Source organism: Paenibacillus sp. FW101-FHT12H11 (genome assembly GCF_058790355.1).
Genome location: NZ_JBYTCO010000006.1, coordinates 346,030 through 403,700, shown reverse-complemented (window position 1 = coordinate 403,700; position 57,671 = coordinate 346,030). Strand labels below are relative to the sequence as shown.

General features: G+C 47.2%; 56 protein-coding genes, 1 tRNA gene and 1 riboswitch (2 of these 58 only partly in view). Of the genes, 32 read left to right on the top strand and 25 right to left on the bottom strand.

Annotated features, from left to right (window positions below):
* Window positions 1-1,959 carry the 5' portion of a glycoside hydrolase family 15 protein gene (locus AC3WTJ_RS21580; RefSeq protein ID WP_492523577.1) on the bottom strand. 78 nt of this gene lie to the left of the window's left edge, so only the first 1,959 of its 2,037 coding nucleotides appear in the window; its start codon is at window positions 1,957-1,959; its stop codon lies off the left edge, out of view.
* A gap of 170 nt (window positions 1,960-2,129) precedes the next feature.
* On the opposite strand from AC3WTJ_RS21580, the gene AC3WTJ_RS21575 reads away from it, so the two are divergent.
* Window positions 2,130-2,798 carry a helix-turn-helix domain-containing protein gene (locus AC3WTJ_RS21575; RefSeq protein ID WP_407871417.1) on the top strand — a complete coding sequence of 223 codons (669 nt, stop codon included), beginning with the start codon at window positions 2,130-2,132 and terminating at the stop codon, window positions 2,796-2,798.
* A gap of 187 nt (window positions 2,799-2,985) precedes the next feature.
* Entirely contained in the window at window positions 2,986-4,032 is a 1,047-nt protein-coding gene (locus AC3WTJ_RS21570) for a phosphodiester glycosidase family protein (protein WP_492523678.1), read from the top strand.
* Window positions 4,033-4,083: 51 nt separating this feature from the next.
* Here the strand turns inward: AC3WTJ_RS21570 and AC3WTJ_RS21565 are convergent, their stop codons facing one another.
* Together AC3WTJ_RS21565 and AC3WTJ_RS21560 are read right to left on the bottom strand one after the other, a co-directional pair.
* Window positions 4,084-4,455 (bottom strand): YtxH domain-containing protein, encoded by a 372-nt coding sequence (locus tag AC3WTJ_RS21565; protein ID WP_492523576.1) that lies wholly within the window; start codon window positions 4,453-4,455, stop codon window positions 4,084-4,086.
* 14 nt (window positions 4,456-4,469) lie between these two features.
* The gene (locus AC3WTJ_RS21560; RefSeq protein WP_492523575.1) at window positions 4,470-4,916 is read right to left on the bottom strand and encodes a DUF948 domain-containing protein; all 447 of its coding nucleotides are present in this window, start codon (window positions 4,914-4,916) and stop codon (window positions 4,470-4,472) included.
* Between the two features lie 178 nt (window positions 4,917-5,094).
* Here AC3WTJ_RS21560 and AC3WTJ_RS21555 point away from each other — a divergent pair, with 178 nt between their 5' ends.
* Complete coding sequence (locus AC3WTJ_RS21555; protein WP_492523574.1) at window positions 5,095-5,727, top strand: bifunctional 4-hydroxy-2-oxoglutarate aldolase/2-dehydro-3-deoxy-phosphogluconate aldolase; 633 nt, start codon at window positions 5,095-5,097, stop codon at window positions 5,725-5,727.
* A 450-nt stretch (window positions 5,728-6,177) separates the two neighbouring features.
* Here AC3WTJ_RS21555 and AC3WTJ_RS21550 read toward each other — a convergent pair whose 3' ends face one another.
* Window positions 6,178-6,807, bottom strand: coding sequence for a helix-turn-helix transcriptional regulator (locus AC3WTJ_RS21550; protein WP_492523573.1), 630 nt, complete (start codon window positions 6,805-6,807; stop codon window positions 6,178-6,180).
* An 84-nt stretch (window positions 6,808-6,891) separates the two neighbouring features.
* A complete protein-coding gene (locus tag AC3WTJ_RS21545; RefSeq protein ID WP_157322765.1) occupies window positions 6,892-7,323 on the bottom strand; it encodes a DUF86 domain-containing protein in 432 nt (143 codons plus the stop codon).
* A gap of 350 nt (window positions 7,324-7,673) precedes the next feature.
* Between AC3WTJ_RS21545 and AC3WTJ_RS21540 the strand changes: the two genes are divergently transcribed.
* Complete coding sequence (locus tag AC3WTJ_RS21540) at window positions 7,674-8,906, top strand: Gfo/Idh/MocA family protein (RefSeq protein ID WP_492523677.1); 1,233 nt, start codon at window positions 7,674-7,676, stop codon at window positions 8,904-8,906.
* Window positions 8,907-8,977: 71 nt separating this feature from the next.
* On the top strand, window positions 8,978-10,024 hold the full coding sequence (locus AC3WTJ_RS21535; RefSeq protein WP_492523572.1) for an acyltransferase: 1,047 nt from the start codon (window positions 8,978-8,980) through the stop codon (window positions 10,022-10,024).
* Window positions 10,025-10,037: 13 nt separating this feature from the next.
* Here the strand turns inward: AC3WTJ_RS21535 and AC3WTJ_RS21530 are convergent, their stop codons facing one another.
* On the bottom strand, window positions 10,038-10,703 hold the full coding sequence (locus AC3WTJ_RS21530) for a tetratricopeptide repeat protein (protein WP_492523571.1): 666 nt from the start codon (window positions 10,701-10,703) through the stop codon (window positions 10,038-10,040).
* A 175-nt stretch (window positions 10,704-10,878) separates the two neighbouring features.
* On the opposite strand from AC3WTJ_RS21530, the gene AC3WTJ_RS21525 reads away from it, so the two are divergent.
* Entirely contained in the window at window positions 10,879-11,142 is a 264-nt protein-coding gene (locus AC3WTJ_RS21525; protein ID WP_157322772.1) for a hypothetical protein, read from the top strand.
* A 33-nt stretch (window positions 11,143-11,175) separates the two neighbouring features.
* On the opposite strand, the gene AC3WTJ_RS21520 is transcribed toward AC3WTJ_RS21525, so the two are convergent.
* Window positions 11,176-11,580 (bottom strand): hypothetical protein, encoded by a 405-nt coding sequence (locus AC3WTJ_RS21520; RefSeq protein ID WP_492523570.1) that lies wholly within the window; start codon window positions 11,578-11,580, stop codon window positions 11,176-11,178.
* A 63-nt stretch (window positions 11,581-11,643) separates the two neighbouring features.
* Window positions 11,644-13,470 carry an ABC transporter substrate-binding protein gene (locus AC3WTJ_RS21515; protein ID WP_492523569.1) on the bottom strand — a complete coding sequence of 609 codons (1,827 nt, stop codon included), beginning with the start codon at window positions 13,468-13,470 and terminating at the stop codon, window positions 11,644-11,646.
* 116 nt (window positions 13,471-13,586) lie between these two features.
* On the opposite strand from AC3WTJ_RS21515, the gene AC3WTJ_RS21510 reads away from it, so the two are divergent.
* Window positions 13,587-13,736, top strand: coding sequence for a hypothetical protein (locus tag AC3WTJ_RS21510; RefSeq protein WP_157322777.1), 150 nt, complete (start codon window positions 13,587-13,589; stop codon window positions 13,734-13,736).
* On the opposite strand, the gene AC3WTJ_RS21505 is transcribed toward AC3WTJ_RS21510, so the two are convergent.
* Window positions 13,711-14,229, bottom strand: a complete 519-nt coding sequence (locus AC3WTJ_RS21505) for a VanZ family protein (RefSeq protein WP_492523568.1) — start codon at window positions 14,227-14,229, stop codon at window positions 13,711-13,713. The two genes, AC3WTJ_RS21510 and AC3WTJ_RS21505, sit on opposite strands and share 26 nt — an antisense overlap.
* A gap of 15 nt (window positions 14,230-14,244) precedes the next feature.
* Complete coding sequence (locus AC3WTJ_RS21500) at window positions 14,245-14,532, bottom strand: hypothetical protein (RefSeq protein WP_492523567.1); 288 nt, start codon at window positions 14,530-14,532, stop codon at window positions 14,245-14,247.
* A gap of 199 nt (window positions 14,533-14,731) precedes the next feature.
* Between AC3WTJ_RS21500 and AC3WTJ_RS21495 the strand changes: the two genes are divergently transcribed.
* From AC3WTJ_RS21495 to AC3WTJ_RS21485, 3 genes are all read left to right on the top strand, one after another.
* Window positions 14,732-14,804: transfer RNA gene (locus tag AC3WTJ_RS21495), tRNA-Ala, on the top strand.
* Between the two features lie 603 nt (window positions 14,805-15,407).
* Window positions 15,408-15,557, top strand: a complete 150-nt coding sequence (locus AC3WTJ_RS21490; RefSeq protein ID WP_492523566.1) for a hypothetical protein — start codon at window positions 15,408-15,410, stop codon at window positions 15,555-15,557.
* A 54-nt stretch (window positions 15,558-15,611) separates the two neighbouring features.
* Window positions 15,612-16,082 (top strand): CBO0543 family protein, encoded by a 471-nt coding sequence (locus AC3WTJ_RS21485; protein WP_492523565.1) that lies wholly within the window; start codon window positions 15,612-15,614, stop codon window positions 16,080-16,082.
* An 85-nt stretch (window positions 16,083-16,167) separates the two neighbouring features.
* Here AC3WTJ_RS21485 and AC3WTJ_RS21480 read toward each other — a convergent pair whose 3' ends face one another.
* Window positions 16,168-17,190, bottom strand: a complete 1,023-nt coding sequence (locus AC3WTJ_RS21480) for an SDR family oxidoreductase (protein ID WP_492523564.1) — start codon at window positions 17,188-17,190, stop codon at window positions 16,168-16,170.
* A gap of 146 nt (window positions 17,191-17,336) precedes the next feature.
* Between AC3WTJ_RS21480 and AC3WTJ_RS21475 the strand changes: the two genes are divergently transcribed.
* From AC3WTJ_RS21475 to AC3WTJ_RS21420, 12 genes are all read left to right on the top strand, one after another.
* Window positions 17,337-18,005 carry a TetR/AcrR family transcriptional regulator gene (locus AC3WTJ_RS21475; protein ID WP_492523563.1) on the top strand — a complete coding sequence of 223 codons (669 nt, stop codon included), beginning with the start codon at window positions 17,337-17,339 and terminating at the stop codon, window positions 18,003-18,005.
* A gap of 88 nt (window positions 18,006-18,093) precedes the next feature.
* Window positions 18,094-18,747: a DUF1796 family putative cysteine peptidase gene (locus AC3WTJ_RS21470; RefSeq protein WP_492523562.1), complete on the top strand. Its 654-nt coding sequence runs from the start codon at window positions 18,094-18,096 to the stop codon at window positions 18,745-18,747.
* Window positions 18,748-19,231: 484 nt separating this feature from the next.
* On the top strand, window positions 19,232-19,753 hold the full coding sequence (locus tag AC3WTJ_RS21465) for a cupin domain-containing protein (protein WP_492523561.1): 522 nt from the start codon (window positions 19,232-19,234) through the stop codon (window positions 19,751-19,753).
* A 113-nt stretch (window positions 19,754-19,866) separates the two neighbouring features.
* Window positions 19,867-21,702 carry a UbiD family decarboxylase gene (locus AC3WTJ_RS21460; RefSeq protein ID WP_492523676.1) on the top strand — a complete coding sequence of 612 codons (1,836 nt, stop codon included), beginning with the start codon at window positions 19,867-19,869 and terminating at the stop codon, window positions 21,700-21,702.
* Between the two features lie 199 nt (window positions 21,703-21,901).
* Window positions 21,902-24,565: a winged helix-turn-helix domain-containing protein gene (locus AC3WTJ_RS21455; protein ID WP_492523560.1), complete on the top strand. Its 2,664-nt coding sequence runs from the start codon at window positions 21,902-21,904 to the stop codon at window positions 24,563-24,565.
* A 122-nt stretch (window positions 24,566-24,687) separates the two neighbouring features.
* Window positions 24,688-25,650 (top strand): NAD(P)-dependent alcohol dehydrogenase, encoded by a 963-nt coding sequence (locus AC3WTJ_RS21450; RefSeq protein WP_492523559.1) that lies wholly within the window; start codon window positions 24,688-24,690, stop codon window positions 25,648-25,650.
* Between the two features lie 118 nt (window positions 25,651-25,768).
* Window positions 25,769-25,993 (top strand): hypothetical protein, encoded by a 225-nt coding sequence (locus AC3WTJ_RS21445; protein ID WP_492523558.1) that lies wholly within the window; start codon window positions 25,769-25,771, stop codon window positions 25,991-25,993.
* 245 nt (window positions 25,994-26,238) lie between these two features.
* Window positions 26,239-28,032, top strand: a complete 1,794-nt coding sequence (locus AC3WTJ_RS21440; RefSeq protein ID WP_492523557.1) for a cache domain-containing sensor histidine kinase — start codon at window positions 26,239-26,241, stop codon at window positions 28,030-28,032.
* Window positions 28,007-29,608, top strand: a complete 1,602-nt coding sequence (locus AC3WTJ_RS21435; RefSeq protein ID WP_492523556.1) for a response regulator — start codon at window positions 28,007-28,009, stop codon at window positions 29,606-29,608. Before AC3WTJ_RS21440 ends, AC3WTJ_RS21435 begins: the two co-directional genes overlap by 26 nt.
* A gap of 89 nt (window positions 29,609-29,697) precedes the next feature.
* Complete coding sequence (locus AC3WTJ_RS21430) at window positions 29,698-31,071, top strand: ABC transporter substrate-binding protein (protein ID WP_492523555.1); 1,374 nt, start codon at window positions 29,698-29,700, stop codon at window positions 31,069-31,071.
* A gap of 102 nt (window positions 31,072-31,173) precedes the next feature.
* Complete coding sequence (locus AC3WTJ_RS21425; protein WP_492523554.1) at window positions 31,174-32,076, top strand: carbohydrate ABC transporter permease; 903 nt, start codon at window positions 31,174-31,176, stop codon at window positions 32,074-32,076.
* Between the two features lie 18 nt (window positions 32,077-32,094).
* Window positions 32,095-32,982, top strand: coding sequence for a carbohydrate ABC transporter permease (locus AC3WTJ_RS21420; RefSeq protein ID WP_492523553.1), 888 nt, complete (start codon window positions 32,095-32,097; stop codon window positions 32,980-32,982).
* 362 nt (window positions 32,983-33,344) lie between these two features.
* Here the strand turns inward: AC3WTJ_RS21420 and AC3WTJ_RS21415 are convergent, their stop codons facing one another.
* Window positions 33,345-35,597 (bottom strand): FAD-dependent oxidoreductase, encoded by a 2,253-nt coding sequence (locus AC3WTJ_RS21415; RefSeq protein ID WP_492523552.1) that lies wholly within the window; start codon window positions 35,595-35,597, stop codon window positions 33,345-33,347.
* Window positions 35,598-35,796: 199 nt separating this feature from the next.
* Between AC3WTJ_RS21415 and AC3WTJ_RS21410 the strand changes: the two genes are divergently transcribed.
* The 5 genes from AC3WTJ_RS21410 to htpG all read left to right on the top strand — a co-directional run bounded on the left by AC3WTJ_RS21410 (window position 35,797) and on the right by htpG (window position 41,367).
* A complete protein-coding gene (locus AC3WTJ_RS21410) occupies window positions 35,797-36,576 on the top strand; it encodes a helix-turn-helix domain-containing protein (protein ID WP_492523551.1) in 780 nt (259 codons plus the stop codon).
* Window positions 36,577-36,624: 48 nt separating this feature from the next.
* The gene (locus AC3WTJ_RS21405) at window positions 36,625-37,284 is read left to right on the top strand and encodes an NAD-dependent epimerase/dehydratase family protein (RefSeq protein ID WP_492523550.1); all 660 of its coding nucleotides are present in this window, start codon (window positions 36,625-36,627) and stop codon (window positions 37,282-37,284) included.
* Window positions 37,285-37,647: 363 nt separating this feature from the next.
* Window positions 37,648-38,097, top strand: a complete 450-nt coding sequence (locus AC3WTJ_RS21400; RefSeq protein WP_492523549.1) for a MarR family winged helix-turn-helix transcriptional regulator — start codon at window positions 37,648-37,650, stop codon at window positions 38,095-38,097.
* Complete coding sequence (locus tag AC3WTJ_RS21395) at window positions 38,094-39,299, top strand: MFS transporter (protein WP_492523548.1); 1,206 nt, start codon at window positions 38,094-38,096, stop codon at window positions 39,297-39,299. Before AC3WTJ_RS21400 ends, AC3WTJ_RS21395 begins: the two co-directional genes overlap by 4 nt.
* Window positions 39,300-39,489: 190 nt before the next feature.
* Window positions 39,490-41,367 carry a molecular chaperone HtpG gene (gene htpG, locus AC3WTJ_RS21390; protein WP_492523547.1) on the top strand — a complete coding sequence of 626 codons (1,878 nt, stop codon included), beginning with the start codon at window positions 39,490-39,492 and terminating at the stop codon, window positions 41,365-41,367.
* A gap of 53 nt (window positions 41,368-41,420) precedes the next feature.
* On the opposite strand, the gene AC3WTJ_RS21385 is transcribed toward htpG, so the two are convergent.
* Window positions 41,421-41,603 (bottom strand): hypothetical protein, encoded by a 183-nt coding sequence (locus tag AC3WTJ_RS21385; RefSeq protein WP_407871386.1) that lies wholly within the window; start codon window positions 41,601-41,603, stop codon window positions 41,421-41,423.
* Window positions 41,604-41,677: 74 nt separating this feature from the next.
* Window positions 41,678-41,774, top strand: a riboswitch (cyclic di-GMP riboswitch).
* Between the two features lie 49 nt (window positions 41,775-41,823).
* Between AC3WTJ_RS21385 and AC3WTJ_RS21380 the strand changes: the two genes are divergently transcribed.
* Complete coding sequence (locus tag AC3WTJ_RS21380) at window positions 41,824-42,012, top strand: hypothetical protein (RefSeq protein WP_127458072.1); 189 nt, start codon at window positions 41,824-41,826, stop codon at window positions 42,010-42,012.
* Window positions 42,013-42,319: 307 nt separating this feature from the next.
* A complete protein-coding gene (locus tag AC3WTJ_RS21375; protein ID WP_492523546.1) occupies window positions 42,320-42,742 on the top strand; it encodes a DUF4183 domain-containing protein in 423 nt (140 codons plus the stop codon).
* Window positions 42,743-42,796: 54 nt separating this feature from the next.
* Here the strand turns inward: AC3WTJ_RS21375 and nrdR are convergent, their stop codons facing one another.
* Window positions 42,797-43,276: a transcriptional regulator NrdR gene (gene nrdR, locus AC3WTJ_RS21370; RefSeq protein ID WP_127458074.1), complete on the bottom strand. Its 480-nt coding sequence runs from the start codon at window positions 43,274-43,276 to the stop codon at window positions 42,797-42,799.
* 110 nt (window positions 43,277-43,386) lie between these two features.
* On the opposite strand from nrdR, the gene AC3WTJ_RS21365 reads away from it, so the two are divergent.
* The gene (locus tag AC3WTJ_RS21365; protein WP_127458075.1) at window positions 43,387-43,602 is read left to right on the top strand and encodes an alpha/beta-type small acid-soluble spore protein; all 216 of its coding nucleotides are present in this window, start codon (window positions 43,387-43,389) and stop codon (window positions 43,600-43,602) included.
* Window positions 43,603-43,701: 99 nt separating this feature from the next.
* On the opposite strand, the gene AC3WTJ_RS21360 is transcribed toward AC3WTJ_RS21365, so the two are convergent.
* The 5 genes from AC3WTJ_RS21360 to polA all read right to left on the bottom strand — a co-directional run bounded on the left by AC3WTJ_RS21360 (window position 43,702) and on the right by polA (window position 49,288).
* On the bottom strand, window positions 43,702-44,280 hold the full coding sequence (locus tag AC3WTJ_RS21360; protein ID WP_492523545.1) for a lytic transglycosylase domain-containing protein: 579 nt from the start codon (window positions 44,278-44,280) through the stop codon (window positions 43,702-43,704).
* Window positions 44,277-44,873 (bottom strand): dephospho-CoA kinase, encoded by a 597-nt coding sequence (gene coaE, locus AC3WTJ_RS21355; protein WP_492523544.1) that lies wholly within the window; start codon window positions 44,871-44,873, stop codon window positions 44,277-44,279. The genes AC3WTJ_RS21360 and coaE overlap by 4 nt, the downstream gene beginning before the upstream one ends.
* Before the next feature lie 31 nt (window positions 44,874-44,904).
* Window positions 44,905-45,624: an MntP/YtaF family protein gene (locus AC3WTJ_RS21350; RefSeq protein ID WP_127458078.1), complete on the bottom strand. Its 720-nt coding sequence runs from the start codon at window positions 45,622-45,624 to the stop codon at window positions 44,905-44,907.
* Between the two features lie 105 nt (window positions 45,625-45,729).
* Window positions 45,730-46,590, bottom strand: a complete 861-nt coding sequence (mutM, locus tag AC3WTJ_RS21345; protein WP_492523543.1) for a DNA-formamidopyrimidine glycosylase — start codon at window positions 46,588-46,590, stop codon at window positions 45,730-45,732.
* A 34-nt stretch (window positions 46,591-46,624) separates the two neighbouring features.
* On the bottom strand, window positions 46,625-49,288 hold the full coding sequence (polA, locus tag AC3WTJ_RS21340; RefSeq protein ID WP_492523542.1) for a DNA polymerase I: 2,664 nt from the start codon (window positions 49,286-49,288) through the stop codon (window positions 46,625-46,627).
* 133 nt (window positions 49,289-49,421) lie between these two features.
* Between polA and AC3WTJ_RS21335 the strand changes: the two genes are divergently transcribed.
* A complete protein-coding gene (locus AC3WTJ_RS21335; RefSeq protein ID WP_492523541.1) occupies window positions 49,422-50,171 on the top strand; it encodes an HAD family hydrolase in 750 nt (249 codons plus the stop codon).
* A 6-nt stretch (window positions 50,172-50,177) separates the two neighbouring features.
* On the opposite strand, the gene AC3WTJ_RS21330 is transcribed toward AC3WTJ_RS21335, so the two are convergent.
* On the bottom strand, window positions 50,178-51,920 hold the full coding sequence (locus AC3WTJ_RS21330; RefSeq protein WP_492523540.1) for a GGDEF domain-containing protein: 1,743 nt from the start codon (window positions 51,918-51,920) through the stop codon (window positions 50,178-50,180).
* 192 nt (window positions 51,921-52,112) lie between these two features.
* Between AC3WTJ_RS21330 and AC3WTJ_RS21325 the strand changes: the two genes are divergently transcribed.
* The gene (locus tag AC3WTJ_RS21325; RefSeq protein WP_492523539.1) at window positions 52,113-53,681 is read left to right on the top strand and encodes a response regulator; all 1,569 of its coding nucleotides are present in this window, start codon (window positions 52,113-52,115) and stop codon (window positions 53,679-53,681) included.
* 94 nt (window positions 53,682-53,775) lie between these two features.
* Here AC3WTJ_RS21325 and phoU read toward each other — a convergent pair whose 3' ends face one another.
* The 5 genes from phoU to AC3WTJ_RS21300 form a co-directional block, all read right to left on the bottom strand.
* Window positions 53,776-54,435, bottom strand: a complete 660-nt coding sequence (gene phoU, locus AC3WTJ_RS21320; RefSeq protein WP_492523538.1) for a phosphate signaling complex protein PhoU — start codon at window positions 54,433-54,435, stop codon at window positions 53,776-53,778.
* A 24-nt stretch (window positions 54,436-54,459) separates the two neighbouring features.
* Window positions 54,460-55,233, bottom strand: a complete 774-nt coding sequence (pstB, locus tag AC3WTJ_RS21315) for a phosphate ABC transporter ATP-binding protein PstB (RefSeq protein ID WP_157322830.1) — start codon at window positions 55,231-55,233, stop codon at window positions 54,460-54,462.
* Window positions 55,234-55,236: 3 nt separating this feature from the next.
* Complete coding sequence (gene pstA, locus AC3WTJ_RS21310) at window positions 55,237-56,094, bottom strand: phosphate ABC transporter permease PstA (protein ID WP_492523537.1); 858 nt, start codon at window positions 56,092-56,094, stop codon at window positions 55,237-55,239.
* Complete coding sequence (pstC, locus tag AC3WTJ_RS21305; RefSeq protein WP_492523536.1) at window positions 56,091-57,029, bottom strand: phosphate ABC transporter permease subunit PstC; 939 nt, start codon at window positions 57,027-57,029, stop codon at window positions 56,091-56,093. The genes pstA and pstC overlap by 4 nt, the downstream gene beginning before the upstream one ends.
* A 180-nt stretch (window positions 57,030-57,209) precedes the next feature.
* Window positions 57,210-57,671, bottom strand: the 3' end of a protein-coding gene (locus tag AC3WTJ_RS21300; protein WP_492523535.1) for a phosphate ABC transporter substrate-binding protein. It continues 465 nt past the right edge of the window; the window shows 462 of its 927 coding nt (coding positions 466-927); its start codon lies beyond the right edge, outside the window — the gene reads right to left on this strand; the stop codon is at window positions 57,210-57,212.

The following is a 57,671-nucleotide window of genomic DNA, read 5'->3' as shown; positions in this document are numbered from 1 at the left end:
AAGTTTAGATAAATACTCTTGCGTAACTTTGATAAAAGAAGCGTGTGACCATGTTAAAGGCGAAACGGAAAGCGGTGCGCCTGTGAACGGATGCACCTGCTCCGCCATTGTGCCTGAGGGCAGCGCATGGCGTATTGCCCAGAACATCAGATTTTCCGATTCTTGTAAATCTTCAATCACTTTTGCCGAGGCCACCAGCCATTCCGCATACCAAAGCGTACAGATAAACCACGGATTGCCTGGCACCTTAGCGACATCATTCGTCACCTGATGGTAATAGTCATTTTCATACCTGGCGATGCCGCCGATATCCGTATGTACCCACAATTTCTCTTTTAGAATCTTCATCGTCGCCATGATCCTTGGATCCTCCAGCTCGAACAATCCAAAATCGAATAACCCGTACATACTCATATCCATCGTATAGTCAGGCACATATTTATTTTCATCATAACTCCAATATAAAGCTCGTAAAAAGCGATTCTGGTCAGCCGCAAACAACTGCTGTTCGGCTGCCTTTTTCACCTGATCCGCGATATCGGCATAATAAACGGCACGCGCTTTATCCTGGTGATAATCGGCGAAACGAGCGGCAGCAACCAGACCGGCATAGACAGAGGCAACGGTAAAAGCTAGCACGCCATAACGTTCTTCCCAGAGATCATAGGAGGGTAATGGAAGCCCGGAAGCATCTCGATAATGCACGAGAAAATCCGCTGCGGGTTTCACAAATTTCTCGTAATCTTCACGGGAACGCTCTATCGTGCCGGCCAGCTTGTGATGATGCCACAACGTATACAAAACGAGTGCCGTTTCATCCTCTTGAATAGCCAGCTGCTTTTTCCCCTGACCGTCCACCCATGGGTGCCAGCTTGAACCTACGGAGCTATCGGGATTGTATTTGTGCATGAGATACCCTTCAGGCGTCAATACTTTTATGCAAAAATCAAAAAATTTCCTGGAGAGTTCATAATATCCGGCCCGGTCTAAGGCATGAGATACCAAGGCCCCGTCCCGCGGCCACATATAGGAATAGGTATCTTTGGCAAACTTCAAAATATCCGAGTCATTTGCTGCTATAATAGCGCCACGATTGTCAACATTCGTTCTAGTGATCAACAGGCATCTTTTGTAAAAGGAAGCCAATTCCGGCTTCAGTAAGCTAAGCTGATGAGCATCCTGGTTGACCCATCTTACCCAGTGATCGTGAGTGCGCTGCAGCAAAGCTTGTGGGGACTCTGTACGCAGTAAGCTTTCTAATCGCTCGACCTCCTGCTTCGTATGGCCGAAGCAAACCCAGAACCATGCCTCTTTCGAGCTTTTGGGAGGCAGCATCATCGTCAACTCAAGCGTCCCGTCAACAGAACCCTGCGCAATCGGATTTCCCCCTAGATGACCGTCTTCCGCATCACGCCATGTGCCCTCAAGGCCATGTATGCCTTTCTGCCCCGTTGCATAACCGCTGGGATACGGCTTATCGACATCTGGAGATAAACCCGACAGCGACATATAACGATGCCCTTTATAAAACAGAAGCGAATTCAACTCAGGGTCAAAATAAATGGTATCGCCGACACCGTTGCCATAGATTTGCAAATCCAAATGAAAGTAAAGTTTGATCTCTCTTTCCTCATCAAACTGGTTTTCCATCTTTATTTTGCGTAAAAAAATATTTTGTTGAACATCTACACCATCTCGGATAACGAAGCTTAATCCCAATCTCTCATGGGCGCATTCAACGTTCGTAACCAGCGAATCTTCTAGGTATTTCAGCTTTTTCGAAACTTCCGGATGGTCGATCCAGAAGAAATCTCGCGCACACCAAATACCAAAATGTGAAAGATGATCGCTAGATTGATTCTCTTGACCTACTAAAGGGTAATACATGTCACGAATATTATAAGCAGCGTCAAAATTAATGAGTACATTCCCGTTCCCAATGGGTAAATCTCTTGCCATGCGATCAGCCTCTTTCCATGATGATGCTACTAATTTTCCAATCGCCAATCATAAATATGCACGCTGCCCACATGGCAGGGATTTCAGGGAAATAGCACCAATTCAAGCGTAAACATTTTCATTTCCACCAAACTCATTTACAATTAAACAATATGGAGGGATTCATCACTATGAAGCAATTAGAAGGATTCGGTAAATTTTTGGAAAGCTTACGGGGCAAAATGTCCCTGCGCGAAGCAGCTAACAAAAGCGGACTTTCACACGCCTACATCAGAGATTTGGAACTGGAGCGCAATCGCTCGACCAATGAGAAAATCAACCCATCGCCTGTTACGTTAAAAAAGCTGTCGGATGCCTACAACATTCCATACACCGATTTAATGGAGAAAGCTGGCTACCTCGAGAACGAGAGTGAGCAAGCAAGCAGCAAAGAAGCCTTGCAGGAACCGGTTTCCATGAACGATACATTATTTATTGAAGTCAGCTCGAAAGAAATGATTTATCACACTCGTTTTGAACGTATAAGCCAAGCTGTAAATTCGTTGCTCGATTTCAGTCTTTTCTTGGATAAGCTCGAAGAAATGGGCTTTAAAAAGATGGATACCGACCTTTTCGTCAATATGAATCATGTGCAAAAGTATATTGAAAAAGAAGGGAAACTTTATTTTGACACGCTCGGCATTTCGAAATTTGTTGTTATTGCTGCCATCCGTCAAAAGAAGTACCACGATCTCATTCTGCGCAGCGTAGCCCGGAATACGGGAATGGGCTTGGAATTTCATTACGAGCGTCCTTCCGCAGCAGATTCATTGCTGTCTTCAGTAAAGCGCCCAATCTAATACGAATTGTTAAAAAGGAGTAAAGTTCATGAAGAATGAAACTTTACTCCTTTTTTTTCGTCTATCTATAAAGGTTGATTGCATTGATTTTTTGGTAGAGAGGGTTGGTAAAGAAATCATGGCTGTTCAACAGACCGCCTCCACGCAATCTCGACTAGCGAGAAAGAACAGAAAACGTTCTGTGGGCATGCGTTTTTTTCTGTATACGATTCTAAGTTTCGTGATTATTTCTATCTTGTCCTTATGTTGGTTTTTCCTTACAGCTTCAGGTACGACTGTTCGGCTCATGATGGCCGATACTTTGATTACAACCCAGCATCGCGATTGGGCCAAATATTTAATTGGCTCCGAGGAATTGCAGAAGCGCGTAGAAGCTTATTGGAAGAAGTTTGACGAAATGGGCGATGAGAAAGATAAAGGCATCGTGCAGATTGAACCTGTGAGTTCTACAGCCCCGACGGCGGCCGTCAAGAAGGAGCTCGTCACCATTGAACCCATTTCAGGGACGAACTTCAAAGGACAGCTTGTCACTATTTCTGATCCAAAAAAGCTTCGCATTGCCGTTCCTGATAAAGTTGGCAAAGGCGAGAAAGTCTCCTCCATGGTCAAAAGAACAGGAGCGATCCTCGGCGTTAACGGCGGAGGTTTCATCGACCCGAACTGGGAGGGGAACGGATTCCAACCGGAAGGCATCGTTATGTCCGGGGGCAAAATCTTTTACAATGATAAAGGCATGAACGGCATTGTGCAAGTGGTTGGCATTGATAAAGAAGGCCGTATGATCGCCGGCAAATATAAAGTCTCCGAACTGGTGGCGATGGGTGTTCAGGAAGCTGTTTCCTTTTCCCCGCGGTTCATTGTCAACGGGGTTGGACAAATCAAAAGCCAAGCAGACGGCTGGGGAATTGCTCCGCGTACCAGCATGGCGCAAACGAAAGACGGCTCCATTCTATTCGCCGTCATCGACGGCAGGCAGACGCACAGCATAGGAGCAACCCTGTACGATATTCAGGAGATTTTCCTGGCGCATGGCGCAGTCACAGCCGCTAATTTAGACGGTGGAGCTTCTACCGTTCTTGTGCACAATAATGTCATCATCAACAAGCCATCCAGTGAATACGGGGAGAGGTATCTTCCTACGGCATGGCTGGTCTTTGAACATCCGGAAACGGCTCCCATCAAGAACATATGGGAAGGCTTGGATATTCGCAAGATTGATCCATCGAAGTGGTAAAGGCAAAAAGCAGCAAGCTCGAATTCATAAGCTTGCTGCTTTTTTGTTATTTTAGCGATTTCCTAGGATAACTAAATCTTCTGCAGCTTCAGATGTTTCCTCATCATCTTGCAATTCTGCATCGTCAATCTTGGACTCTTTCCAGGAACGAACCGTGCCCACCACATTTGTTGCCGTGTCTTTGGCTTTGCCTACGATATCAGATGTTGTGGTACTAACGGATTTTGCAACCTCTTGCGTTTTTTGCGAGACCGAAGTAGCCAGTTGAACCGTCTTGTCGCTAACGGCTTTGGCATTTTCCGCAATGTCGTTTCTAAGCTCGCGCCCGGATTTCGGTGCGAACAGCAGAGCTGTCGCTGCGCCCAGTAAACCTCCAACAATCGCACCGATGAGAAGATCTTTACCTTTTTTTTCGCTTGCCATGTGAAATCCACTCCTTAATGGTCTGATTTGGCTTTCCGATTCGCCTGCCACCTCTGCCACAGCTCATACCCCGTCGTTGCCCACTCCATGACGTCCTCTATCCGCTTCTGGTGGGTATGTACAACCCTTTCCGCACCGTGAAGCGACTCACTCATCATGCGTGCACCTTTGCGAAGGACCGAAGCGACATCCCCTATAGCTGCTCCAGTCTTCTCGATGGAATGAACGGTTGACTCTAACGCCAGCACCTGCAAGTGCACCTCTTCGGTCAGCTGCCCCGCTTTGTTCAGCAATTGCTCAGCTTCCCCTGCTGCTTTGGCTACATGCTGTTCTGTTTGAGCGACCGTATCGCTAAGTTGTTGTAGCATCCTTTTTGCTGTAATCAGCATGCGAACGGCAAAAACGACGAGCACAATAAAAGCGGCAGCCGAACTAACTGCACTAATCTCCATCCAAGTCATGACGAGCACCTCCCGAGTCTGCAAACTGCGTTGATCGATGGCGGCTTCTAGACGAATGCCTATGAATTACTACAGTATAGGTAGGAGCAGCTTGTTTTGACACAAAAAAACTGGAAAAATTTCAGGGACCTGTCATAATGAAAAGCAAATCGAACTTTGAAACAACTGGAGGAGCCACATGAACCGAGAGCAAGGATTGAAGGAAATTGAACGAACGCGCATTATCGCCATTGTTCGTGGCGTGAAAGAAGCTCACATTTTTTCCGTAGCGGAAGCACTCTTGAAGGGCGGAGTTACCGTTATGGAGGTGACGCTCAACACACCTGGCGCCTTGACGATGATTAGCGAGCTGCAGACGAAGTTCGGCGAACAAATGTATATTGGCGCTGGCACCGTACTCGATGTGGAGGATGCACAGAAAGCTGTACAAGCAGGCGCCTCTTTTCTGGTAACGCCGAATTTGGATGAGGACGTTATTCGTTATGCGGGCCGTGAGGGGGTTCCGATTTTCCCTGGAGCGATGACACCGACCGAGGTCGTCAAAGCATGGAAAGCAGGCGCTACAGCGATAAAAATTTTCCCGAGCGCGAGCCTGGGTCTCTCCTATATCAAGGAATTGATGGGACCGCTTGACCATATTCCGATGATGGCTGTTGGCGGCGTTACCGAAGAGAACATTAAACAATTTCTCGACCTGGGCTGCTACGGGCTTGGTATCGGCGGCTCGCTCATTAATTTAAAAGAAATCGAAGCCGGCCGCTTCGAGTGGGTGACCGATAAGGCAGCCCGGCTTATTGCGGCTTCGCGTTAAGTGCGGGACTGGTGGGAGAGGCGGACGGAATGTGTCCGTTAGAATTGGCCGGCACGTACACTTAAGGTGGTTCCCCTCTTGGTTCGGGCCGCCGAGAGGTCCGGATTGGTTGGACGGGGCTGAACGCAGCGAATACTGGATGAGCCGGAACCTGAGGTGCCAACGATCCCCGATCAGTCTAACGGACACAGCGGCTCTTATTCGGTGAAAAATAGCCATTTTGAAAATCTAACGGACTCCAGCGCCGCTATTTGTTTGTTTCAGCCATGATTTCGCCCTGAAATCAGCAAATAAGGGTTCCTGTGTCCGTTAGAATTGAAACAGGACGATTTTCACGATAATAACGTCTGTAGAGTCCGTTAGGACTGGGCTGGCAAGTTCGAGCGCGAGCTGACTCTCCATACAAGAAAAGGCTGTCCCAAGAGTATTCTACCTCTGGGACAGCCTTATTTATTTTTTGCTAATAATATAGACGCACTTGTTCGCGCCTTTGGCCAAGCATTCGGTGCGCTCCACGTTGGCGTCCAGCAAATTTCGGAACAAAGCAAGCTCGCACTGGCAGGCTTGACCAAACGTATTCGCAACCTGGGAGATCGGGCAATTATGCTCGCTGAATGTATAGGCGTCGGCACCTGTTTGCGTCCAATCGACCATATACCCGTTTTCGTTCTGGATATGCGCTAATTCAGCTACGCGCTCTTCCAAGTTCTTATCCACCATGCGAGGCTGGTAGCGGGACTCAAGCTTATCCTGTCTGCCTTCAAAAAGCCGCTCTATCTTCTCATGCCCTTGATCTTCAAGTAACTCATCCAGTAAATCGAGTGTCAACTGCATATATTTCTTGGGAAATAATTCATCTGCCTTGGGAGCTAATGTGTAGACATTCGTAGGTCTCCCCATCGCCTGCCTGACAAGCTTCGTTTCGAGCAGATCGTCCTTTTCCATAGAATGAATATGCCGCCTGACGGCCATCTCCGTAATTCCGAGCTGTTTGGACATCTCTTGAACACTGAGAGGTCCCCCAGTTTTGAGCATGGAAAGAATCACTTTGCGCGTGGATGTCTCAAGTGTTTGATTCATTAGCTCACCTACCCTCGGAACAATCATTATGCTTCATTTTACAGCATCATATCGAAGTTGTAAATTAAGAAACATCTATGTATGTTATTCCAATTCACTCTTAATAAATGCCCTAACACTCGCAGCAAACTCTTCGAATGCCGCAGGAAGTTTCGGCAGAACGGGGTGCAGCGCTTGACGGTTCCAGTCCACAAAATCTTGCACGAGCGGCTTTCTCAGCTTCACAAGCTCAAGCAGCGTGGCGGTCAATGATTCCGAATAGGCACCTTCGCCGTGTACGATTTCCACGATATCTTCGTAGCTGCTCGCATCTCTTAGTATGAAAGCGTCGATCAACAAGCTGCCCACATCGGTCACGGTTTCAATGGCCAAGTGGAGTACCCGCTCCTGGGCCAGCTGCCAAACGAGGCCGTTATCGCCTTGCTCCCACTGCTGCTCCAATTGTTTGACTGCATCGGTCAAATCCGAAAGAAATTGAATACGCGCATCAATCTGTTCATGATTAATAAAATACATCGTCTATCTCCGTCCTCTTTTTCGCCATTTCGTCCAAATCAACATTGCAAAAAAAGTAATGATAACCAGGAAAATTAACAATACCGCTTGCATGAGATATTCGTAACTCATGTACTATCACCCTCTTGACTTTCGCTGTTTTCACTTCTATATAGTGTATCGCGCTAGCTGTAGAGCGTCAAGCAAGCACTCTTGCTGCCAAAGACTAGCTCATCTTACTGTGATTTTGGAAACCATATTGTTACTTTGGACTAAATACATGGCGCAGAAACCTACTTACAATAAAAGAGATGTCGCACATATCGGAAGCAGAATTTGAAGCTCTCATGATAGGAGGAACTCTCGTGGGTATGAAAATAGGGATTGTTGGGGCTGGCCAATTCTCACAATGCTTCGTACAGCTGTTTCAAGCTCATCCTTATGTGGATGAAGTTGTTTTGGCGGAATTGCACGAGGATCGCCGCGAAAAATTTGCAAAAACTTTTTCCCTCAAACAGACTTACGCTTCATTAGAAGAGCTGCTGAGCAGCGATGTGGATGCCGTTGCTATTTTTACACAAAGACATCTGCATGGCCCTCAAACCATACAAGTTCTGCAGGCTGGCAAGCATGTCTATTGTGCTGTGCCGATGGCGCAAAGCTTAGAGGAAATATCCGCCATTATCCAGGAAGTGCAGCGGTCCGGATTAATCTACATGACTGGGGAGACAAGTTATTACTACCCCTCTACGGTTTACTGCCGGGACCAATTCAAAGCGGGCCACTTCGGCAACTTTGTCTACGGTGAAGCTCAGTATTTGCATGATATGACGCATGGGTTCTACGATGCTTTCAAATATTCGGGCGGGAAGGATTGGAAGCAAGTGGCCGGCATTCCGCCGATGTATTATCCGACGCATTCCGTCTCAATGGTTCTGTCTGTTACCGGAGCTAAGGCGACTAAGGTATCCTGTTTGGGCTATGTCGACCAGCATGAGGACCGGATTTTTCAGGAAGGTGCTAACCTATGGGACAATACATTCAGCAATCAGAGTGCTCTAGTGCGTACCTCAGATGGCGGAATGATGCGCCTCAATGAGTTCAGACGCGTAGGCTGGGGAGGGAACAACAGCGTATATATGAGCATGTTCGGAACTAACGGCAGCTATGAGGAGCATGCGGGTGGTTCTGCGTGGACTTCTCTGAAATGGGGGGCGGTCGAGAATCTGACACCGCAGCTTGCCTGCAAGGATAGATATGTACATGTGAGCGATGACAATCTGAATCAAACGCTGCAAAACGATTTCCATGCCAGCCTTGCCAAGGTGCATCACAGTTTCCGCCTGCCGCACACCTTTGAGGGGCTTCCAAACGGGCACTTCGGCTCGCATCAATTCCTTGTTGATGATTATTTGAAAGCCATATACACGAAAAAATTGCCGCCCAATAATGCTTGGCGGGCTGCGGATTACTTAGCGCCAGGGTTGGTCGCACATGTATCCTCCAAACGGGAAGGCGAAATGTTGGACGTCCCTGATTTCGGGTCGCCTCCATCCGAGTGGAAGCTTCTGGATCCAGACAGTTTTGTTGCTTATCGCGATTAATTGGCGTGTATTGTCCTCCTTTTTCATTCATGTTACATTGGACAAAGTGAAAAAAGGAGAAGAATACCGTCATGCCGTCAAGACCCAAACTACCCGAGATCGACCTCATCCGCGCAATCGCCATTATCGCCGTCGTACTGATTCACATCACATCGGGCGCTACGCTGCTTCCGATCGGGAGCGGCTCGCAAACCATCTTTTTTATCCTTAACAAAGCCAGTTTATTCACCGTGCCGCTATTCATTTGGATCAGTGGCGTCGTGCTTTTTTATACGTATTATGATCGATGGGGCCCAGGAATGTCGCGTGTTTTCTGGACAAAACGACTGCAAAGAATTCTGATTCCTTATGTCCTGTGGTCCCTTTTCTATTATTTGTTTAACCAATTTATGTTTCATGGAACCGTTCGATTTGACATCATTTACTTCATCAAACTGCTTATTTCGGGGAATGCCAGCTATCATCTCTATTATATGGTCATCATTGTTCAGTTCTACCTTTTGTTCCCGCTTCTGATTACGGTGGTGAGACGGTACACTTGGGTTCAACGGGCGCTAATTCCGATAGGTATCGTTATTCAAGCTGGCGCCTACGTTATACATCATGAGGTGCACTCCCTGCCGGAATATGCCTCGCTATTTGTCAGCTACTCAGCGGTATTCACTTTTGGAGCTTTCGTGGGCATTCATTATTCGGCTATTGCTGCCTGGTCTGATCGTTACAGACACTTAACGGGGAGCATCATGTGCCTTGCAGGCGCCACTTTCGTGGGGATGCTTCTTCTGCATCAGTATGGTCGGGCCACCTCAGGCAATAGTTGGTTTGAACTGGCTCTCCTCGTGTTTTGTATGGCGGTTCCGCTATGGGCCGTCCAGTGGTCGCTAAGGCGTCTTGCCGATAGCCCGAGGCTTAGCGTTGTGCTCACCGCATTAGGAGCCGCTTCGTTCGGCATCTATCTTGTGCATCCTGCGCTTCTTACGCTCTGGGGGCGCCTCACGCCGAACCAGGAGCAGCTCTGGCTCTATGATCTACATACCATCGCCGCATTCTTCATCGGCGTGCTCGGCTCTTGGCTGCTCATACGAATGTACGCAGCTATGAAAAAAGGTTCCGCTTAGCAGCGGAACCTTTTCATTTGAAGCGAGCGAGCATGGCCCAGCGACGCTGCTGTCTGCGGCTGTATCGCGGCAAGCCGCGGTAAATGTCCAGCGCTTCGCGGAACGTTGCTTTCGCATCAGCGCTGCGCCCAAGCTGCTGGTACAGTAAGCCAAGCCGGTAATACGCCTCGACCGAAGAGGAGTGCAGATCACGGAACTGCTCGATGAGCTGCGCAGCCCTTTCGGGTGCAACGGGCGCTAAAGCTTCCCCTAGGCGTAAATAGGCCTCGCCATATTTAACCCTCGGGTTCAACTCTACCGCTTGAAGCATGAAGCTCTCTCCCTTTTTCAAATCCCCCAGCTTCAGGTAACAAAGTCCGATTTCGTAATGTACATCTGCGGAATCTTCCATAATCGGCAGCGCTTGTTCCAAGTAAGGAAGCGCTTCTTGGAATTTATTGCGCTGCAGTAAGTTCCTAGCAAGCTCCAGCTTCGCAGACGTATGATGTGGGTTCGCATGCAATTCCGTTCGTAGCCTAGACGCCCTGCGCCTTAATTGAAATGGCTTAAAAATATTCGGCGTTAATCCGATAAATCTTCTATCTAACACATATAAAATGATTAATAGAATAAGAAGTGCAAGAAATGGATTGCCGACAAGTCGCCATAACAGACCAAAAGCAAGAAATTTAAGCAGCAAAGCGATACCTCCTTTCAACTTCCTTATACTACCATAATATGAGGACTTTGGTCATCTCTTCCATTAAAAAAAGCTCCCGTCCTATGACTAGCATATGAATGGAGGCTTCTTATGAATACTGATTCGAGATTTATTTCAAGCAATGCTATAATAAAAAGAAAAAGGGAGTTTCGATATGAACGAGGATCCACGCAAGGCCATATGGCTGAAAAGAAAACAGCTTGGCAGAAACAAATATTTAGTGAATTTCGGCCTTCTCCCCTGGGGTGTTGGGCTTACGGCCTTATTTAGCATCATTGAATTACTAAACACGCATGAGATTAGCTTAGTTTGGGTGCCTATTCGTTTAGTTTTGTTCTTTTTTATTGGTTTCTTCGTTGCGAATGGTCGCTGGATGGCGATGGAAAACCGTTACGAACCTAGAAGCCGACGACCTTAACGGTCGTTTTTTTATTTGGTAGAAACCGGAAAATTAATGCAAGTAGGTTTGGTCCTCCACATCTTCCGTATGAAATAAAGCTGCCGTGCGGCTAAGCTGAAAATGTTCTTTCAACTCTTCGCGAATAGAGCCGAAAGCAAGGATTTCCTCTTCAAAATCTTCGCGTTTCCCCCATTTTTTCGATTCAGGGGATTCGGTTCCGAACAACTCTTTGGAAACGTCTTCATAGGCATTGTGCAAATGATTATCATACCAATCCATTTCACGGGACATGTTTTTACGGTACACATGACTCATCTCGAATTGACTCCCTTTGGTCGACGAGAATTCAGCAACCAGCGTACCTGAGATACCTTCAGCGATGACCTCGACATCTGCGCACCACACATCGTGACGTTCAAGAAATCGAACAAGATTAGCCTCTTTTATTTTGCCCATACCCATGCCCTCCTGGTCATTCATGATTGTTACCAAGAGTATTTCCAGATAAGCCAAGATTTATCAAGTACTAGGCGTGAACCATATTTTCCGAAAATCAACCCAACCCAAATCGTTAATACATACGCCTTTGATCGAATCATGATAGGTCGTTTGCTGAGAGCGGTGAAGTACGAACAAAAATGTTTTCTCCTCCTGAAGCACCTCAACCACCTCATGAAGTCTCTTAATCCTTTCGTCCCGGGATGCAATCGTAAGAATACGGTCGATTTCCGCATCGATCCATGCCATACGTTCCGGACTTAAGTGAGCCCGAACATAGCTGTTGCACTGTTTCAGCGTCTGAATAATGTGAAGATCGTACTCACTCTCCAGACAAATGTGATAAAAAATGAGATCGGCTTCGTGAATCGTGTCCAGCTGCATCATTTCCCCCATGCTTCTGGTCGTGAGCTCGATACGAATTCCAGCTTTGGCGCACTGCGCACCAATCCACTGGGCATCTTCACTGTTATTGCTATAGATGTACATTTGAATCGGCTCGCCGTTGTACCCCATCTCCTCAAGCAGGCATTTCGCCTCCTTCACATCGGTGCGGTACTCTGCTGACGTACGTTTGAGATTCATCGTTGGCAAAAAAGAGCTTGCCGGCGCTTCCCTGAAGCCTCCCAGCTGTTCAATCATCCTTTCCCTATCGATGACCAAATCAATCGCCTTGCGAAAGTTCAGATGGCGTTGCGGCCCCATTTTAGCCTCATTAAACGTTAGCAAGCTGCAGCCCAGAATCGACTGCTCAATCTGATGCCATTCAGCATCTTTGCCGACGGCACCGGCCGGTTTCCGGGAATTCGTATGATCGCACAACACCTGCACCATATCCCAGCTGGGTCCAACCTCTGAAAGTTCATGCGGCAGCAGCCAAATTTCCAATTGATCCAAATGCGGCCTGACCCCAAAATACCCGTCAAATGCCCGAAGCTTACAGATGTAATCATCGTTTCGCTCCAGTTTGAACGGCCCGGTCCCTATTGGCATTCGCCCGAATATATTTTCGTTATCCCGGCAAATTTCCTCCGGCACGATCGCTAAAGAAGTATGCGCCAGCTGCTGCAGAAAAAGCTCATTAGGCTGCTTCAGTTCAATCGCAATAGCGCTTCGGTTCAGCACCCGCATGTTCTCGATGCTTTCCGTCATCCACCCTTGACAAGCCCTCGCGCCAAGTTCCTTGACTCTGGACAGCGAGTAATACACGTCGTTCGCCGTCATTTCTCTGCCATGATGAAACAAGACGCCTTTTCGCAAATAAAAGGTATAGTGAAGACCATCCTCGCTTTTCTCCCAGTAATGCGCCAAATGCGGCTCAGCTACCATCGTACCGGGATTGTACAAAACGAGCGTGTCGAAAATTTGATTCATCAAATGCGTATCAAAAGCAAAAAAAGAAAAAGCCGGATCCAGCGATACCAGCCATTTGTACACCGGGAAACGGAGCGTATCCCTGGAGCACTCCTCCTGAACGACCGCGCGATAGCCGAAATAGCTGAACAACCAATCGACAAAAGAGTCCTGTAACGACTCTCCCCTGCCCAATTGGTGGATGAGTTCGATCGTTCCTCGGTAATCCCCTTGTGCCGCCAGTTCCATCGCCTGTTGGGACACCATGTCCTCCGCCGAAACCAGAAACGTCAGCTCGGAAACGTTCCCTCGGCCTCTTCCGGGCTTCCAGGAAATCCAGTCCTGCTCCATCATTTTTTTCAGCAAAATCTTCACATTCCGTGTCGTGCAATACATTCTTTCGGATAATTCTTCTAACGTAATAGGCTGCGGTTCATGCTCTATGTCATGGGCAAAGCCGGCACGCAGCTCCAAAAAGTGAGATAACAGCTGCATGATCCACCTCCTTCTCCAAAAGGGGAAATTGTTAAAGTGAATTATACACTTTTTGTTCCCCTTATTCTAGATGTAAACTGGATCTAACAGGAAAAGAAAGGAAGGTGAACCGAATCATGCAACCATCCAACTTATATGTATCTGAGAAATTAATGCAGTGGCAGCAGCACGAATTGGAAGTCGAAGCTCGCGAGCTTTGGAAATTCAAATCCATCAAAAAAAGAAAAGTGTATATGATGATTACCAGTTTGTTCTTCTTCGTCTAATCGCAGAGCGGATCCCGAGAACCGCCAGCACCAAAAAAACAGCCAATAGTGCTCCAATTGAATCGACTACCACGTCAATGGCATGACCTGTGCGGCCTTCAATGAACGTTTGATGCCACTCATCGGTCACTGCATACAAAATCGAAATGATAAAGGAGGTGAGCAGTGCCATGTTTACTTGTACTCGTTTCGCAAGTAAGGCCAAGATCCAGAGCAGGGTAAGTAAAGCGAACTCGCTTACGTGCCCTGCTTTTCTTATGAAGAATTCGATAACGCCGGCGGGGTCCTGCCACGACAGTTTTTGCCCATCGTAGGTGAATGCCAAATGCGGGGAGTAATTTAGCAGATGAGATCCACTAAGCTTTGATTCTAAAAGCGGACGCAGTGTCTGCTGCTGATAGGTCTGCCCTGACTTGAAAAAAATAAAGGCCATCCATAGGACGGCAGCAATTGTAAAGACATAAAAGTAAACCTTAGAAGAAGATTGTGTCATGAAGAAACCATCCCTCTACGAATTCATTTTCTTGCGAATGCTAAATAGCGCAAAAAATTCGATGACCATCAAATTCACGGCTGATACCCCATAAAACGCCATTCCAAACATCATGCGGAACGGATCCTCCGTCACTGATTTCCACCAAAATGCTGCAGCTAAAGTCAAAACAATATTTAAGGCTGTCGTTATCCAGAAAGAGAATCCGAGCCGGTTCGTTTTCCGCATTAACCACACGCCGATCACAAATGGCAATATAAATGCTACTCCCAAGTAAACCCAATACAAAACCCCGTTTGACACTCTTTCGTCACTCCTACACGATCAACTAGTTTCTATTACTAGGTTAGCATGAAAATGTGAATGAAAACAACGTTTGGCACCGTTTGCAACAGAAACGTCGCAGGCATAAAAGACAATATGAAATATCTGCACAAAGGGCTTGCCTGCTTCAAATATTTCATGTATAATACGAAAAGTCGACGTTAATACACGTCATTTCGGGGCCTTAGCTCAGCTGGGAGAGCGCATCGCTGGCAGCGATGAGGTCAGGGGTTCGATCCCCCTAGGCTCCATACAAGTAAAAACCTCGATCCCTTGGGATCGAGGTTTTTTTGTATGGACCATGGGGGTGAAAACCCCGCTGGGTTCGCCCGCGCGGACGGAACGGATGATGGACTTCGTAGCTTGTCTTCGAGTGTAGGAGCACGGCGTCTGAATCTTCCGCTAGGCTTGGCCTCGTCGAGTTTGCTTCGTCAGCCATTTAAATCGGGATTCATACATCCCCCTAGGCTCCGCTATTTTTTTCATACAATAATTATCTAAACTTAATCTTGGTTTAATCTTAATTCGTTAATCTAAAGACCACCCCACTGTTAGAGCATAAAGAAAATTGGACTTACAGCCCTAGAAAGCTGTAGGTCTAATTTTCATTTACAGGAAGTTAGAGTGAATCAATCTCTCCACGGTCACAGTCATACCTTCTTCGTGACTCCATTTCCTCAATAAGTTTTTCATTTTGATCCCGAAGCAATTCTATTGTATTTTTTATAAACGATCCGATTGAAAAAAATTGCTTTTTATCAGAGCACATTTTTCCTCCCAAACATACTATTTATAGGTGAAAGTCATCAAAAAAGGCTTGAAGCAGTCCCATACTGCATGAAATCGGAGATGAAATGATGGATAGAAAGAAAACAAAATTGACCGCGAAAATCATACGCCCAGCGGATGCATCGCATGATGATAAGCGCAGGAACGCAGACAGTGCTAATGGATCGGCGAAATACTGGGGTTCTCCAGTGGAGCAGCTTGCTCTTAACGATTAAAGCTCATCTTTTCGGATCATAATGAATGTATTACAAACATGGATGGTCAATCTCATGGATACGATACTCCTTTGGTCCGCTTGGATCGTTACTGCGATTCTGTTGTTAATATTTATCAACCGAAAAAACTTGCTGCAAGCCCTTCTAAGCTTTCTATTTATGCAAGTACCTTCCTGGCTGTTCGGGGCCTTAGTTGTACAAGGCGGGTTAATCGAGTATCCTGTCGGCATTTTGCAAATGGCTTACAGAGCGAGTTTTACTTTTGAGTTTTTCATCTTACCTGCTGTAAGTGCCATTTTTAACGTCTATTTCCCTAACCAAAAGTCATGGTTGATTAAAACAATTTATACCCTTAGTTTTCCAACGGTCATTACAATAATTGAAGTCGTTTTAGAGACTCATACCGAATTAATCAAATACATACATTGGACTTGGTATTTGAGTTACCTCACATTAACGATTACTTTATTAATTTCATACTGGTTTTATCTCTGGTTTTTCAAAAAAATCAAAGAAAAATACTAGTAACTAAAACGAAAAAACACCGCATCCCCCTAAAGGACAATGCGGTATCTCTCACGCTCTAATTCCCGTATATCCTCCTACCCCACTAAATTAACTGAAACTCCGCCAGCTTATTCGCAGTATCCAGAACGGTCTCCTCAACCGGCCGCGGACTCCACTTCAATTGGCTTCTCGCTTTCTGAGATGTGTAGCGAAATTTTCGTCCTAACATCGGCACTAATGACCGTAAGGAAGGTGTCACTTTTGCAGCGCTTTTTAACATAATATCCGGAATCGTTTTGACTGAAATCTGCTGCCCCTTTTCCCCGAGTTCATGCTTCAAAAGTTTCGCTATATCATTCATCCACATATAACCGCTGCTTGCAATATACCTTTGGCCTGCAGCATCTGGATCCGTCATAGCTCGAATATGAAGGTCCACTAGGTCGCGTACATCCACAATTTCAAATCCAATTTTCGGATTCCCTTGGTTTTTGCCCAAAGCTACCCGTTGAATAACCTCGATCGAACTCGGCACGTTAGAGGAAAGGATAGGCCCGAATATCGCTCCTGGAAGAACCGTAGTTAAGGTCATCTTACTTTGTTGATCAGCCATATAGTCCCAAATGGCTTTTTCGGCAATGGCTTTTGATTTTCGATAGTCGTTTAGATGCTTGTCATTCGGATCCGTCCAAAGCGACTCATCGATTTGTTGGTTTGTATTTGAAATGTCAGGTGTTGCGGCAGCAAGCGATGACGTCATCACGACCCGCTCCACGCCTGCCTTCATGGCTGCACGAAGCACACGCAGAGCACCATCACGCGCCGGCCGCACAAAAGCGTCCAAATCGTCGCTTTCACCCAAACTTAGTGGAGAAGCGATATGGAGAACGTAATTAACGCCCGCAACTGCCTCATCCCAGCCATCATCGTTTAATAGATCTGCTATATAAAAAGATAATCGACCTGTAGCCTCTACTTTGCCGGAGAGAGTATTTAATACAGACGTTTCTTTCGCTTTACTCCTAATCGTAGTCCGGACTTGGTATCCCTGCTCTAATAGGGCATAAATGGCCCAACCGGCTACAAAACCCGTACCGCCCGTAACTAAAACCGTTTTATTCATCATCTGAGGTTCCCTCCACTCATTTTGCTATTCCCCTATATCATACAAGCGAAAATAAACAAAATCAACAAATTTAATTATTTTTGTTCATTTTGTCTAAAATATGCTTTTGTGATATAGTAATAACATCATGCTACGAGGTGAAATGGATGGTAACAGAACACGAACGGAAATCGCAAATGGTTAGCAAAATTAATGATGATATTGTTAAAAATGGCTTCAAGTCACTTACGATGGATGGGATCTCCAAGATCATGGGCATTAGCAGGGGGAAATTATACCAATATTTCTCGTCCAAAGATGAGGTGATTGAAGCTGTCGTAGCTCGTTATACTTACTTCATTGTAGAAAAATCGGAGATCCGAATACCGAGTCATCCACAGGAATTCATTGATGATTTCGTTTCAATTTTTTTCCAAAACATGATATTAGCAGGTTCAGCTTCTGATATCTTTGTCAATGAACTCAGAGAAGTGTACCCGGCTCTATATCAGGAATTTTCCGAATCGCTCACGAAGCGGAACACCGCAATTCAAGCTTTTTATGAATCCGGCATGGCCAATAGGGTTTTTAATCCAGGAATGAATGCCCAGTTGCTTCAATTACAAGATCAAACGATGTTACCTGTTTTAGTGAATCCCAAATTCCTGTTTACACATCAATTCATACCAGCGCAAATAATGAGAGACTACCTGAAGCTGAGGATCTTGGAAGTTATCATCCCCGAACATCAGCATTTAGTGAATCAAGTAAATGTTGAAGCGCAAATCAATCATCTTGACGAAAAGTACCGACGCGTACTATGGGATAATTTGTAAAAATAGTGACAATCACACTGGTTCATCTATCCAACCTTTTCCAACTAGATTTGAATCTAATATATAGTGGAAAGGTGGAGGATATCTGATGAACTTACAAGAGCTCAGCCGAACAACGTATGATTTAGTTGCAAGCTTGGGTCAGAACTGTGACCCGGCAGGTCACCTTAGGCGACACAAATTAAGGAAATTTTCGATGCCTTTGGATTGGGTTATTTCTACATCGCTTACGGATGTAAATAGGTTATTAGCTAACAAATTCCAGGGATTTATGGATCTCCCCAACTTGCGAGTCATAGAGGGCAGTTCACAGTATGTCGATGAATTTGCAGCCGTTGTTCAAAAAGTACCCTCCTATTTCATCCAAGACACGCATTATAATGTAACCTCCGTTCATGACTTTCCTATTATTCAAAATGAGAGTTGGTACTACACTTATCATGTTTATAAAGCGAAATTGAATTTGCGCATTCGACGATTTTTAGAAGAATCCGCGGGATCTCACTCTTCGCTTTTTGTTAGACTCCTTGCCACCTATGAACAAACGGCCGAATTGCAGTCTGTTTTGCGGGAAATTACAAATGGCGATTTCAAAATACTTATTGTTAATCCTATTGCAAATTTAGAGCGAATCAAGGAATTAGATTGGGGATTGCAGCATGTCTGTGCTGTTGAAATTCCAAGTACAAACAATTTGAATGAATGGGATTATATTTTAAATGGACTTAAAATAAGGCTGTAAGCTGGGTTCCTTATTAAACCGCGTCCTTTTCGGATCGCGGTTTTTTTGATTACTCCGCATGACCGCCTTGAGCCACGCCCTGCCCCTTGCTCCTATGCCTATGTTGTACTCCGTACAACATAAAACAGCTTTAACCCCCACTACCTCGCTCTTCATTGCACAAACTACAATGAATTCAATCAAAATAGCATGAAAACCGCGCTATTCAGCCATCTACGTTGTACTTCGTACAACGTAGATGGCGGCAGCAGCCAATCTGAGGCCTTAATATTGCATAAAATGCAACATAGAGATGGCAGCGGCCCTCGCTCGCGTCTGGCATTGGATGAAATCGAAATCCAATGCTACATACATCCACAGCGCGTCCGTGCCGTGCAAATCACAATCTGAAACTCTTTATCTAGCAAGCTATGATTGATCTCACGGACCTGCTAGATTATAATACAAGCTTGGAATGCTACACTAAACTAAAGGAACTGATGACATGCTTACTAATAGCCCTGAATATTGGATTTCTAAACTAGAACTCGAAGCTCATCCCGAGGGCGGTTATTATAAACGTACTTTTCAAGCGGAAGAAAAAATTACGGATCAAGAGTTGTCCGTCGAATTCAACGGTTCACGACTGCTTTATACGAGCATCTACTTTCTCCTGCAATCTCACGATGTTTCGCATTTTCATCGCTTGAAATCGGATGAGTTATGGTATTTTCACGCCGGAAGCCCGCTTACGATTCATGTCATTCACGAGGATGGCACGTATGAGGAAGTCAAGCTAGGCCTTCATTTAGATAATGGTGAGACCCCACAATATTTGGTGCCAAAAAACTGTATTTTCGGATCTTCGGTCATGGAAAAAAATACGTTTTCGCTTGTCGGCTGCATGGTAGCGCCTGGATTTGATTTTCAGGATTTTGAACTATTTTCCCAGGAAGAGCTGCTTAAGCTGTACCCGCAACACAAGGATGTTATCAAAAAGTTAGCCTATGAACTGCTTCCTGTTTAAAAGGAGGCTCGATCAACACGTCGATTTGACGTGTTTTTATTTTTGCCGATATTTGTTGTAAAATGACAGTATCAAATAAGACCTTTGGGGAAGCTGTCTGATTGGAGAAAATGATGATCTATCAAAATTTAGAAGAATGCCTCATGGATTTAGAGAAAAACGGACATTTGGTTCGCATTCATGAAGAAGTCGATCCTGAGCTTGAGATGGCTGCCATTCATATGAAGGTTCATGCTGCCGGCGGCCCGGCCTTGTTGTTCGAGAATGTAAAAGGTTCGAAGTTCCGCGCGGTTTCCAACCTTTTTGGCACGGTTGAGCGCAGCAAATATATTTTTCGTCAGACGTGGGAAGGCGTACAAAAGGTTATTTCTTTGCGGAGCGATCCTATGAAGGCCATGAAAAACCCTTTGCAACATTTCGGAACAGGGCTCGCTGCATGGAAAGCACTGCCGCTCCAAGTATCCGGCGGACTGCCAGCTGCTTTCGAAGAGGTCAGCATCGCTGATCTTCCTCTGATTCGACACTGGCCGGAGGATGGCGGCGCCTTCGTCACGTTGCCTCAGGTCTATTCGGAAGATCCGGAGAAACCGGGCATTATGAATTCTAATCTGGGGATGTATCGGATTCAACTGAGCGGAAACGAGTACGAATTGAATAAGGAGATTGGCTTGCATTATCAAATTCATCGCGGCATCGGCGTGCACCAGGATAAAGCAACCAAGAAGGGACTTCCTTTGAAGGTAAGCATTTTTATCGGGGGGCCGCCGGCCCATACGTTGTCAGCCGTGATGCCTTTGCCGGAAGGCATGAGTGAGATCACTTTTGCCGGCTTGCTCTCGGGGCGCCGCTTCCGCTACAGCTATATCGATGGATATTGCATTAGCCATGATGCTGATTTTGTTATCACAGGCGAAATATATCCTGGTGAAACGAAGCCGGAGGGACCTTTCGGCGATCATTTGGGCTATTACAGCCTCACACATCCTTTTCCACTCATGAGAGTGCATAACGTATATGCCAAGAAAAATGCCGTCTTTCCATTCACCGTTGTTGGCAGGCCGCCTCAAGAGGATACGGCGTTCGGCGCTTTAATTCATGAATTAACCGGGGATGCGATCAAGCAAGAAATTCCTGGTGTCAAAGAAGTCCATGCCGTCGATGCTGCGGGTGTGCATCCATTGCTTTTTGCAATCGGAAGTGAAAGGTACACCCCTTATCAACAAGTCAAACAACCGGCGGAGCTGCTCACAATTGCCAATCGCATTCTAGGAACGGGACAAGTGAGCTTGGCCAAATATTTGTTCATTACGGCGGAAGAGAGCCAGCCTCTGGATTCGCATGATGTCGAGCATTTTTTAACGTACATTTTAGCTAGAATGGATCTTCATCGCGACCTTCATTTTCATACCAATACGACCATCGATACGCTTGATTACTCGGGTACTGGGCTCAATAGCGGAAGTAAAGTTGTTTTTGCGGCCGTTGGGGATGTAAAAAGAGAATTGTGCACCCAGGTGCCTGAAGTTTTCAATGACATCAAAGGAATTGAGCACGCTCATCTGGTCATGCCAGGAATCGTCGCCATTCAGGTTTCTGAATTTAAAAGTTATGAAGATACGCAAAAGGAATTGAACGAATTATGCGAGGCTATCGCGGCAAAAGGCCCGCTCCCAACTTGTCCGATGATCATCGTCTGCGATGACAGCCAGTTTATGAGCGAATCCATCGATAATTTCGTTTGGGGCACTTTTACACGCAGCAACCCGTCCCATGATATTCATGGCGTGAACAGTTATTATGAGAATAAACATTGGGCTTGCGATAATATCGTCATTGATGCCCGAATCAAACCACACCAAGCGCCTCCTTTAATACCGGATTCAACCGTTGAGACGAACATTATGCGATTCTTCGCCGATGGCGCCAGTTTAAACGGCTTACACAAGTAAAGCTGTCACAACATTAAGCAGCATCACGACCAATCCGGTTGTGGTGCTGTTTCCATTTGGAGCTCAGTGGGCAAAGGAAAAGCATGAACACCGTCGAACATACCAAGGATAAACGATTTCGTCGTCCTTTAAGACGAGCACGTTTAACGAAACCCAATCAAACGCTGCAAGGATGGCGTAGAACGGTGGTTACCAATTCATGTCTCAGACACTTTTATATACGAAACTGCATATCCCCCCTCCACGGCCTAAAATGGTTCTTCGCACCTCCCTGATTGAAAAGCTGAATGGTGGCCTGCACGGCAAACTGACCCTCCTCTCTGCCTCGGCAGGGTTTGGTAAAACCCAATTAGTCAGCGGATGGCTTACAACTTGCAAACAGCCTGCCGCATGGGTGTCCATCGATGAGGGCGATAACGATTCTTCCCGTTTCCTGTCTTACCTCTCGGCAGCCCTTCAGAGCATTGGAGCGAATATTGAGGAAAGCTTGTTTCGTGCACTCCAATCTCCTCATCCTCCGCCTGCATCGGCGGTTCTAACTCTGCTGCTCAATGAAGTCAGCAGCATGCCGCACCAATTCGTCCTCGTGCTCGACGACTATCACCTCATTGATGCTGATCCGGTCCACCATGCGCTCATCTTTCTACTTGAGCACCTGCCGCCGCAGATGCATCTGGTTATCACTACGCGTGAAGATCCGCCCCTTCCGCTAGCCCGGCTGCGTGCACGCGGACAATTGACAGAGCTGCGCGCCGCCGACTTGCGTTTCACCCTTTCGGAAGCTGCTGCTTTCCTCAACCAGACGATGGGGCTGAACCTGTCACCAGATAATATCGCCCTGCTGGAATCGCGCACGGAGGGCTGGATAACCGGCCTGCAATTAGCCGCCATTTCCATGGATGGGCTTCATGATGCGACAGGCTTCATCAAGTCTTTTACCGGCAGCCACCGCTTCGTTCTTGACTATTTGGTTGAAGAGGTGCTGAACAAACAAAAGGAAAACGTTCAAACCTTCTTGCTGCACACATCCATACTCGACCGCTTCTGCGCCCCTCTGTGTGATGCCGTTATGCGCCTCGCTCCCTCGTCTTCCAGTGAAGAGACGTTGAAACAGCTTGAGCAGGCCAATCTTTTTCTCATCCCGCTGGATAACGAGCGGCGCTGGTTCCGTTATCACCATCTCTTTGCTGAGTTACTACGGAAGCGGCTGCAGCAAAACGCCGAATTCACTGCATCATTCGGCGAAGATACCGAAGCCGAATTACACCTTCGTGCCAGCAGTTGGTACGAGGAAAATGGTCTCGAGCTTGAAGCTTTTCACCATGCAGCTGCCGCTAAAGAGATAGACCGCGCTGCTCGTCTAGCGGAAGGCAACGGGATGCCGCTGCATTATCGCGGTATGATGACACCCGTATTACATTGGCTGGCCACTCTGCCCACGAATGTTCTGGAAGCCAGACCTTCTTTGTTAGTGATATATGCCTCGGCTTTAGTCTTTACGGGACAAAACAGCACCGTGGAACATAAATTGGTCATAGCAGAAAAAGCACTAAAAAAAGTCAAACCAGACGGCAAAACGCGTGACCTTGCAGGGCAAATCGCCTCCATAAGAGCTATGTTGGCGATCCCCCAATATCAAAGTGGCATCATCCTCACCCAATCACTCCGCGCTTTAGAGTTGCTGCACCCTGATAATTTGCCTGTTCGTGCTGCTACTACTTGGACACTCGGTTTTGCCTATCAGCTTCTAGGAGACCGCACCGCAGCTAGCCGAACCTATAAAGAGGTCATCTCTTTCGGACAATCGACTTCATCGGTCATGGTCACTATTGCAGCAACAACGGGCCTTGGCAGCATACAAGAAGCAGAAGGCCATCTTCATCTGGCTGCGGAGTCATACGAGAGCGTGATCCAGTTGGCTGGCGAACCTCCTCTCCCGGCAGCTTGCGAAGCACATCTGGGACTCGCTCGTATACACTACGAATGGAACGAGTTGCATGCCGCTGAACGGCACGGACAACAGAGCCTCCAATTAGCGAAGCAGCTAGAAAGCGTAGACACCTACGCTCTCTGTGAACTCTTTTTCACGCGGCTCAAGCTTGCCCAGGGGGATGTCGCCGGTGCCGCGGCTTGTTTAACCAAAGCAGGTCAGCACGTCCGTAAGATAAACTCCGTATCCCGGGCACCCGATGTTGCTGCTATGCAAGTGCTTTTACTGCTCCATCAGGGCGATCTGGAGGGAGCTGCTAAGCTGGCCCGTTCTCAGGAGCTCCCCTTCAGCCAGACTCGGGTACATTTAGCCCTAGGCGATGCGCCAGCCGCACTGGCCTTGATGGAGCCGCTAGGACAGCACGCCATTAAAAACAGATCGATAGATGAACAGCTTAAAGGAATGGTGCTGCAGGTGGCTGTGCTCTATGCTAACGGGGACAAGCCAAAAGCTGCGAAACTGCTTGTTGAAGGGCTGAAGTTGGCAGAGCCTGGCGGTTACATTCGGCTTTTTGTTGACGAAAGCATTCCAATCGTAGAGCTGGTTCCCGAAGCAGATAGGCATGGAATCAAGAAGGACTACCTGATTAAATTACTAGCCTCAGCCGAAATTGTGGAACATTTTCACGCGGACAACTCTTGTTTGCCTCCTGCTCCTCCGCTTATACAGAACTTAATTGAACCATTAAGCGTACGCGAGTTAAAAGTGCTTGAGCTTATTGCCATGGGACTCTCCAACCGTGAGATAAGCGAGCGGCTTTTCGTTGCTTTGAGTACGGTAAAAGGGCACAATCAACGCATCTTTGACAAGCTCCAAGTCAAAAGGCGCACCGAAGCGATTGTCCGCGCCCGCGAGCTAGGTCTGTTCCAATAAAACAATACTTTAGTATCTACACAGTAATACCTGCTTGTAGCTATATTGTTTATAGATGAAGCAAGCGGCACATCCGGCTTATTCGGGTGCGGCCGAATCCGCGAGATCTCGGAGGAGTGCTTATGAAAGCAATCATAGCTACAAAATATGGATCACCCGATGTCCTTCAGCTTAGAGAGGTTGATAAACCTATTCCAAAGGACCATGAAATATTGATCAAAATCCATGCGACCGTCGTCACGCCAGCAGACTGCGCTTTTCGAAAAGCCGACCCTTTCATGACACGGCTGTTCAGCGGTCTGACCAAACCTTCCTGCATACCCGGGTTTGAGCTGGCCGGGGAAATTGAAGAAGTAGGCGGCGGGGTAACTCTTTTTAAAAAAGGGGATCAAATATTTGGAACTGCCGGCACTGGTTTCGGCGCTCATGCTGAGTACAAATGCCTGCCGGAAACCGGCGTGATAGCCACTAAACCGGCAAACATGACCTATGCAGACGCCGTTGCTGTCTGTGATGGAGGCTTAACGGCCTTGTCTTTCCTTAGGGACATTGGCAAAATTCAACGCGGACAACAAATCCTTATCAATGGCGCTTCTGGAGCGGTTGGTGCTTATGGGGTACAGCTTGCCAAATACTACGGGGCGGAAGTTACTGGAGTGTGCAGTCAGGTCAATGTGAGTTTAGTCAAATCGCTAGGTGCCGACCATGTTATTGATTATACCAAAACGGACTTTTCTAAAACCGGCCATACCTACGATATTATTTTTGATGCTGTGGGAAAAAGCTCATTTGTACGCTGCAAAAGGTCGCTTAAGCCAAATGGCATTTACCTTTCAGCAGTCCCTTCGCTCGCTATCCTGCTCCAGATGGCATGGACCTCGACATTTGGCGGCAAAAGAGCTTATTTTGCGGCAACAGGGCTCAAACAAAAGAAAGAAAACCTCATCTTTCTCAAAGAGCTTGCCGAAGCTGGGAAAATAAAATCTGTCATAGACAGGCACTATTCCTTGGAACAAACAGCCGAGGCGCACCGATATGTGGATACTGGGCATAAAAAAGGCAATGTTGTCATTACGGTGGGATAAAGAAAATCGAATCCTTAATTAACCATTGATAAAAACAATGAAAAACATAAAAATATCCCTGTTCTCCCTTCAATAAATATGGTAGATTGATTGTATCATCCGTTGGAGGTACTTCACTTTGAAAGCAGTCACCGAGAAGCTCATCAAACAACATCAACACTATTTGTCTGATAATCCCAGTGAGCTTAAAGATTATGGTTCAATCTATGATCATATGCTTTATTACTTCACAAGCGTGCTAGGAATTGATGAGCATCAAGCTTTGTATACCATACAAGATTTTAAATCGGATCTTTCCTGTGACGTACTTAAGAATATCGTGCAATCCAAGGTGAATTTATAAACTCGGGTTCACATATTGCCGCGGCACGAAAAAGTTCAGCTGCAAAATTCCTTCCCTTGAGGCTATGCCTTGAGGGATTTTTTTAATTTAACATCCATCTACCCGAACTAGCACAATTCTTTTTCGTTTACGGCAAATTCTTTGATCTTTTGAAACGCTTTCAAGTTCTGTGGCATGATCGGAATCATCCGTTGTATGATAGAGATAGTTCTTCCTACTAGGAAAATACAGGAATGGTGACGGCCATGAATCTATTGCGAAGTCCCTTCAAAACACTGCGCGGGAAAATTCTTATTTCCTTATTTGTTCTCATCATTTTACCCGTCGTCATCATTCTTTACCGTTTCTACAATTCCTCTGAGCTTATCGTCCAGATGCAGCTCAATCAATCTAACCAAGCCGCAGTAGCCCAAAAAGCAGACATGATGAACGACCTAGCCGTTCGTATTATTAAAGCCTCCAGCCTTATTATCAACGATCCGGAAACTGAAAAATTCCTTCGGGAGCCTGCTGATTGGTCCGATAATTACAGCTCTTTCATTAAACTGACCAGCTTGCAAAAAAAGCTGTCTAACGTGAAAGACCTTCTGCTCGACAGCGATGCTTACTTGGGCCTTTATGACAACAGGGGATATACGCATACCACCTGGTCAGCGGTCACCAAGACGGATATTGCCTCCTATCGCAAGGAAAGCTGGTATCAACCCACCCTGCAGCTTGGCGGCTCTCCTTACTGGTCTGTGCCCTACACGCTGCGCACAGCGGCCAGCAGCCAAGACCTCGTTGCCATGACCAGACAAGTAAATGGCGAATATACGAGCAATTACGGTATTTTCATGATTGGGGTTCCGATCCCGATTTTCTTCTATAACGCGCAGGAGCTGCGCCAGCAGCAGGAATCCGGCGTCATCTCATTTCTGTTAGACCAGGACCAGAAGCTTTTGCTCGGCGGCAGTACATCAAGTCATTTTAAAGCCTCAGAATCACTCCAAGACATGCACAAAAACGCTAGCGGCATTCAGAAAATAACGTTGGACGGCCAGGATTATCTCGTAAATGACGCCTATGTCCCCCAGCTTGGCTGGCGGCTGGTTCAACTGATGAATCAAAAGAATTTTGCCACACAGTTAAGCCGCGAGAAAGATAAGTCCATCAGTTGGGTCATCGCTTGGTTTTTCTTATTTGCAATCGCTTTCATCCTATTGATGCTTCGCGTGACAAGTCCTTTCAAGCAGCTCGCCAAGTCGATGAACAGGGTTGGAAAAGGCGAATTCAACACGATGGTCACGGTAAAAGGCGAAGATGAAATCGCGGTTTTGGGCAGCAATTTCAACAAAATGGTCAGCCATCTGCAGCTTTTAATCGCAAACTTATACGATGAGGAGCAGCGCAAGCAGAAGGCGCAGTTTCAGGCGCTTCAAGCACAAATCAATCCTCATTTTCTGCTGAATACGCTTAATTCCATTAAGTGGATGGCCATTCTTTCGGGCGCAGAGCACGTCAGCGAAATGATTACGAAACTCGGCAAGCTGCTGAGCTTCACGATGCGCAACGAACAGGAATTCGTGACGCTCCGTGAAGAACTGGACTACATTCAGGTCTACCTCTCCTTGCAGGAAATTCGTTACCATGACCAAATCAAGTTCTTATTCAATATTCCGGAATCGCTGCTCGACTGTGAAATGTTGAAATTTACGCTTCAGCCGGCTGTCGAGAATAGCATTTTACACGGCAACCACTTTCCGCTAATCATCGAGCTCCAAGCGATGGAAGTCGCCGGCAAGCTGCACATCCTTCTGCAGGATAATGGTGTCGGCATGAGCTTGGAGAAAATCCAGCAAGTGGAGAACGAACTTCATCAACCCCACGTCAAGTTCAGCGGCATCGGCATTCGGAATGTGAATGAACGAATCAAGCTGCATTTCGGCGCACAATACGGCATACACATCGCCAGCTCTCCGAACGAAGGTGTTCGATTGACATTGATACTGCCACTTAACTGGAGGGAGCCTCATGATGCGCATTCTGATCGTAGATGATGAAATTTTGGTACGTATTGGGTTAAAAACGATTATTCCTATGAATAATGAGGAATTCCAAGTGATCGGCGAAGCAGCGAGCGGCCTCGAAGCTTTGGCGATTCTGGAAAATCATCCTTGTGAAATCGTGCTTACGGATATCCGCATGCCGGACATGGATGGCCTGGAGCTGCTCCAAATCATCCGAGAACGCTGGCCGGCCATGAAATGCCTCATTCTATCCAATCATAGCGATTTTGCTTATGTGCAAAAGGCCCTGCGTCTTGGGGCTACAGAATACATAACAAAACTGGAAATTCAACCTTCCGAGCTTATGCAAAAGCTTCGTGCTATTAAGGAACAACTTCAGATTGAGAAGCAAGGCCAAACCGCTTATACAAAGCTGGAGCAAAAAGTGAATCAATACAGCAGCGAAGTAAAGGAAAAGCGGCTGCGCGAGCTCGTACTGGGCCATTCCTCACGCAGAGAAATCGAACAGGAATTCATTGAATTTCAACTGGAGCCTTTCCCTGCTCCTCTGTCCTCCATTGCGATCCAGATCGAATCTTATGAGGAACTAACGCATAACAACCGGTTTCAAAGCGATCGGCTTCTGACCTACACGGTCAAGAATGTGCTCAGCGAGATTTTAAAAAAATATGGCAATGGGGAATTGCTCGAGATCGGCGGCGGCAAATTTTGCGTGCTCATCGGCCAGTTGAACCCTGCAGTCCTGCAGGAAATGCAAAACGCGGTGCATACTTTCCTGAAAATTTCCATCTCCTGCGGTGTTTCACCGCCACTAGAGGATCCTTATCTGCTTCAACAAGCCTATGAGAAGGCGGATTATTCGCTTAGCTATCGGTTTTATTTCGGACGCTCGTGCATCGTTTCCTACCACCAGATACCGCTTGCTGCACACCGGCAGTCGGATCCTTGGGACGAAGAAGACTTACGCAAACGAATTGACGAACAGGATACGTCTGGACTTAGGCAGCGGCTGAAGGACTGGACGCAAGAACTGCTAGCTAAAAAAGACGTGCCGCCGCTTATGCTGCGCGAGACGTGGCTCAGTCTGCTGCATATGTTTTCCCGCAGCCTTAAAGCGGATGGCAACGATATTTATTCCGTGACGCTTCACGAGAATCAATACCCGTATCATGTGATCCGGAACGCGGAAACGCTTCAGGAATTGGCGGATTGGTTCATCGGCTGGATTCCCGTCTTCATGGATTACAAGCGGCAGCATGGCAAAGAAAAGCTGCGTCCCGAGATTCAAACCGTCATGCGCATCATTACGGATCAGTATAATTTGCCGATGAAAGTGGCCGATTTGGCGTTCAAAGTCGGTTACACCGAAAATTACTTAAGCATTTTATTTAAAAAGGAAACCGGCAAAACGATCACGGATTACATCACCAACGTTCGGATGAAAACGGCTAGAGAGCTGCTCAAAAATCCCGATTACAAAATATTCGAAATCTCGGAAAAAATCGGCTACACCGACCCGAATCATTTTAGCCGCAGCTTTAAACAACTCGAAGGCATGTATCCTACTGAATTCCGCAAATTGTATTTCGGCGGCCGAACATCATAGAATAATGCTTAACTTGAAAAGAATCGTGCATGTCTTTTTCTGGAGGATTCCAATACGATTGAATGACCAAAAGAAAAGGGGATGAACACATGAAGAAACTTTTTGGAGTAAGTGCATCGCTCGCTCTGGCTGTAAGCGTTTTCGTTTCTGGCTGCGCAAAAACCGATGTTGCACCCACAGCTTCCGCCACTGTAGCACCATCAACAGCAACAACAGCTGCCGCAGCTCCTACGCCGGAAGCCCAGAAGCCGGTTTCACTGAAGTTCTGGGGAGGCGTCCCGCCCGAAAGCGGTCCGCAAGAAGCCGTCGACAATTGGAATAAAGCAAACCCGAACATTAAGGTTGAATATATCCGTTATGTGAATGACGATCCCGGTAACTTGAAGCTTGAGACTGCTCTGCTCTCCAATACAGACGCACCGGACATTTATATGAACTACGGCGATGATAAAATGACGAAGCGCCAAGCCGCCGGCATGGCAGAGCCTCTCGATGATCTGATTGCCAAAGCGGGTTTTGACGTGGAAGGGGTTATCGGCAGCGCCAACATCAAGAAATTTGCCGACGGCAAATATTATTATCTGCCTGCCAACAAGAACGTCGGTGCCGTACTTTTCAATAAAAAGGCATTAGACGAAGCCGGCGAGAAGCTGCCCACCGCCTGGACCTGGGATGACTTCAGCGCTCTTGCAGCGAAGCTCAACAAAGGCGAGCGTAAAGGCACGATGCTTGACCCCGCCTTATCCACCTTTGGGGAAATTGTCCTGCAAACCGGCAAAGCCAAAGACTCCTTCATCGCGGATGACGGTACGTCCAACTTCAACAGCCCCGCTCTGAAGAAAGGTTTGGAGCTGCAACAGAGCTTGGAGAGCAAAGGCATCATGATGAAATATTCCGAAGCCGTCGCCGGTAAAATTACGGTGCAGAACGAGCTGCTGACGGGTAAAGCGGCTATGACGCCTTCTCAAATCTATATCATCCGTTATATCAAAGATACGAAAAGCTTCCCTCACGATTTCAAAGTAGCTTTCGCTCCGTATCCGCAATTCACAGCCGGCGGCAACGTGAACCCCGGCGGCGGTATGGGCGACTATATGTCCATTAACAAAAACAGTAAAAACAAAGATGCCGCCATGAAGTTTATTTCTTGGTACCTGCAAGAAGGCAACATGTCCATGGTTCCAGGCGGTCGAATCCCGACGAATAAAAAAGCCGATGCCGGCAAAATCGCTTCTATATTGATCGGCGATGCCAAAGATTTAATCGATGAAGATTCCTTGAAAGCATTGCTCGCTGGAAGCTACACATTCCCGACAGCTTACAATGTACCTGTCCCTACAGAACTGAAAGCCATCTACAAGGACGAAATGGAGAAATATTTACTCGGCGTCCAAGCGATTGATAAAACGCTCGAAACGATGAAAACCCGCTCCGATGCAACGATCAAAGGCGCAAAAAAATAAGCTCGTGTTGCCAAGGAAGCTGTCCCCACAAGTCATTCAGTGACCTGGGGATAGCTTTTTCATAAAGGAAGCTTAACACATGAAACGAAAGGATGACTCGCCATGAGACCATTCTGGCAAACCGCGAATTTCAGGGAAAATCTCGCCGGTTACCTGTTCATTTTACCTAATCTTACCGGGTATCTCGCCTTTATTTTATTGCCCATTCTATTCAGTCTTTATCTGGTCTTCGTTGACTGGGAGTACCTCAAAGGATTCGCCGGCATCACATGGGTTGGCTTCGATAATTTCAAAGCGCTGCCAAGTGATCCGAAATTTCTTAAATCGCTGCAAAATAATACCGTGTTTACCTTGGTCAGCGTACCCGCTTCCATCGTAATCGGCTTGTTCATGGCCGTGATTTTAAACAAATATGTGTTTTTTAAAAATACGTTGCGGCTGCTGATTTTTTTACCTTACGTCTCCTCCCTGGTTGCCGTCTCCGTCATTTGGAGCATCATGTATCGCGCAACGAACGGACCCATCAACCAGTTCCTGTTATCGATCGGCATCGAACATCCGCCAGGTTGGCTATCCAGTCCCAAATCCGCGCTTTTTGCCATTATTATCATGTCCGTATGGGTCACAATCGGTTATGCCATGGTTATTTATTTGGCTGGCCTGCAAGGCATTTCTAAAGATTTATATGAAGCAGCTGAGATTGACGGCGCCTCAAGGATGCGGCAGTTTTTCCAAATCACTGTTCCCATGCTAACACCGACAACCTTTCTCATTGCCATTACACTCATCATTTGGTCCTTCCAAGTATTCGGTCCAGTCGCCGTTATGACGCAAGGAGGTCCGATCGACTCAACGATGGTGCTGTCTTATCACATTTATCTGCTTGCTTTCCGTTTCTATAAAATGGGGTATGCCGCTGCGGTCTCGTGGGTCCTGTTCACCATTATCTTCATCATTACGCTCATCCAGTGGCAAAGCCAAAAGCGTTGGCAGGATCACTTCTAGCAAGAAAGGAGAACCATCATGGAAATGGAAACTACCTATCCGGTGCAATCCCCCCAACAAAAAACGCGCGCTAAAAACAAGCAGCTGCCTTGGGTTATCAAAGCCATCATTACCATCGTATTGGCAGCCTTCGCGCTAATCATGATACTGCCCTATATTTGGATGATCTCTACCTCTTTTAAAATCAATGGCGAAGTTTTCAAGTATCCGATTGATTGGATTCCAAAGACATGGCATTTTGAAAATTACAAGCAAGTGTGGACGGGTCCTAACCCTTTTTACCTGTTTTATTTGAACTCTATTAAAATTACCGGAATTACGGTTGCAGGCAACTTACTCACGAGTGCAATGGCCGGCTATGCCTTCGCCAAAATCCGCTTCAAAGGCCGCAACTTCTTGTTCCTGCTCTATCTATCAACGATGATGATTCCAAGCCAAGTACTCCTCCTTCCGCGCTTTATCCTGTTCGATTCGATGAAACTGATCAACACGCATTATTCACTTATTTTGCCGGGTTTGTTTACGGTATTTGGCACATTTTTGATGAGGCAGTTCTTCAGCACGCTTCCCAATGAACTGCTCGAGGCAGCACGTGTAGACGGAGCCGGGTACTGGCGCACCTTCTGGCAAATTTCATTGCCGCTGATCAAACCTGCCATCGTCACGCTGCTCATTCTCTCCTTCACTTCACACTGGAATGAATATGAAGGTCCGCTTATTTACCTCAGAGACAAACATCTGTTTACCATTCCGCTGGGGTTAACCAGCTACGTCGAAGAGTTCGGGACCAATTATGTCCTTACTATGGCCGCTTCGGTATCCGCTTTGCTGCCGCTTCTCATCGTCGTCATCGTCTGTCAGAAATGGTTCGTTGAAGGCTTCGCCAGCTCAGGGTTGAAGGGTTAGCAGGCAGCCTTTCGGTGAGGCGACGAGCTGGAAGGCAACGGGCGGGAAGGCAACTGCCAGAAGGGCTCCCCATAGGCCATTCTATCCAGAAGCTACTTGGATGGGTGTGGCCAAACAAGGGGGGCTTTTGTCCTCATTGGATGATTTCCAATGAACTGGCTTTATTAGCAGGCTAAAACTACCTCTCGTTGGACGAAATCCAACGAACTCCGCGTAAAGCCCCCATTACTGCCTTCAATTCTATCTCTGTCTTGGATTTCATCCAATGAGATTGCTGTTTCAGCAGCCAAAACCACACTTCCATTGGATTACGTCCAACGGAGGTGCCAATTCAATCGCGCTATCAGGCGACTCCGCGCTATTTACCCATACACACGAACTTCCACCACTTCCGCACTCGGACTCCCGTTCGTCGACTCGACGATCAACCGCAATCGCGCAGTTGAAACGTTGCTTGCCAACTCATGTCTCCGCGTCCTCCTCCGATTGTTCGTCTCACGCAGCAGAACGACCCACGTCCCGTCCACGCAAGCCTCAATCCGGTAGTCTTTCACCAATTCCGGCATGACATCAAAGGACGTCCTGAACGCATGCAAATTGATCAAATCCTGATTCACATTGTCATTGAAAGTCACTTGCACCCGCTTAATCTCCTTCGGCGCCTCCCATGCCAGCTCAAGCCACTCTTCCCTGCCTGCTGCCACCCTCTCCGACATCCACAGATGCGGCCCGCCGTAAGGACGCAGATAGCCGTCCGTCACACGCTCCGCCGAAAAAGCGCTTGTCGCTTCCGGTGCTCGGAAACAGATCGGCTTGCGGTCCAAGCCGCCCTTCATGCTCCACAGCACAACCGGCTGCTCCGGCTGATGATCCTCCAACTTCGGATCAACAATCGGCTTCGCGCCCTTAACGAATGCGATCGTCCCTGTTACCGGCTCATCCGCATGGTAAACCGTAACATGCTCGTTCGCTTTGACAATGACGAACGCGTTCTGCTCCACCTCCGGCTGCCAGCGCAGATCAAAAGCCACCCACTGCCGCTCACCGGCCGCAACACGTGCTGATGCCGCCGCAATCAAGCTCTTCGGCACGTAGTTCTCAGCGCGCCCCGTATCCCACAGCTCTACAGTCATCGTCGTAGCCTCCGAGACATCCGCCAGAAGCTCAAAGCCCCGCAGCGCCGGAGCTACTGGGAATAGCACAGCCACGTCCGTATGCAAGCGTCTGGGCTCCACAGTCCGCTCCACGCCCACCTGGCGTAACGTACTCGACGCCGTTACCTGGGCCCGGCGGGCCAAATCCGCTTCATCTTCGCTGCGCAAGCCGATGATCGAAGCATCCTGACGCAGCAATACCTGCTGCAGTTCCTTCAGATGCTTCTGATGCAGTTCGCGCGGCATCGCTTGCTTTTGCACGCACAGGGCCGCCCCCGTCCCTGCCGCCTCTCCAAGGACGGCGCACGTGGCCATGACCCGCGTCGTCCCGAAAGCAACATGCGAAGCGCTGATATTGCGTCCCGCCATCAACAGGTTGCTGACATTCACCGAGTACAGCGAACGAAACGGGATATGATAGACGCCATCGGCATGCAAGTGTTTAGAGCCGCTTTCCGCAGCGTACATCCCCTGCGGAGGATGCAAATCAATCGACCACCCGCCGAAGGCGATGCGGTCCTCAAAAGGCGTCTGCGCCATAATGTCGTTTTGGGTCAGTACATAATCGCCGAGGAATCGCCGGTACTCCCTTTTTCCGGGCAAAGCACCGACCCACTCAAGCGTCATCTGCTGCGCTTCGAAGTTGCCGGAGTTCTTAATATAGTCCCAAATTCCGTAGATAACCGACCATAGCTCATCACGAATCTTTTCATTTTCATGCACAGTGTCCAGCTCGCCGCCCCACTCGATCCACCAATAATGACAGCCTGAATCTCCGCTGCGTATAACTCTTTTGATCGGTATCGATGTCTTCGCAATATCTTGGGCAAAGCTCGGAGGATGGAATTGGACAGGATGGCCTGCATCTTTCGTGTAAAATAAAATTGTGCTGCCGAGCGTAATCCCGTCCGCCGCCTCCGGCGCCCAATCCTCGCCATGCTCCGCTCTCGCTTCGCGTCCAATCCGATACTTCGCGCCAGCAAGAAACCCGATCAGCCCATCCCCTGTGCAATCCAGGAACACTTCGCTTTCGAAACGAATTTTTCGCTCAGAACCCATCATCCAGCCCGTAACGCTGCGGATCATCCGATGATCCTCATCACCATCAGCTTCCACCTCATGAACGTCCGTGTTGAGAAAAAGCTGAATACGACTCTCGGCGCACACCGCTTCGAGCACCGTCAAATCCCATAAATACGGATTGCCGTCCATATTCTGAAATTGGTTGTGGACGAACAGCTCCCCCATAATGCCTGTTTCCCGCGCATAGCGGTTGACTCCGTGCCCTGTCGCACCGCAGACCCAAACACGCACCTCGCTGGAGGAATTTCCGCCTAATACAGGCCGATTTTGGACGAGCGCTACCGTTTGCCCAAGCCTTGCCGCAGCAATGGCAGCACACACACCAGATAACCCGCCGCCAATGACGGAGATATCCGTTTTTACGAGTTCCTCTTTCATTCACTTTTCCCCCTCAACGCTCGCTTATATCCTCATTTTAATGCATAGTAAACGCTTTACTCCATGCACGCAAACAACAAAAACATATACAAAATTTCATCCCTGTCTATCTTGCTTCTAAGGTTTCGTATATGCTAATCATGTGGGACAAATTGGCAGAAGCGAGGGACGAATCGTGCGCATACGCGAGATAACAAGCATGAAACCAGAAGTGATCAGCCATGTCTACTGGAAGGAGAAAGCCGCCTTTCAAGTTCATGTGGACATCAACGACTTCTGGGTGGTATTTGGCGTGGAAGATGGCAGTTTCACTTATAACATCGGTCCGCACGAAGGCACTGCTTCTTTCGGTGATCTCGTGTTTTGTCCGCCTGGTGTTGCTTTTCAGAGAGAAATGGTCCATCCCTCGTCTTTTCACGTTTTTTTACTGCGATGGGTCCATGAAGAGAACGGGGCTTTGGTTACGGAGGACAACATCCCTGCCGGCAAAGTAACCGTCCAGGATCTTCATCGGCTGACATCTACTTATACGTATTTGCGAAAGTGGATGGAGCTTCATACAGATGCCTCCACTGCATTACGCCATCACTTTGTGACGGATGTCTGGATGCAGGTTGTGGACGAGTGGCAGTCAGACTCGCGTACACATTCGGGTGAGGATTTCATTGTGCAGAAAGCCATTGATTACATGCTGGAGCATGCAGCATCCTCGTTCAATTTGAAACGGCTCGCCATGGAGCTGGGGCTGACACAGGTGCAGTTCACGCGGAGATTCAAAAGAACGACCGGCATGGCGCCGCTGGATTACCTCACTTCTTTGCGATTGCAGAAGGTACAGAAACTTTTGCTCGATAGCGACCTGACGCTGCAGCAAATTGCGGGACTATGCGGGTTCGAGAATGAATTCTACTTGAGCCGCGTGTTTAAGAAGCGCATGCGTATTACCCCTTCACATTACCGAAAGCTGCATCGGCTATGAATTCTTTTAAACGGAAACAATGGAAGTAAAGAGAGAGGTGTGATCTTATTGAACGTTCTTCTATTCGGAGCAACCGGCATGGTAGGGCAATCTGTGCTGCGCGAATGTCTCCTGGATCCTCGGATCAAGAGAGTAGTAACAATCGGGCGAAATGCGACTGGCCAGCAGCACTCGAAACTCAGCGAGTTCGTGCATGCGAATTTACTGGATTTATCAGCCTTGGAGGGAGAGCTTTCCGGGTTTGATGCTTGCTTCTTCTGCCTGGGCGTGTCTTCTGCGGGCTTGAGCGAAGAGAAATATACAGCGATAACGTACGATATAACGATGAGTGTGGCACAAACGTTAGTGAGGCTGAACCCCGCCATGACGTTCACCTATGTGACCGGAGCCGGCACGGATAGCTCTGAGCGTGGGCGCAGCATGTGGGCGCGGGTCAAAGGGAAAACAGAAAATGACCTGCTCAAGCTGCCTTTTAAAGCGGCGTACATGTTCAGACCTGGGGGCATCCTGCCCCTGCACGGCGTCAGATCCAAGACGAAGCTCTATCAGGCTGTATATACGATCATGAAACCTTTTTACCCGCTGCTGGAAAAATGGTTCCCGAATTCGGTCACGACCTCGGAAAAGGTTGGCCGCGCCATGATTGAAGCCGCTATTAACGGTTATCCCAAGCCGATTATTGAGAGCAGTGATTTGAATCGTTTCTAACTCATAACGCATGAACAAGGATCAGAAAAAGGACTCCTCGCGGAGTCCTTTTCGACGGTGACAAATTGATGGTACTTTTGCCTTGAAACCTACTTCGCTCGGTAACTACCTCATCACATTCCTGCAGTTTTTAGCTACATTAATGGCCTGCGGCACATCTCCTCGCTTTACGGTAGATTCAACAACAACTTCCCTGGTATTTCGTCTACATTGTATGCGACACAACACCTCTCTGAATCACCGTCGAAAATTAGTATGTCCGATCTCCGTTATCTTATACAAAACATCTCAAAATGATTGACGAATATATATGCTAAGAATATAATTGCTATAGCAACTAATTTTCGAGAGGAGGTTTGTGTTATGCAGATGGATCATTCCTTGGGGTTTATTCTGAATCATGCCGGGCGTCGAATGACACAGCTTTTGGGCTCTCAATTTCAGCCCTACGATATGACGACGGAACAGTGGGTCGTGCTTCATCGTCTGGCGTGCGAAGACGGTATTACCCAGAAACTGCTCGCAATTCGAGCGGAGAAGGATCAAACGAATATTACCCGAATCCTCGACCAATTGGAGCGCAAAGGAATGATTGAACGCCGCGCTAATGAAGCGGATCGCCGTTCCTTTCTGACGTTCATTACCGATCAGGGCAGAGCGATGAATGACATTCTCACCCCGATTGAGCAGAAGGTCATCGCTTCACTGCTTAGCGGCTTTACGGAGGAACAGGCTTCCCTGCTCAAGTCGCTGCTCATTCAAATCACCCGAGAAGCCAATGCACGCATTAAGGAAGTGGAGGAATCACAGTGAGTACCGAGACCGATCAGAAATTGTGGAATCGCGATTTTGTTGCTGTATGTCTCAGCAGCTTTTTTTTATTCATGACGTTTTATATTCTAGCCGTAACTTTGCCTATCTTTGTCACCGATACGTTGCATGCCGGGCAGCAGCAAATTGGCCTGGTGATGACAATCTTTATTATCTCAACCGTTATTTTACGTCCGTTAACCGGCAAGTGGATGGATGAGTGGAATCGGAAGAAGATCATCTCCTTCGCCCTTGCCTTGTTTATGATCTGCACCGCGATGTATCCTTTTATCCACCAATACGGTGTCTTGCTAGGCGTACGGTTCTTGCACGGCATCGGCTTTGGGATGGCTACCACAGCCGCGGGTGCTGTAGCCATTGATCTTGTGCCGGATCGCCGCAAGGGTGAAGGCATCGGCTATTTCAGCCTTTTCATGAGCTTGGCCATGGTTGTCGGACCGTTTCTAGGTTTAACCATTATGCAATCTAACAATAATGCGCTGCTGTTTGGCGTCTGTATCGTGTTCGCCGTTCTATCCCTTCTATTCGGGTTGTCCCTCCGCATTCCGCAGCGCGTTGTGCAGGCATCCGTGAAGCCGGAAAAGGGCTGGAGAAAATTCATCGAGCCGCGGGCAATCCCGATTTCCCTGACAGGCAGCGTGCTCGCTTTCTCCTATGGCGCCATCACAACGTTTCTGTCCGTTTATGCCAAAGCGAACGGATTGGAGAAATACGCCAGCTACTTCTTCATGGTCTTCGCTTTGATGATTGTCATTTCCAGGCCGTTTACCGGCAAATGGTTCGATCGTTCAGGACCTAACGGCTTGGTTTACCCAGGCGTTGTTTTGTTCACGCTGGGGATGATTGGCCTCAGCCTGACATCTTCCCCCGTGCCCTTTTTAGTGGCCGGCGGACTGCTGGGACTTGGCTTCGGCGCCATGCTTCCGAGCTTTCAGACCATCGCGATTCAAGCTGCGCCCGCTCACCGCAGAGGACTTGCCACCGGCACGTATTTCTTGCTCTTCGATACCGGCTATGGCATCGGCTCGTACGTGCTTGGCCTCGTCGCATCCAAAACCGACTATCATACGATGTACTTCGTCGCAGGCATCGTTGTTGCATGTTCGTCACTGTTGTATTACGGCCTGCATCACCGGAAATCGAGTGTCGCCCTGAAGTCCGGCACAGCGGCTTCTATGAAATAAACAAACGCCGTTTCTCACTAACACTTCTGAGTGGTAGAGAGGGACGGCGTTTTTATCATTTTCACAGGAATTTAACAGGGAATAGCAATTGACATTGAATTAACGGAATGATATAAAAAGTATGTGTAGCACTCAAGTAGAGAGAGTGCTAATATTGAACTATTGTTACATATCGAAAGGAGATTTATCCGTGGAAAAGAAACAGTTTCAGGCTGAGTCCAAAAGACTATTAGAAATGATGATTAACTCCATTTACACGCAAAGAGAAATCTTCTTGAGAGAGCTCATCTCCAATTCCAGCGATGCCATTGATAAAATTTACTACAAAGCGCTCACAGACGACTCATTGGTATTTGACAAAGACAGTTACTTTATTAAAGTCATTGCAGACAAAACGAACAGAACGTTAACGATCCGAGATACGGGTATCGGGATGACGAAAGAAGATTTGGAGAACAATTTAGGGATCATTGCGAAAAGCGGTTCTCTTGCGTTCAAAAAAGAAAACGAAGCCAAAGACGGCCATAATATCATCGGCCAATTCGGCGTAGGCTTCTATTCCGCGTTCATGGTAGCGGATGTTGTTACGGTGACAAGTAAAGCGCTTGGCAGCGACACAGCTTACAAATGGGAGTCCACTGGCGCTGATGGGTATACCATCGAAACAGCCGATAAAGATTCCGTTGGTACAGAAATCGTACTGCAAATCAAAGCGAATACCGAAGATGACAACTATGACGAATATTTGGACGAGTACCGCCTGAAAGCGATCATCAAAAAATATTCCGACTTCATTCGTTATCCGATCAAAATGGACGTTGCCGGCAAAAGACCCAAAGAAGGCACGGACAATGAATTCGAAGATTATCAAGAAGAGCAGCAGCTTAACAGCATGGTGCCTATCTGGAGAAAAAACAAAAGCGAACTAACGCCTGAGGATTATGAGAAGTTCTATCATGAGAAGCATTACGGCTTCGATAAGCCGCTTAAGCATATTCATGTTAGCGCGGACGGGGCTGTTGTCTACCAAGCGATCCTTTTCGTTCCGGAAAGCATGCCTTTCGACTACTATTCCAAGGAATATGAAAAAGGTTTGGAGCTATACGCCAACGGCGTTTTGATCATGAACAAATGCGCGGACCTGCTGCCTGACTATTTCAGCTTCGTGAAAGGGATGGTCGATTCCGAAAGCTTGTCTCTGAACATTTCCAGAGAGATGCTGCAGCATGATCGCCAATTAAAGCTAATTGCCAAAAACATTCAGAGCAAAATCAAAGGCCAACTTCAATCCATGCTGAAGGATGAGAGAGAGAAATACGAAACCTTCTACAAAGCGTTTGGCCGTCAGCTCAAATTCGGCGTCTACAGCGACTACGGCACCCATAAAGACGTTCTGCAGGACCTGTTGATGTTCCACTCCTCCAAGGAGAAAAAGCTCGTTACACTGGACGAGTACATCGCGAGAATGCCAGAAGATCAGAAATACATTTACTATGCATCCGGCGAATCCATGGAGCGCATCGATAAGCTTCCACAAACGGAGCTTGTTACGGATAAAGGCTATGAAATCTTGTATTTCACCGACGATATCGACGAATTCGCAATCAAAATGATCATGACTTACAAGGAAAAAGAATTCAAATCGGTTTCCAGCGGCGATCTCGGCATTGAAGCGGATGATAAATCCGAAACCGAAGCGGAAACAAACGATAACAAAGAGCTTTTCGAATACATGACCAGCTTATTGTCCGGTAAAGTTACGAACGTCAAGGCCTCCAAACGACTTAAAAAACATCCGGTTTGCCTGTCTACAGACGGTGATGTGACCATCGAGATGGAAAAAATCTTGAATGCCATGCCGAACAATCCGAATGTGAAAGCCGAAAAAGTGCTTGAAATCAACAGGAACCATGAAGTATTCGGCTCGTTGAAGGACGCTTTTGAAAAAGATAAAGAGAAGCTGAACCTTTACACAGCCCTCTTGTACAACCAAGCTCTCCTCATCGAAGGCTTGCCGCTTCAAGATCCGGTTGAGTTCACGAACGATATTTGTAAAATCATGGTGTAAATCCATGATCAAGAGCACTGCCGCCGCTATGGCTGCAGTGCTCTTTCTTGCCATCAGGAATGCTCATCCAGCCTAATCATCGGCTGCGCGGCTCTATCTTCACTCCGATTATTGGCCTCCATATTCGAATATACATAAGCCAGTAATCGATCTTGGTCAATTCCTAACGAATTGGCTACCTTCACAATATCTAATTCATAAGAAAAGCCTGGAATTTGATTGGATTTGACGGACATATGCTTCAACCATCCTTCGAATAGATGTAATAATTGGAAATAATGTGATATAGTTTTCTTACAAGCATTAATCGGCACGACAAAGGCAAAACCACTGAAAAGTGGTGACGCAAAGCTATAGGGACTAATTTGGCTTGATTTACATGTCCAAAATGTCAGCCAGCTGCCAAGACCGCCTCCGTCCGATTAATGTAGAAATGACTAGGAGGAGCTGATAAGGATGGAGAAGATTGTGTTGAATGGGAACATGAGCTTGGATGTGGAAAACTTGATTGCTAACCTGCATCTACCGGAAAGTGATATTTTGAACATGTTCTCCTTTAAGTTTAATAACAACCTGCTTACCCCCGAGGAATCAATTCGATTTATTCAATTTCTTAGGAGTGAACTGGACAAACGTACCCAATAACAGAATTATGCACGAATGCCCACAAAAATGCAGTCGGTTGGTGTCTATAGAATTATTTTTTTTAAAATCGAAGGAAATCGCGTCATGATAGCTTTTTAAGAATAAATATAGCAAAAAGACAACGGGAATCCCGCTGTCTTTTTCTTATTTTTTGTCACATTTAAGGTTTAAAGTTTAGTGGATTGAAACATTTTTTTGTACATGCTCTTTCTATATGCAATCATCCAGGAATTTCCAAATATACGACATATACTATACTAGATTACTAGATTAGTCCTTGGATTATGGATAGAAAGGGAGAATGACGATGAGTTCAGGTTTGATTACCTTGCATTTGACTGCAACCAGCACGGTTTCGGGGACCATTACTACAACGACCACCACGACCATTACGCCGCTGGTCAAACGCTTCACAGCCACTGTCGTCATAGGTAACATTCTCTCGGGCGTAACCACCATTCCCTCCACCAGCTTCAAGGATGACTCCGGCACGACTTTGCCTGCTAACGGTCTTACCGTTCCAGGCAGCAATGGATACTACAATGTATTCGTGAATGGCACTCTCATCGCTGGAGGGCTTACGACGCTAACAACGGCCAGTCTGGCTATTAACAATGCCCTTACGATTGGCGTTACGGTCGTCTTAGAGACGCTCTCCTTTACAGCTATCTCGTCTTCTACTTCAACGACAAATAATTTAGTAGTCACTACCGTTATTCATTCTAATTAACAAATAAAAGCCGATCTGAAGACGTTCAATCGAACGAATCAGAATCGGCTTTCTTTATTTGTCCCGGAGCAGGCCGGGATCATGCTTTCCCAATATTTGCGTTAACTCTTTGAGGAACATGTTAATGTCCTTGAATTGCCGGTAAACGGAGGCGAAGCGAATGTAAGCCACTTCATCGACTGGGTACAATTGCTCCATGACGATTTCGCCAATGCCTAAACTGTCTACTTCCGCATGAGCCGTCGTGCGAAGCTGCATCTCAACTTCGGATACGAGCATCTCGAGTCTCTCCATGGACACCGGACGTTTCTCACAAGCGCGTATTAAGCCTCTTAAAATTTTCTCACGACTAAATTCTTCCCTGCTGCCATCTTTTTTAATCACAATAAGCGGAGTTTCTTCCACCATCTCAAAGGTGGTGAATCTTCGGGCGCATTTCTCACATTCCCGGCGACGGCGGATCGATTTGTTTTCATTAGCTGAACGTGAGTCAAGCACTTTCGTACCGGAATAATCACAGAACGGACACTTCATTCGCTATCTCTCCTTTCTCTTCTATCTGATGGATTACCATATGTTACATGTCATGAACAATGAAGAAGTGCGCACAATACTAGTACCAACCGACAAGGAGGTGAACAGACATGAGCGCAGGAAACAGCAACACACTAGTTGTTCCTCAAGCTAACGCAGCGTTGGATCAGTTGAAATACGAAGTAGCCCAAGAACTTGGTATCTCTATCCCACAAGATGGATACTACGGTAACATGGCTACTCGTGACACTGGTGCCATCGGTGGTCACATTACTCGTCGCCTGGTGCAAATCGCAGAACAATCTTTGGCTGGTCAATTCAAGTAATCTTGAGTAGAAGTAGCCGCTGAATCTGCAAACGGGAAGCATTGGACTTTAAGCCCCCACAAAGGAGCTAGTCCAATGCTTCTTTGTTATGTAGAGACATCATTGCTCACTCTTCCATTGTTCGGAGTAAAGCTTAGTGTATTTCTCATAATAATAAATAACTCGTTGAACATAATGACGCGTTTCGCCGAATGGAATTTGGTCAATGCGTTCCTGTGAGCCGTCCCATACGTTCGTTTGCTTCCATTTATTCACATTCCCTTGTCCGGCATTATAAGCTGCAATCGCATAAATTAAATTTCCATTGTAATGCTTGTTCAGCCAGCTTAAATACCAAGAACCGAGATTAATGTTCACATCCGCTTTTAACAAATCTTCCTGGGTATGTGGTCCCAAATTGGTGGACTCCACAATCCAATCTGCCGTGTCTGGCATCAACTGCATAAGCCCCAAAGCACCTTTTCTTGATTCCAAATGATGCTTATAGTTCGTCTCCACCCTGATGATGGCCGCAATGAGAAAAGGGTCTATATTGTGCTTCGCCGCACTTTGCTTGATTTCCTGCTCAAAATAAATGGGATACAACTTTCTTCCTATAAAATCGCTGTTCATAAAGAGGACTAGAACGAAACAAACGAGTAAAAGGGCAAACACTCGTTTTTTGCGCAAGAACTTCATGAAAGCCCCTTCCCTAGCCAAAACCGTTCGACCTCAACAAAGGTGTCTTCCCAGGTTCCGCTGTTGTCGATCACGATATCCGCTAATTTGCGTTTTTCTTCTATCGACATTTGCGCGTTGATTCGGTTGTTGGCCGCGCTTTCCGTTAAGTTGTCCCTTCGCATTAAACGTTCCACCTGAATGTAAGGAGGCACATACACAACCAGAACCTCTTCGAACATAAAAGATAGATTCGATTCAAACAATAAAGGAATATCGACGACAACCAGTTTGTCAGGAAATTGCTTCTCATACGCTTCCATCTGTTCTCTGATCATCTTGCGGATCGGCGGATGCAAGATGTGTTCTAGTTGTTTACGGGCATCCGTATTACCAAAAACGATCTCACCCAGCTTTTTACGGTGCAGTGAGCCGTCTTCCTGAATGACCGCTTGTCCAAAATGCGCAGCAACCTGTTCGAGAACAGGGCTGCCGGGCTGGACAACATCGCGCGCGATTTGATCTGCATCTACTAATAGAGCGCCGCGGCTAACCAGCATGGCGCTAACTGTGCTTTTGCCGCAAGCGATTCCTCCTGTTAACCCGATATTCATAGGCAAATCTCTCCTAAATGTATTCCTGTTACTACAGCATTTTCAATAAACCCATAAGAATAAGTACACATCCCGGAAGAATCGATAACTTCTTCATCCATGTCATTTCCGCATAACGAAAGCCAATGCGCAAGCCTAGTGCAATAAACGAACCGCTCGAAATAGAAATAACGGATGCCGTTAACAAAGGAACAAAACCAATTAATGCAGCGCCAATCCCCGCTCCAAATGCGTCCAATGAAAGGGCTAGCCCTAGCAAAGTAGCCTCGGAAGCTGAAATATTACCCGATTTATCCACATCAGCGATGGAGGGTGTACGCAAAATTTGAATAACCAAACCAAAACGCTTGAGTTCAATATTCAGGATTTCCTTCGTCCTTTGCAGCGTATCGAGTGTGGCAGGCTCATTGCCGGAAGGGGGAATACTGCTCAGAGATATCTGGTCGTCAGATGACTTGGCTGTCTCTTGGAGATCCTGCGATTTCTGTTGTCTCTGTTGGTAAAGCGCCCAAATGCCAATCCCGATCAGAATGAGTGCACCGATCCGTTTGGCAAACTCGGGAGACATAAAAGAAGACATCAGGACACCAATTTGCATCGAACTATAAATAATGATACCAGACCAAAGGGATATAATACCAATAGACAGAAATGGGATTCGAATTTTGCGTAATCCGTACATGACGCCAACGCCGAAACCGTCCAATGAAACTGCGAAAGCCAGAACCAGTAAAGAAAGCACCGGAAGCATAATACCCCTCCTAAGAGTTTTACCACTGACGACAATAAGCTGGATAGCAGCACATCATCTGGGCTAAGTACTCCATATCATATGGGAAGGGCGCGCTTCACGTGCCTATTTCTCAGACTTCTTTATGATTCTCTTTCGCTTTAACGGTTGACAGGTTGGACAAATGTGCGTTCCGCGACCGCCCACCACGGTTTTGTAGATTTCGCTGCCGCATGTTTTGCAGCTTTGCGACTGTCTGCCATAAATGTTCAGCTGATGCTGGAATAAGCCGATTTCACCTTGGCCGTTGACATACGATTTGATGGAAGATCCCCCCACCTCAACGGAATCGCTCAACGTACGAATAATCGCCTCATGCAGCAGCATGAGCTCCTTCTTGCTGAGCGACGACGCCTCGCGTTCCGGATGGATACCGGCAAGGAAAAGGGACTCGTCTACATAAATATTACCGATGCCGACAATATATTCTTGATTCAGGAGCAGCGGCTTTATCTTCGTCTTTTTGTGGGCGATCCGGTTCCGGAAAGCTTCCAATGTGAAGGCCTCATCCAGCGGCTCCAAACCAAGTTTATGCAGCGGCGGCTGTGTAAGCTCTTCCCCTCTCGGGAACAAATGCATCGTGCCGAATTGTCTCACATCCTTGTACCGCAGCTCGCTGCCGTCGGTAAACCGAAATAGCACATGCGTATGAGACTCCAGCGGATCTTCCGAGCTGTACAGGCCATAGCGGCCTTCCATCCGCAGATGTGAGACCATGACGTAATCCGTTAAAACAAATCGTAAAAACTTGCCTCTGCGCTCAATCGTTTCGATCTGCTGCCCTTGCAGCAGCACTTCAAACATCTGAATATCATCAGGTTTCTGTATAATGCGGGGCAGTCTGACCTGAACCTGCTCGATCGTTTTACCGGTGATCAGATTGTTCAGTGTGCGCTTGACCGTCTCGACTTCGGGTAGTTCAGGCACGGATGTTCACCTCTTTTGAATTTGTTCAGCTTCCTTACTTGGCGTCATACCAAGTAAGGCCATAATCAACGTCCGCACTTAGCGGCACGTCCAGTTTCAATGCCCCTGCCATGACTTCCGGCACCAGGCGGCGCATCGTCTCGAGTTCCTCTTCCGGGACCTCGAAGACGAGCTCATCGTGTACTTGAAGCAGCATGCGGCTCTTCAAGCCCTCTTTCTTCAAGCGGGCATCCATCTGCACCATAGCAAGCTTAATGATGTCTGCCGCCGTACCTTGAATCGGCGTGTTCATCGCGGTACGCTCCGCAAAGGAGCGGAGGTTGAAGTTCGAGTGCGTAATCTCCGGCAAATACCGGCGGCGCTGCAGCAGCGTCGTCACGTAGCCGTCTCTGCGCGCATCCTTCACGATATCGTCCATATATTTGCGTACGCCTTGGAAGACAGCAAAGTATTGTTCAATGAACTGTGCTGCATCCCGGCGAGTAATGTCCAAGTTCTGAGACAAGCCATAGTCGCTGATCCCGTAAACGATCCCGAAGTTAACGGCTTTGGCCTGACGGCGCATATTCGCATCGACAGCGCTCTCTTCCACCCCGAAGACGTCCATCGCCGTCTTCGTGTGGATGTCCATATTCTGAAGGAATGCTTCCTTCAGCTTCTCATCCTGCGAGATGTGCGCCAGCACGCGCAGCTCGATCTGCGAGTAATCCGCAGCGAGAATGTACCATCCGGGCTCGGATGGCACGAACACTTTGCGGATCTTCCGGCCCTCCTCCAGACGAATCGGAATGTTCTGGAGGTTGGGGAACTGGCTGCTGAGCCGTCCTGTGGCGGCAATGGTCTGCCGGTAATAGGTGTGCACCTTACCGGTCTCCGGCCGCACCTCTTTCAGCAGCCCTTCGACGTACGTCGATTGCAGCTTCGCCAGCTGACGGTAGTTCAAGATCTGCCCGACCACTTCGTTGTAGGGCGCGAGGCGCTCCAGCACCTCGGCATCGGTCGAGTAGCCGGTTTTGGTCTTCTTCCAAGCTGGCAGCCCCAGCTTCTCGAACAGAATCTCGCCAAGCTGCTTCGGCGAGTTGATGTTGAACTCGACGCCGGCGAGCTTGTAAATGCTGGACATAATTGTGTCCAGTTTATTGACGAGCTCCACGCCGAGCGCTTTAAGCCCTTCGGCATCTACGGCGATGCCGCGCAGCTCCATCTCTGCCAGCACGCTGGCCAGCGGCTGCTCCAGTTCATAGAAGAGCTGATGCATCTCGCCCTTCTCCAGCTCTTCCGCCAGCACCGGCACCAGGCGCGCGGTTGCCATTGCTTTGCGTCCCAAGTGGTCGCTAAGCGCCGTTAGCTCCGGCAGGCGGAATTTCGCGCCTTTGCCGAACACGTCTTCGTCTGCCTTCAGACCCGGCAGGCTGTATTTCGCCGATAAGCCGCTCAACGTCAGATTCGACTCCGTTGGGTCGAGCAGGTAAGCGGCGAGCAAGACGTCGAACTCCACGCCTTTGAGCGCGATGCCCTGCCAAGCCAGGGCGAGAATCGAGCGATGCAGATCGAAGAGCTGCTTCTTCTTCGAATCATCCGCCAGCCATGCGCGCAGCGGCTCGCCAGCTTCTCCTTTGAGCAGCTGGAATGGCACGTAATAGGACGTATTCACGTCCTCATCATGCGTAAACCAAACTACGCCGACACCTGCGGCTTGATGTGGATTTTCACCGACAGCTTCCACATGGATCACTCCGCTGTCGCTTAATTTGCCAACTAACTCACCCACATTGGCTTCCGTAACGACAACCGCTTCCATGCTTTCAACAACTTGTCCTTCCGCTTCCAAGTCCACAACGCCGAAATCCATTTTCTCCAGCAAGGATTTAAATTCGAGCTTACGGAACATGCCAGCCAAGGCTTGTCCATCAAATCCATCGTAACGGAACGTATCCCACTCGGTTTCCATCGGCACTTCACGGAAGATCGTCGCGAGTTCTTTACTCATGATCGCGTCTTTCGCGTGCTCCTCGACCTTTTCTTTCATCTTGCCCTTCAGGCTGGCTGTATTCGCAAGCACTTCTTCAACCGTGCCGAATTCATGAAGCATCTTGAGCGCCGTTTTCTCTCCAACTCCCGGAATGCCGGGGATGTTATCTGACGTATCGCCCATGAGTCCCTTTAGATCAATAATCTGCGCAGGTGTAAGACCGTACTTCTCTTTGATCTCAGCCGGGTTATATAGCTCAACTTCTGTGATTCCTTTGCGCGTTATCGCAACTGTGACGTGATCGGAAGCGAGCTGCAGCATATCCTTATCTCCGGAGACAAGAAGCACTTTCTCACCTTTGGCGTCTGCCGCTTTGGTCAGCGTGCCGATGATGTCGTCAGCTTCATAGCCGGATAACTCAAACTGCGGAATTTTGAACGCTTTCAGCAGTTCTTTGATCAGCGGAAATTGTTCGGAAAGCTCTGACGGCGTTTTGGCCCGTCCGCCCTTGTATTCCGTATATTCTTTATGTCGAAACGTAATCTTCCCGGCATCAAAAGCAACAAGAAAATGCGTCGGCTTTTCTTCTTCTATTAATTTGAGCAGCATGGTTGTAAAACCATAAACGGCATTCGTGTGCAATCCGCTAGAATTGCTGAGAAGCGGTAAAGCATAGAAAGCTCTGTTTGCAATCGAATTTCCATCAATAATAATAAGCTTATCCATAAGTTCACACCCCGTTTTTAGACATACTTCCTTCATCATAGCATACGAAATTAAAATAAAAAAACGCTAGCGCACATAAACATGTAAGGAATCCATTAATCGATGTTCCCGTCTTCAAAAGGAGGTTCTCCGAATGAGCCCTTTTTTCTCACCAACACGTAAAAAGGTTATATTTTTCGATATGAACAATACGATTCTGGATCGCAGACAATGCTTTGACTCTGCATTCCTTGAGGTCATGAATGACTACACGGCGAGGTGGGAGCCGGACGAAACTCTCTTCACAGCCCAAGACGTTCTTCAGAGTTATAAAATGGAATGGAGCCGGCACCGCAAAGCACCGGTGCGCAGCCCCCTATCGCCGGATGAGCTGCGGCACATTTGTTTGCGCAAGGCGCTGCATCCTCTGCCAGTAAATGTGAGCACGGCGTTTACCCGAGCTTTTTTCGAACAGGTCGAGGAGCAAGAAGATCATTTCGTTGCGCTTTTTCCCGGCGTAGAGGACACGCTTGAGGCGTTATCCCATAATTATAAGCTAGCCATTATCAGCAACGGAAACCGCAGAAGATTGCAGAGCAATTTGGATAAATTGAAGTTGACCCGGTGGATTACCGAGGATCGCTTATTTAGCTCGGAGAAGGACGGTCCGCGTAAACCGCACCCGGCTATATTTGAGAGGGCTCTGAAGACCATGAACGCGGCTTCAAGCCAAAGTGTGATGGTTGGCAACTCGTGGCGCAATGACGTGGTAGGAGCCGCGTCCAGCGGTCTGGACGCTATCTGGATCCATCCCGGGAATATGAAGAAAATTTCCGAACGGCGAATCGGCAAACAGAAGGTCGTTATCATCCGTTCATTTAAACAGTTGATCTACACCTTCTAAACGTGTTCACCCTATATTTTGGAAATAATAAATGCTGCCTGGATAGGCCTTGGCTTTCTTCTTAAGAACAGCCGCGGTTTGTGAAATATGTTCAAGTGAAATGGGAGATTCACAGATGCAAACGACTAACGACAGCGACAGTGTGACTCCCTCGCTTTTGACCTTATTGCCGCTACGGTCCCATACATACTCCCATTCCTCATCTTCATAGAACATCTGCACGCCCATTTCGAACCTGCGAATCATTTCCTGGCACAGAAGCTCTGGCTCATCCGTAGAAGAAATCGCGATAAAATCATCGCCTCCCACATGCCCCACGAAATCAAGAGGGGTCCCGCAAACCGAAATCGCCTGCTGCATAACATCAGCGGTATATTGAATCAGTTGATCCCCTTTTTGAAAACCGAACCTGTCATTGAACCATTTGAAATAATCCAGATCCGCATAGACAACATGGAATGGCTTACTTTCATGAATCCGTTTATTCAATTCCCTATTAATTTGCAAATTCCCCGGCAGGCCCGTTAACGGATTCGCCACTCGGGCGGACTCCATCCGAACATTGGTGATACTCTCCAGAATGGCTCTGATCGAAGCAATACCCGCCATTTTTCCGTTGCTTGTAATGATGACGAGGTCATATAAATGATGAATCGACCGCGAAGTCGCCATCTGGGACACCTGCTCGACGGAAATAAACTCGTCCACAATGAGCGGCGAGTCGTCCATAATATTGTCAATCGTCCGGTTCCAAAACAAAGAGAACGCATATTGTCCCGCCAACTGCTGGAACAAGCGATCTCTCATCATAAGGCCAACCGGTTCTTCTTCACTAACGATGACAGCTCCCACTGATTCCTGGTTTTTTTTGAAATAGTCCGCCACTTCCGAAATAGGCGCTTTCTTATCGAACACTTTCACCGGTGTTTTGAGATCGCCAATGGCCCAGGTCATATGTCCTCCTTGTACTTTGCGCTGCTGCCAAATCAACATCTTCAAGCTGTCTTGAATCGTTGCAGGATCCGCCTGTGGTCTGCCCAGCAAAAAACCTTGGGCATAGTGCACCCCAAGCCTCGCCAATTTGGTCAGTTCATCGACATGTTCAATACCCTCAGCGATCAACGAGATGTTCATTTTTTGCGCAAAAGTAACGAATGTTTCCAATATGTACTCTTTGACTTTATTGATATGAATATCCTGGATGAGCGACCGGTCGATCTTGATAAAATCCGGTTGAAGCTCAGCGATAGCTTGCATGGACGAATATCCGGCTCCGGCATCATCGATTGCAATCCGATAACCTTGTTTGCGGTAATGCGCCAATATTTTTTGAGCTAAGGAGAAATCTTCAATCGAGGTTCTTTCTGTTATTTCAAAAACAACGTTGTTTGGACGAAGCCCGTATTTCTGTAAAATTTCCAGCGTTTTCCCCGGAACGAACCCAGGATCATACAACACATGAGAAGAAATATTAATAAAAAGCAATTGCTGCGGATGCTCCAGAATTGAACCTTGAATCGCTTTCTCCCGTGCCAACTGTTCCAGCTTGTACAACTCACCGTGCTGCTCTGCGAATTGAAACATGGTTAGCGGCGAGTGAAAGTTACTATCTTTGGGACCACGAATTAGTGCTTCGTACCCCATTACTAGACCATCTTGCATAGAAACAATAGGCTGATAGACTGAATAAATGGAACCTTTTTCAATGATATCGTAAAATTGGAGGAGCTCTTCTGACTGAATACCCATGTCCATCATCCCTTGCGTCATTTAAGTTTATTATCAGTCTATCAAACCAAATGGCAGGCTTTATTATCAATATGTAAAATGTGTGTAAAGAGTTCAAATAAAAAAGAGGGAATTGCCTTTTTGCCACGAAAAAATAGAAGGACGATTGCTAGGTGCGTACAAAGGCTTGTACAAGCACGGAAAGGATTTGAAATGGAACAACAAGTCAAAATCTTGGCGGTAGATGACCGCTACGAGAACTTGCTGGCTCTCAATAGCATTCTGGCCTCTTCCCACTATGACGTGATTTCGCTGCAATCGGGTGAGGAAGTTCTTCGATATTTATTAAAGGAACCCGCCGATCATATTGCTGTCATTCTCATGGATGTTCAAATGCCTGGACTCAGCGGCTTTGAAACGGTTGAGCTGATCAAACAGCGCAAAGCCTGTCAGGATATTCCGATCATCTTCTTAACCGCCCTCAGCACATCCATTGAGCATGTTCTAAAAGGATATCATGTGGGCTCCATTGATTACTTGTTCAAGCCTGTTCATCCCGAAATGCTGCGCATGAAAGTCGATGCTTTCGTCAATATGCATTTGGGACATCAGAAAATCAAATTTCAAAGCGAGCTGCTGCACAAACGGACGCTTGATCTCGAAGAGACGAACCGTAAACTGGCGGAAGCTGAGGAGAAACTGAAGCAGCAGAATTCACTTCTGGAACAATGGGTCGAAGAACGGACTACGGAACTAGTAGATGCCCATGAGAAGCTGCTGAAGTCTCAGGACCATTTTCAGAAAATGTTCATGCTCTCCCCTTCTTTGATGGCCATTCGCCGTCTGCCGGATCTTACTTATATCGAAATAAATGAAAGCTGGAAGCAATATACGGGGTATGGCGACGAAATCATCGGCACCAATATGGATTTATTACGATCGGATTCCGGGGAATCTATCAGCTACGATGAAGTGATTCATAATTGCAAAGTAAAGTATGAAACCAAATCCAAGGAGACTCGAACGGCACTTCTCTCTACGGAGATCATCGATATTGAAAATGAGAGCTGCTTGCTTCAGGTGGCCGTCGACATTACGGAAAGCTTGCGCTTTGAGACGGAAATGGCTCGACTTGCTCAGCTGAATCTGGTTGGGGAAATGGCGGCTGGCATCGCCCATGAAATTCGCAATCCGATGACAACGATCCGCGGCTTTTTGCAATTGTTTCGTGAAAACGATCGCAATATGCAAAAAGAATATATCCCGATTATGCTCGAGGAGCTGGATCGCGCCAACGAAATTATTACCGAATATTTGTCGTTAGCCAAAAACAAACAGTCCCATCAACAGCCGGATCAAATCAACCGGATCATTGAAATGCTCCTTCCACTCATCCAAGCTGAAGCTGTCATGTCAGGCAAGCATGTTCAGTTCCAATTTGTCGATTGCCCGGTTATTCACCTTGATGATAAAGAGATGCGGCAGCTTATTCTCAATATGTGCATGAACGGGCTTGAAGCCATGACGATTGGCGGAACGCTTACGATCCAAACTTTCGAAGAAAACGGCTATGTTGTCTTGCTCATTTCGGACGAGGGGACAGGCATTGATGAGAAGCATCTGGAGAAGCTTGGACGCCCTTTCTTCACCACGAAGGATGAAGGCACAGGTCTTGGTTTAGCCATTTGCTACAGCATCGCTGCCAGGCATCGTGCATCGATTGAGGTCCAATCCAGCTCGGAGGGGACAACCTTTCTTATTCGCTTCCCAATTCCTGAATGAGCCGCGGCAACGAATTCCTTCGTGGCACATGGGATCAAAAAAAGACCGTAAACCAAGCGGAATCCGCTTCGTTCTACGGTCTTTTTTGTCCTTATTACACGTTCAAATCTTTACGCTTCCCGGTCACCATATAAATGACGCCTTCACCAATATTGGTCGTGTGATCCGCTACCCGCTCCAGGAAGTGGGCAACCAGCAGCAAATGCGTCAGCTGGCGATTGCGGTTGTAGTCAGAATTCATCATTCCCATCAACTCTGTCATAACCGTGCTATACATTTTATCAACACGATCATCCTTCTCAGCCAGTGCCGCAGCACGATGCACATCGCGCTCCGTATAGGACAGAAGGCTTTCCTGCAGCATCTCGATAGCGATATTCGCCATTTGCGGAATCGTCTCGAGAGGTTTCACAAGCTCCTCTCCGGCGAAGCGGATTGTAATTTTGGCGATGTCTACGGCATGATCGGCAATACGCTCCAAATCAATCGCAATTTTGAGCGCTGTGCCGATAATGCGCAAATCACTTGCCATAGGCTGCTGCAAAGCAATGAGACGCAGCGACAGTTCATCAATCCTTGTTAAATAATCATCGATTTGATCGTCATTGTTAATTACTTGCTGCGCGGCTTTTTCATTGAGCGTTGCCAGCGAATTAACGGAAGCAAGAATCAATTCCTTAACGCTTTCCCCCATCTCAAGCAATTCTTTTTGCAGCAAAGTTAATGATTGATGAAACCCGGGTCTTGCATCCATGTACGTTGCCCCTTCCAGTAGTTGTTAGCCGAATCTTCCCGTGATGTAATCTTCGGTACGTTGATCGTTCGGATTTGTAAAGATTTTATCGGTTTTGTCAGTTTCGACTAAATACCCGTTCAAGAAAAAGGAGGTCATATCGGAAATCCTAGCAGCTTGCTGCATGTTATGAGTTACGATAATGATTGTATATTTGTCTTTCAGGGTTTGTGTAAGTTCTTCAACCTTCAACGTTGAAATTGGGTCTAAGGCAGACGTAGGCTCATCCATCAACAGAACATCCGGCTCTACGGCAAGCAAACGAGCGATGCATAAGCGCTGCTGCTGTCCGCCAGACAATCCAAGTGCGGATTTGTTCAAACGGTCCTTAACTTCATCCCATAATGCGGCTTGTACGAGACTGCGTTCAACGATTTCATCAAGCAAGGCTTTTTTCTTGATGCCATGAATGCGCGGGCCATAAGCAATATTGTCATAAATACTCATCGGGAACGGATTCGGGCGCTGGAACACCATGCCTACACGTTTCCGCAAAGAAACGACATCTGAATCAGAACCATAAATGTTATGGCCGTCTACTGCAACATTTCCCGTAATACGAACACTGTCAATCAAGTCATTCATGCGGTTCAAAGTACGCAGGAATGTTGATTTCCCACAACCTGAAGGTCCAATCAATGCGGCAATACTTCCTTTTTCAATCGTTAGGTCAATATCGTGTAGCGCGTGATTTTCTCCGTAGAATAAGTTCAATTTATCTGCTTTAATCTTTGTTTTCGTCATGGTTGAAGTCGACATTGTTTATTTCCCCCCGGAAAGTCTTTTTTGTAAGATTCGGCTTGGTATGCTGACCAACAGGTTAAAGATAAGTACAACGATCAGAAGCAACGCGGCACTACCTTTGGCAATGTCTTTCGCATCCGGCACAAGCGCTTCAGCACCTACATACCATAGATGAACGGATAACGTCTCACCCATGTTCAGCGGGTTGAAATCCGGGAAGAAACGGGAAACCGATAACCCGGCTGTGTAAATAAGAATGGCGGATTCACCTAATGCACGGCCTGCAATCAGCGTGATGCCTGTGATCAAACTAGGCAGAGCTGCTGGAATAAGTACTTTGCGGATAGCCTGCCACTTGGTTGAACCCAGCGCCAAGCTTGCTTCCCAATAGGACTCCGGAACGGTGCGGATCGATTCTTCCGTAACCCTGACCATAACAGGCAGATTCAACAGGGCTACCGTCGCCGCGCCGCCGAGAATGGAAAACTTCAGCCCTAGCAAATTGGCGAAAAGCAAGAATCCAAACAAACCAAAAACGATGGAAGGTACAGAAGACAAAGCCTCGACGGAAATACGGACAAGATCCGTAAACCAATTTTTTTGTGCATAAATCGCTAAGTAAATGCCTGAGAACAATCCGATTGGAATGGAGATCAGGAGAGATAGGATCAAGACATAGAAAGAGTTGAACAATTGAGGCCCAACGCCCCCGCCAGCCTTAATTTCTTCCGGCTTTCCGAAGATGAAATGCCAGGACAGATGAGGAATGCCATCCCCCAAAATCCGAATGAGGAACCAAGCCAAAATCCCTATGATAAGAATGCCTGATGCCCAAAAATATACCGTCGCAATCCGGTCCGTTGATTTACTTGTCATTTCACTTCACTCCTTTTTGCAACAATACGAATGATGATGATTAAGGATAAGGAGATCACAAGTAAAAGCAGCGCCATCATGTACAACGCGTTGTTCCATGTTGATCCGTAATTTGTATTCCCCATGTCTTTTACGATAGCTGTTGTTAATACGGTTGTAGAATCCAGCAACGATTTAGGCATTTGAGGCGAGTTACCAATAACCATAAATACAGCCATGGTTTCACCGATCGCACGGCCCATTCCAAGAATAATTGCCGTTAAAATACCCGGTCTAGCTGCTGGCAGCAGCACGCGCCACATCGTTTGCCAGCGTGTTGCTCCAAGCGCAAGAGATGCTTCCTCCAGACGGCTCGGAAGCGCTCGGATCGCGTCCTCAGAGATGGAGAGAATGGTTGGTAGAATCATAATTGCTAAGATGATAGAAGCAGGCAGAATGCCGTAAGCCACATCGCCGGTTAATTTTCCTAAAGCAGGAACAATGACGGTCATCCCGATCAAACCGTAGACAACAGAAGGAATCCCTACGAATAAATCAGTTGCCGGGCGCATAATTTCCCGCATCCACTTCGGAGCGATTTTCGCCATGAATAATGCGCCGGACAAAGCCAGCGGTACTGAGAAGACTACGGAAACAAGCGTCATAATCAAAGTGCTGTATAAAAAAGGAAAAGCACCGAATTTGTTCGAGCCTGGTGTCCAATCCGTCGAGAAGAAAAACTCCAAAGGACTTACACCTTGAAAAGTCTTGATCCCTTGCATTCCCACGAAAATGATGATGGAAAAAATAATCGCCGATACAAGAGCAGCACTAAGGACAAACACCCAACGCATGACGCTGTCTTGTCTATGTTGTCCACGGGTCCACTTGGAAACAATTGGACGGCTTTTGCTCTCTGAACTCGCATTTGATAGTTTGTCTGCTACGGAATTCACTGGGTTAATCCCCCTTTATTTAATACCACATGCCCTAACATGTCATACTGTTATGATAGGACATGAATGTCATTGCATCGTTAATGAATTGTAAAGACAATGTAAAAGTTTATTGATAGGAGATCTAATATAGCAAAAAGAGCGCCCGCATGATGCGAACGCTCTTGATGAGAAATCCTATTATTTAGAAAGCAAATCAGCAGGCAAGAATTTCAAATCACGAACTTGTTTACCTTGGAAATCTTTGCTCATGATGTATGCGATGAAAGCTTTTGCTGGATCTTTTGCTTCACCTTTTGTGTACATAAGCTCAACACCATACAATTTGTAAGAACCGTTTTTGATGTTATCTTCGGAGAAGGCTACGCCATCGATTTTCAAAGCTTTAACTGTATCGTCGATGTAAGGAGTATCTACATAACCGATGGAACCGGATTGACCAACAACAGCTGTTTTCATAGCGCCGCTGTTTTCTTGTGTAATACCGTCTTTCGTGAAATCTTTACCATCAAGGATGATGTTTTTCACAAGTGTGCGGGAACCGGAGCTATCTGGACGGTGTACAAGAACGATTTTCGCATCGTTACCGCCAACTTCTTTCCAGTTTGTGATTTTACCCATGTAAATGTCAGCAGCTTGTTG

Bases quoted from the DNA above. Each gene is read 5' to 3' on its own strand.
- coaE (WP_492523544.1), bottom strand. From the start codon at position 44,873: ATGAATATCGGGTTAACAGGAGGAATCGCTTGCGGCAAAAGCACAGTT.
- AC3WTJ_RS21470 (WP_492523562.1), top strand. From the start codon at position 18,094: ATGAACTTACAAGAGCTCAGCCGAACAACGTATGATTTAGTTGCAAGC.
- AC3WTJ_RS21485 (WP_492523565.1), top strand. From the start codon at position 15,612: ATGGATACGATACTCCTTTGGTCCGCTTGGATCGTTACTGCGATTCTG.
- pstA (WP_492523537.1), bottom strand. From the start codon at position 56,094: ATGACAAGTAAATCAACGGACCGGATTGCGACGGTATATTTTTGGGCA.
- AC3WTJ_RS21385 (WP_407871386.1), bottom strand. From the start codon at position 41,603: ATGTCCGTCAAATCCAATCAAATTCCAGGCTTTTCTTATGAATTAGAT.
- AC3WTJ_RS21325 (WP_492523539.1), top strand. From the start codon at position 52,113: ATGGAACAACAAGTCAAAATCTTGGCGGTAGATGACCGCTACGAGAAC.
- polA (WP_492523542.1), bottom strand. From the start codon at position 49,288: ATGGATAAGCTTATTATTATTGATGGAAATTCGATTGCAAACAGAGCT.
- AC3WTJ_RS21435 (WP_492523556.1), top strand. From the start codon at position 28,007: ATGATGCGCATTCTGATCGTAGATGATGAAATTTTGGTACGTATTGGG.
- AC3WTJ_RS21450 (WP_492523559.1), top strand. From the start codon at position 24,688: ATGAAAGCAATCATAGCTACAAAATATGGATCACCCGATGTCCTTCAG.
- AC3WTJ_RS21565 (WP_492523576.1), bottom strand. From the start codon at position 4,455: ATGGCAAGCGAAAAAAAAGGTAAAGATCTTCTCATCGGTGCGATTGTT.
- AC3WTJ_RS21540 (WP_492523677.1), top strand. From the start codon at position 7,674: ATGAAAATAGGGATTGTTGGGGCTGGCCAATTCTCACAATGCTTCGTA.
- AC3WTJ_RS21525 (WP_157322772.1), top strand. From the start codon at position 10,879: ATGAACGAGGATCCACGCAAGGCCATATGGCTGAAAAGAAAACAGCTT.
- AC3WTJ_RS21410 (WP_492523551.1), top strand. From the start codon at position 35,797: ATGAAACCAGAAGTGATCAGCCATGTCTACTGGAAGGAGAAAGCCGCC.
- AC3WTJ_RS21535 (WP_492523572.1), top strand. From the start codon at position 8,978: ATGCCGTCAAGACCCAAACTACCCGAGATCGACCTCATCCGCGCAATC.
- AC3WTJ_RS21465 (WP_492523561.1), top strand. From the start codon at position 19,232: ATGCTTACTAATAGCCCTGAATATTGGATTTCTAAACTAGAACTCGAA.
- AC3WTJ_RS21415 (WP_492523552.1), bottom strand. From the start codon at position 35,597: ATGAAAGAGGAACTCGTAAAAACGGATATCTCCGTCATTGGCGGCGGG.
- AC3WTJ_RS21480 (WP_492523564.1), bottom strand. From the start codon at position 17,190: ATGATGAATAAAACGGTTTTAGTTACGGGCGGTACGGGTTTTGTAGCC.
- AC3WTJ_RS21515 (WP_492523569.1), bottom strand. From the start codon at position 13,470: ATGCAGCTGTTATCTCACTTTTTGGAGCTGCGTGCCGGCTTTGCCCAT.
- AC3WTJ_RS21425 (WP_492523554.1), top strand. From the start codon at position 31,174: ATGAGACCATTCTGGCAAACCGCGAATTTCAGGGAAAATCTCGCCGGT.
- AC3WTJ_RS21365 (WP_127458075.1), top strand. From the start codon at position 43,387: ATGAGCGCAGGAAACAGCAACACACTAGTTGTTCCTCAAGCTAACGCA.
- AC3WTJ_RS21545 (WP_157322765.1), bottom strand. From the start codon at position 7,323: ATGTATTTTATTAATCATGAACAGATTGATGCGCGTATTCAATTTCTT.
- AC3WTJ_RS21570 (WP_492523678.1), top strand. From the start codon at position 2,986: ATGCGTTTTTTTCTGTATACGATTCTAAGTTTCGTGATTATTTCTATC.
- AC3WTJ_RS21440 (WP_492523557.1), top strand. From the start codon at position 26,239: ATGAATCTATTGCGAAGTCCCTTCAAAACACTGCGCGGGAAAATTCTT.
- AC3WTJ_RS21460 (WP_492523676.1), top strand. From the start codon at position 19,867: ATGATCTATCAAAATTTAGAAGAATGCCTCATGGATTTAGAGAAAAAC.
- AC3WTJ_RS21375 (WP_492523546.1), top strand. From the start codon at position 42,320: ATGAGTTCAGGTTTGATTACCTTGCATTTGACTGCAACCAGCACGGTT.
- AC3WTJ_RS21455 (WP_492523560.1), top strand. From the start codon at position 21,902: ATGTCTCAGACACTTTTATATACGAAACTGCATATCCCCCCTCCACGG.
- AC3WTJ_RS21380 (WP_127458072.1), top strand. From the start codon at position 41,824: ATGGAGAAGATTGTGTTGAATGGGAACATGAGCTTGGATGTGGAAAAC.
- AC3WTJ_RS21360 (WP_492523545.1), bottom strand. From the start codon at position 44,280: ATGAAGTTCTTGCGCAAAAAACGAGTGTTTGCCCTTTTACTCGTTTGT.
- AC3WTJ_RS21505 (WP_492523568.1), bottom strand. From the start codon at position 14,229: ATGACACAATCTTCTTCTAAGGTTTACTTTTATGTCTTTACAATTGCT.
- AC3WTJ_RS21520 (WP_492523570.1), bottom strand. From the start codon at position 11,580: ATGGGCAAAATAAAAGAGGCTAATCTTGTTCGATTTCTTGAACGTCAC.
- AC3WTJ_RS21400 (WP_492523549.1), top strand. From the start codon at position 37,648: ATGCAGATGGATCATTCCTTGGGGTTTATTCTGAATCATGCCGGGCGT.
- AC3WTJ_RS21555 (WP_492523574.1), top strand. From the start codon at position 5,095: ATGAACCGAGAGCAAGGATTGAAGGAAATTGAACGAACGCGCATTATC.
- AC3WTJ_RS21510 (WP_157322777.1), top strand. From the start codon at position 13,587: ATGCAACCATCCAACTTATATGTATCTGAGAAATTAATGCAGTGGCAG.
- AC3WTJ_RS21420 (WP_492523553.1), top strand. From the start codon at position 32,095: ATGGAAATGGAAACTACCTATCCGGTGCAATCCCCCCAACAAAAAACG.
- AC3WTJ_RS21550 (WP_492523573.1), bottom strand. From the start codon at position 6,807: ATGAATCAAACACTTGAGACATCCACGCGCAAAGTGATTCTTTCCATG.
- AC3WTJ_RS21350 (WP_127458078.1), bottom strand. From the start codon at position 45,624: ATGCTTCCGGTGCTTTCTTTACTGGTTCTGGCTTTCGCAGTTTCATTG.
- AC3WTJ_RS21335 (WP_492523541.1), top strand. From the start codon at position 49,422: ATGAGCCCTTTTTTCTCACCAACACGTAAAAAGGTTATATTTTTCGAT.
- AC3WTJ_RS21575 (WP_407871417.1), top strand. From the start codon at position 2,130: ATGAAGCAATTAGAAGGATTCGGTAAATTTTTGGAAAGCTTACGGGGC.
- AC3WTJ_RS21560 (WP_492523575.1), bottom strand. From the start codon at position 4,916: ATGACTTGGATGGAGATTAGTGCAGTTAGTTCGGCTGCCGCTTTTATT.
- pstB (WP_157322830.1), bottom strand. From the start codon at position 55,233: ATGTCGACTTCAACCATGACGAAAACAAAGATTAAAGCAGATAAATTG.
- phoU (WP_492523538.1), bottom strand. From the start codon at position 54,435: ATGGATGCAAGACCCGGGTTTCATCAATCATTAACTTTGCTGCAAAAA.
- nrdR (WP_127458074.1), bottom strand. From the start codon at position 43,276: ATGAAGTGTCCGTTCTGTGATTATTCCGGTACGAAAGTGCTTGACTCA.
- AC3WTJ_RS21490 (WP_492523566.1), top strand. From the start codon at position 15,408: ATGATGGATAGAAAGAAAACAAAATTGACCGCGAAAATCATACGCCCA.
- AC3WTJ_RS21430 (WP_492523555.1), top strand. From the start codon at position 29,698: ATGAAGAAACTTTTTGGAGTAAGTGCATCGCTCGCTCTGGCTGTAAGC.
- AC3WTJ_RS21475 (WP_492523563.1), top strand. From the start codon at position 17,337: ATGGTAACAGAACACGAACGGAAATCGCAAATGGTTAGCAAAATTAAT.
- AC3WTJ_RS21330 (WP_492523540.1), bottom strand. From the start codon at position 51,920: ATGGGTATTCAGTCAGAAGAGCTCCTCCAATTTTACGATATCATTGAA.